The organism is Aquimarina spongiae (genome assembly GCF_900141785.1).
In the GTDB taxonomy this organism is placed as follows: Bacteria; Bacteroidota; Bacteroidia; order Flavobacteriales; family Flavobacteriaceae; genus Aquimarina; species Aquimarina spongiae.
Genome location: NZ_FQYP01000008.1, coordinates 288,356 through 346,026 on the forward strand (window position 1 = coordinate 288,356; position 57,671 = coordinate 346,026).

General features: G+C 36.8%; 45 protein-coding genes and 1 tRNA gene (2 of these 46 running past the window's edge). 20 read left to right on the top strand and 26 right to left on the bottom strand.

What is annotated here, in order from left to right:
• The 4 genes from BUE24_RS18590 to BUE24_RS18605 form a co-directional block, all read right to left on the bottom strand.
• Window positions 1-1,841, bottom strand: the 5' portion of a protein-coding gene (locus BUE24_RS18590) for an efflux RND transporter permease subunit (protein ID WP_073319385.1). It extends 1,387 nt beyond the left edge of the window; the window shows 1,841 of its 3,228 coding nt (coding positions 1-1,841); it begins with the start codon at window positions 1,839-1,841; its stop codon lies off the left edge, out of view.
• A complete protein-coding gene (locus tag BUE24_RS18595; RefSeq protein ID WP_073319389.1) occupies window positions 1,841-3,007 on the bottom strand; it encodes an efflux RND transporter periplasmic adaptor subunit in 1,167 nt (388 codons plus the stop codon). The genes BUE24_RS18590 and BUE24_RS18595 overlap by 1 nt, the downstream gene beginning before the upstream one ends.
• A gap of 163 nt (window positions 3,008-3,170) precedes the next feature.
• Window positions 3,171-3,629 carry a MarR family winged helix-turn-helix transcriptional regulator gene (locus BUE24_RS18600; protein ID WP_073319393.1) on the bottom strand — a complete coding sequence of 153 codons (459 nt, stop codon included), beginning with the start codon at window positions 3,627-3,629 and terminating at the stop codon, window positions 3,171-3,173.
• Window positions 3,630-3,846: 217 nt separating this feature from the next.
• A complete protein-coding gene (locus tag BUE24_RS18605) occupies window positions 3,847-5,772 on the bottom strand; it encodes an ABC-F family ATP-binding cassette domain-containing protein (RefSeq protein WP_073319396.1) in 1,926 nt (641 codons plus the stop codon).
• Between the two features lie 58 nt (window positions 5,773-5,830).
• Between BUE24_RS18605 and BUE24_RS18610 the strand changes: the two genes are divergently transcribed.
• Entirely contained in the window at window positions 5,831-6,217 is a 387-nt protein-coding gene (locus BUE24_RS18610; RefSeq protein WP_073319399.1) for a DUF983 domain-containing protein, read from the top strand.
• Here BUE24_RS18610 and BUE24_RS18615 read toward each other — a convergent pair.
• The 8 genes from BUE24_RS18615 to BUE24_RS18650 form a co-directional block, all read right to left on the bottom strand.
• The gene (locus BUE24_RS18615) at window positions 6,214-7,254 is read right to left on the bottom strand and encodes an NAD(P)/FAD-dependent oxidoreductase (protein ID WP_073319402.1); all 1,041 of its coding nucleotides are present in this window, start codon (window positions 7,252-7,254) and stop codon (window positions 6,214-6,216) included. The two genes, BUE24_RS18610 and BUE24_RS18615, sit on opposite strands and share 4 nt — an antisense overlap.
• A 70-nt stretch (window positions 7,255-7,324) precedes the next feature.
• On the bottom strand, window positions 7,325-8,215 hold the full coding sequence (porN, locus tag BUE24_RS18620) for a type IX secretion system ring subunit PorN/GldN (protein WP_073319404.1): 891 nt from the start codon (window positions 8,213-8,215) through the stop codon (window positions 7,325-7,327).
• 16 nt (window positions 8,216-8,231) lie between these two features.
• Window positions 8,232-9,779, bottom strand: coding sequence for a type IX secretion system motor protein PorM/GldM (gene porM, locus BUE24_RS18625; RefSeq protein WP_073319407.1), 1,548 nt, complete (start codon window positions 9,777-9,779; stop codon window positions 8,232-8,234).
• Between the two features lie 49 nt (window positions 9,780-9,828).
• Window positions 9,829-10,458: a type IX secretion system motor protein PorL/GldL gene (gene porL, locus BUE24_RS18630; protein ID WP_073319410.1), complete on the bottom strand. Its 630-nt coding sequence runs from the start codon at window positions 10,456-10,458 to the stop codon at window positions 9,829-9,831.
• A 76-nt stretch (window positions 10,459-10,534) separates the two neighbouring features.
• Window positions 10,535-11,908, bottom strand: a complete 1,374-nt coding sequence (gene porK, locus BUE24_RS18635; RefSeq protein ID WP_073319413.1) for a T9SS ring complex lipoprotein PorK/GldK — start codon at window positions 11,906-11,908, stop codon at window positions 10,535-10,537.
• 110 nt (window positions 11,909-12,018) lie between these two features.
• A complete protein-coding gene (locus tag BUE24_RS18640; protein ID WP_073319416.1) occupies window positions 12,019-13,182 on the bottom strand; it encodes a formimidoylglutamase in 1,164 nt (387 codons plus the stop codon).
• A 3-nt stretch (window positions 13,183-13,185) separates the two neighbouring features.
• Window positions 13,186-15,693, bottom strand: coding sequence for a type I DNA topoisomerase (topA, locus tag BUE24_RS18645; RefSeq protein WP_073319421.1), 2,508 nt, complete (start codon window positions 15,691-15,693; stop codon window positions 13,186-13,188).
• A 106-nt stretch (window positions 15,694-15,799) separates the two neighbouring features.
• Window positions 15,800-16,591 carry a hypothetical protein gene (locus BUE24_RS18650; RefSeq protein ID WP_073319424.1) on the bottom strand — a complete coding sequence of 264 codons (792 nt, stop codon included), beginning with the start codon at window positions 16,589-16,591 and terminating at the stop codon, window positions 15,800-15,802.
• A gap of 128 nt (window positions 16,592-16,719) precedes the next feature.
• Here BUE24_RS18650 and miaB point away from each other — a divergent pair, with 128 nt between their 5' ends.
• From miaB to groL, 7 genes are all read left to right on the top strand, one after another.
• Window positions 16,720-18,165, top strand: coding sequence for a tRNA (N6-isopentenyl adenosine(37)-C2)-methylthiotransferase MiaB (miaB, locus tag BUE24_RS18655; RefSeq protein ID WP_073319427.1), 1,446 nt, complete (start codon window positions 16,720-16,722; stop codon window positions 18,163-18,165).
• Window positions 18,166-18,199: 34 nt separating this feature from the next.
• Window positions 18,200-19,465, top strand: a complete 1,266-nt coding sequence (locus tag BUE24_RS18660) for a sigma-54 interaction domain-containing protein (protein WP_073319430.1) — start codon at window positions 18,200-18,202, stop codon at window positions 19,463-19,465.
• Window positions 19,466-19,508: 43 nt separating this feature from the next.
• Entirely contained in the window at window positions 19,509-20,015 is a 507-nt protein-coding gene (locus BUE24_RS18665) for an LptE family protein (RefSeq protein WP_073319433.1), read from the top strand.
• A 24-nt stretch (window positions 20,016-20,039) separates the two neighbouring features.
• Window positions 20,040-20,975 carry a hypothetical protein gene (locus BUE24_RS18670; protein ID WP_073319435.1) on the top strand — a complete coding sequence of 312 codons (936 nt, stop codon included), beginning with the start codon at window positions 20,040-20,042 and terminating at the stop codon, window positions 20,973-20,975.
• Between the two features lie 7 nt (window positions 20,976-20,982).
• Window positions 20,983-21,309, top strand: a complete 327-nt coding sequence (gene secG / locus BUE24_RS18675) for a preprotein translocase subunit SecG (RefSeq protein WP_073319438.1) — start codon at window positions 20,983-20,985, stop codon at window positions 21,307-21,309.
• A gap of 144 nt (window positions 21,310-21,453) precedes the next feature.
• On the top strand, window positions 21,454-21,729 hold the full coding sequence (locus tag BUE24_RS18680; RefSeq protein WP_073319441.1) for a co-chaperone GroES: 276 nt from the start codon (window positions 21,454-21,456) through the stop codon (window positions 21,727-21,729).
• 85 nt (window positions 21,730-21,814) lie between these two features.
• The gene (gene groL, locus BUE24_RS18685; RefSeq protein ID WP_073319444.1) at window positions 21,815-23,452 is read left to right on the top strand and encodes a chaperonin GroEL; all 1,638 of its coding nucleotides are present in this window, start codon (window positions 21,815-21,817) and stop codon (window positions 23,450-23,452) included.
• A 136-nt stretch (window positions 23,453-23,588) separates the two neighbouring features.
• Here groL and BUE24_RS18690 read toward each other — a convergent pair whose 3' ends face one another.
• Complete coding sequence (locus BUE24_RS18690) at window positions 23,589-25,070, bottom strand: helix-turn-helix domain-containing protein (RefSeq protein ID WP_073319447.1); 1,482 nt, start codon at window positions 25,068-25,070, stop codon at window positions 23,589-23,591.
• Between the two features lie 145 nt (window positions 25,071-25,215).
• On the opposite strand from BUE24_RS18690, the gene aceB reads away from it, so the two are divergent.
• Together aceB and BUE24_RS18700 are read left to right on the top strand one after the other, a co-directional pair.
• On the top strand, window positions 25,216-26,814 hold the full coding sequence (gene aceB / locus BUE24_RS18695) for a malate synthase A (protein WP_073319450.1): 1,599 nt from the start codon (window positions 25,216-25,218) through the stop codon (window positions 26,812-26,814).
• Between the two features lie 447 nt (window positions 26,815-27,261).
• Entirely contained in the window at window positions 27,262-28,392 is a 1,131-nt protein-coding gene (locus BUE24_RS18700; protein WP_139242048.1) for a hypothetical protein, read from the top strand.
• 1 nt (window position 28,393) lies between these two features.
• Here the strand turns inward: BUE24_RS18700 and BUE24_RS18705 are convergent, their stop codons facing one another.
• Together BUE24_RS18705 and BUE24_RS18710 are read right to left on the bottom strand one after the other, a co-directional pair.
• On the bottom strand, window positions 28,394-29,152 hold the full coding sequence (locus BUE24_RS18705) for a M15 family metallopeptidase (protein ID WP_073319456.1): 759 nt from the start codon (window positions 29,150-29,152) through the stop codon (window positions 28,394-28,396).
• A 171-nt stretch (window positions 29,153-29,323) separates the two neighbouring features.
• A complete protein-coding gene (locus BUE24_RS18710; RefSeq protein WP_073319459.1) occupies window positions 29,324-29,866 on the bottom strand; it encodes a DUF3347 domain-containing protein in 543 nt (180 codons plus the stop codon).
• Between the two features lie 176 nt (window positions 29,867-30,042).
• On the opposite strand from BUE24_RS18710, the gene BUE24_RS18715 reads away from it, so the two are divergent.
• From BUE24_RS18715 to galE, 9 genes are all read left to right on the top strand, one after another.
• Window positions 30,043-30,498, top strand: a complete 456-nt coding sequence (locus BUE24_RS18715; protein ID WP_073319462.1) for a GAF domain-containing protein — start codon at window positions 30,043-30,045, stop codon at window positions 30,496-30,498.
• Window positions 30,499-30,899: 401 nt separating this feature from the next.
• On the top strand, window positions 30,900-31,916 hold the full coding sequence (locus BUE24_RS18720; protein ID WP_073319465.1) for a GntR family transcriptional regulator: 1,017 nt from the start codon (window positions 30,900-30,902) through the stop codon (window positions 31,914-31,916).
• Between the two features lie 262 nt (window positions 31,917-32,178).
• Window positions 32,179-35,190, top strand: a complete 3,012-nt coding sequence (locus tag BUE24_RS18725; protein WP_073319468.1) for a SusC/RagA family TonB-linked outer membrane protein — start codon at window positions 32,179-32,181, stop codon at window positions 35,188-35,190.
• Between the two features lie 33 nt (window positions 35,191-35,223).
• Window positions 35,224-36,795: a RagB/SusD family nutrient uptake outer membrane protein gene (locus tag BUE24_RS18730; protein WP_073319471.1), complete on the top strand. Its 1,572-nt coding sequence runs from the start codon at window positions 35,224-35,226 to the stop codon at window positions 36,793-36,795.
• A 112-nt stretch (window positions 36,796-36,907) separates the two neighbouring features.
• A complete protein-coding gene (locus BUE24_RS18735) occupies window positions 36,908-40,261 on the top strand; it encodes a VCBS repeat-containing protein (protein WP_073319473.1) in 3,354 nt (1,117 codons plus the stop codon).
• 24 nt (window positions 40,262-40,285) lie between these two features.
• Window positions 40,286-42,052, top strand: a complete 1,767-nt coding sequence (locus tag BUE24_RS18740; protein WP_073319476.1) for a glycoside hydrolase family 36 protein — start codon at window positions 40,286-40,288, stop codon at window positions 42,050-42,052.
• Between the two features lie 193 nt (window positions 42,053-42,245).
• On the top strand, window positions 42,246-45,425 hold the full coding sequence (gene glpK, locus BUE24_RS18745; protein ID WP_073319479.1) for a glycerol kinase GlpK: 3,180 nt from the start codon (window positions 42,246-42,248) through the stop codon (window positions 45,423-45,425).
• A 2-nt stretch (window positions 45,426-45,427) separates the two neighbouring features.
• Entirely contained in the window at window positions 45,428-46,996 is a 1,569-nt protein-coding gene (locus BUE24_RS18750; protein WP_073319482.1) for a sodium:solute symporter, read from the top strand.
• A gap of 101 nt (window positions 46,997-47,097) precedes the next feature.
• Window positions 47,098-48,114: a UDP-glucose 4-epimerase GalE gene (gene galE / locus BUE24_RS18755; protein ID WP_073319486.1), complete on the top strand. Its 1,017-nt coding sequence runs from the start codon at window positions 47,098-47,100 to the stop codon at window positions 48,112-48,114.
• A 92-nt stretch (window positions 48,115-48,206) separates the two neighbouring features.
• Here galE and BUE24_RS18760 read toward each other — a convergent pair whose 3' ends face one another.
• The 8 genes from BUE24_RS18760 to BUE24_RS18795 form a co-directional block, all read right to left on the bottom strand.
• Window positions 48,207-50,327, bottom strand: coding sequence for a peptidylprolyl isomerase (locus BUE24_RS18760; RefSeq protein WP_073319490.1), 2,121 nt, complete (start codon window positions 50,325-50,327; stop codon window positions 48,207-48,209).
• Between the two features lie 125 nt (window positions 50,328-50,452).
• Window positions 50,453-51,160, bottom strand: coding sequence for a lysoplasmalogenase family protein (locus BUE24_RS18765; RefSeq protein ID WP_073319493.1), 708 nt, complete (start codon window positions 51,158-51,160; stop codon window positions 50,453-50,455).
• 6 nt (window positions 51,161-51,166) lie between these two features.
• Complete coding sequence (locus tag BUE24_RS18770; RefSeq protein WP_073319496.1) at window positions 51,167-52,435, bottom strand: hemolysin family protein; 1,269 nt, start codon at window positions 52,433-52,435, stop codon at window positions 51,167-51,169.
• A gap of 3 nt (window positions 52,436-52,438) precedes the next feature.
• Entirely contained in the window at window positions 52,439-52,633 is a 195-nt protein-coding gene (locus BUE24_RS18775) for a hypothetical protein (protein WP_073319499.1), read from the bottom strand.
• A gap of 9 nt (window positions 52,634-52,642) precedes the next feature.
• On the bottom strand, window positions 52,643-53,197 hold the full coding sequence (gene lptC / locus BUE24_RS18780; RefSeq protein WP_073319502.1) for an LPS export ABC transporter periplasmic protein LptC: 555 nt from the start codon (window positions 53,195-53,197) through the stop codon (window positions 52,643-52,645).
• Window positions 53,197-54,567, bottom strand: a complete 1,371-nt coding sequence (locus tag BUE24_RS18785) for a tetratricopeptide repeat protein (protein ID WP_073319505.1) — start codon at window positions 54,565-54,567, stop codon at window positions 53,197-53,199. Before BUE24_RS18785 ends, lptC begins: the two co-directional genes overlap by 1 nt.
• A gap of 16 nt (window positions 54,568-54,583) precedes the next feature.
• Window positions 54,584-55,828: a BamG family beta-barrel-assembly machinery protein gene (gene bamG, locus BUE24_RS18790; RefSeq protein WP_073319508.1), complete on the bottom strand. Its 1,245-nt coding sequence runs from the start codon at window positions 55,826-55,828 to the stop codon at window positions 54,584-54,586.
• Entirely contained in the window at window positions 55,825-56,556 is a 732-nt protein-coding gene (locus BUE24_RS18795; RefSeq protein ID WP_073319511.1) for a type III pantothenate kinase, read from the bottom strand. The genes bamG and BUE24_RS18795 overlap by 4 nt, the downstream gene beginning before the upstream one ends.
• Window positions 56,557-56,654: 98 nt before the next feature.
• On the opposite strand from BUE24_RS18795, the gene BUE24_RS18800 reads away from it, so the two are divergent.
• A tRNA-Phe gene (locus BUE24_RS18800) sits at window positions 56,655-56,727 on the top strand.
• Window positions 56,728-56,785: 58 nt separating this feature from the next.
• On the opposite strand, the gene BUE24_RS18805 is transcribed toward BUE24_RS18800, so the two are convergent.
• The 3 genes from BUE24_RS18805 to BUE24_RS18815 form a co-directional block, all read right to left on the bottom strand.
• Entirely contained in the window at window positions 56,786-57,019 is a 234-nt protein-coding gene (locus BUE24_RS18805; protein WP_073319515.1) for a hexameric tyrosine-coordinated heme protein, read from the bottom strand.
• A 211-nt stretch (window positions 57,020-57,230) separates the two neighbouring features.
• Entirely contained in the window at window positions 57,231-57,512 is a 282-nt protein-coding gene (locus BUE24_RS18810) for a hypothetical protein (protein WP_073319518.1), read from the bottom strand.
• A gap of 55 nt (window positions 57,513-57,567) precedes the next feature.
• Window positions 57,568-57,671: the final stretch of a group III truncated hemoglobin gene (locus BUE24_RS18815; RefSeq protein WP_342039431.1), read on the bottom strand. Its footprint extends 304 nt past the window's final position; the window shows 104 of its 408 coding nt (coding positions 305-408); its start codon lies beyond the right edge, outside the window; its stop codon occupies window positions 57,568-57,570.

The window sequence follows — 57,671 nt, forward strand, 5'->3', positions numbered from 1 at the left end:
TCTTCATCTTGTAAATACTCTTCGGTCAATTCCTGGTTGACAATCCATGCTTTTTCTTCAATAATAGAAATGATGGAGTCTGTGATTTTTTCATTGGTACCATTGGGCATCCCTAGATCTATCGATACCGCATCACTTGCAATACGCGGAAAAAATGCCGTTCGTACAATTCCACCACCAATACTACCAATAGTCATGATCAATAAAACCAGAAATATAGAAAAGGTAAACAGTTTATTTTGCAGCGTAAATCGTATGGCTGGGCTGTATAAATTATCTCTAAGCCAACGCATAATACGATCTCCAAATGTGTTGATATAGCGAAGTTTTGCAAAAATCTGTGCGATCCCTTTCTTTGGACTATTATCTTGTGGTTTTAGTGCTTTTGAGTGCGCCAAGTGAGCAGGAAGAATAATCAATGCTTCGACCAGCGAAACCGTAAGCGTAAGAATTACAATAACCGAAACCTCTCCAAAGAAATCTCCGATCCGCCCATCCAAGAATAAAAAAATCCCAAAAGCCAGAATGGTAGTGATAATTGCAGAAATAATTGGTGGAATCACTTCCATCGTACCATCGATCGCTGCCTGAATCGGACTTTTCCCCCGTTCATAATGCTGGTATATGTTCTCTGCAATCACAATACCGTCATCTACCAATATCCCGATCACAATAATCATCCCGAACAGAGACAATACATTGATAGTCACGTCAAAAGAACCTGCAAAAACAAACATTCCCAAAAAGGCAATAGGCAATCCAAACGCTACCCAAAATGCTAATCTAGTGTTCAAAAACAACGACAAGAAGGTAAGTACCAGAAGCATCCCGATAATTGCATTTTCGGTCAAGAGCTTGGTTCGTTGTACAAGTGTGATCGAACGATCACTAACCACATTCAACTCAACATTATTATACTTTTGATTGAACTCTTCGATATAGGCTTTTGTTTTTTCTGCCGACGAAATCAGATCTTCGGTATTGGTACTGGTAATCTCAATATTTACCGATAAATCTCCATTAAAATAAGTTGCGTTCGGCGTTTCAGAAAAACGATCTCTGATTTGTGCTACGTCTTTTAAGCGTATGGTATTTCCTGAAGACTCGGCACGGATGATCAAATTTGAGAGTTCGTTTCCATAGTATGATCTATTATTGGCACGAATCAAATACTCTTCTGCATCGGTCTTGATGGTACCTCCAGTAGTTAAAATATTAGCTTGACTAACGGCCTGAGCTACTTGATTAAAACTTAGATTATATGCCAGTAAACTATTTTCATTTACTGCTATCTCTATTTCTTCTGCCGGATATCCAGAAATAGTGATTTGAGAGATCCCATCGATCCCTCTCAAATCGTTTTCTATTTGTCTGGCGATTTGTTTTAAGGTAATTAAAGGAATATCCTTTCCACTCACTACAAAATTGATAGTAGGTCGAACCGCTTCCTGTTTGGCCACCACTATAGGTTCCATCCCCGTAGGAAAAGTAGGTACACGATCTACAGCATTTTTGACTTCTAATAGCATGAAATCGATATCCTTACCTTTTTCAATTTCTACATTGATATTTCCGCTATTTTCTCGGGATGTCGAGGTCACTCGTTCTACACCTTCAAGTCCTTTGAGGTTATCTTCGATCTTTAAAACAATCCCTTCTTCTACTTCCAAGGGAGAAGCTCCCGGATAGGTAATACTAATATTAATATTCTTAGAGTCGGTAAGTGGGAAAAATGAAGATTTAAGTGACAACGCACCAAAAACTCCAAAGATCAGAAAAGCAATCACAATGACATTTACTGCCACGTGATATTTGATAAAATATGCGATAATTTTTCTCATTACTGGGCTGCTTTTCTATTGCTAATTGCTCGTCCTTGCCCTTTCTTTTCCGGGGTTTTACTGCCAAACACAGATACGAGCATTCCCGCATAGGCTCCCGGGACGGCCTTGGACACCATGATAGTTTGATCCGGAATTCCCTTAAGCACTACTTTTTTATCTGAAAAATATACAGGTTGTACATCTACCACATCCAAAATACTATCACGAACTACAAATATTTTATTCCCTTCCTGAAGCAGACTCCTGTCTATTTCAATGGCGTTTTCTTCGTTTTTTGCATCCAGATTGGCTTCCAGATACATTCCTTCTCGTAGTGAAGGTTCTGATACCTGAATAAAGGCAGTGATGGTTTGCGTAGCCTGGTCCACTCTTCCGTTAATACGGATTACCTGACCACTATACGTTTTGGTTTTGTCCAAATTGGTAAGTGCTACCGATTTACCTACTTGCAGTAGATCTCCATATTCTTTACCTACAGCAACTTCCATTTCGTATACATCGGTATTGATATATTCTCCCAACTTTTGCCCCTGACGTATCAAGGTACCTTCGTTAACCAAGGCCTCGGTAAGCACACCATCAAAAGGCGCAGTTATAGTATACTTGGCCAATCGCTGCTCCAAGTTCTTTACATTATAATAGGTAGTATAGATATTTCTTCCAGTAATAAAATATTTTTCTTTTTCTGAGGAGGTTTCCGGCAACTCTGGGGTTACCTTATTCATATCTAACTGGTTAAGATATGTTTGCCATTTGTCATATACTTCTGGATAATCCAATCGAAGATCTGGCATTATGGACGTTACCAGATTGTATAAATTACTTTTGGCAGACTGTACACTCGCATAATATTCTGAAGCATCTATTCGTATTAACGCCTGTCCTCTCTTGTAGTTTTGTCCCGTTTTGAACAGCTTGGATCCGCCTTTGAAGACTCCTTGCACCTCTGCATACAGCTCTAATCTTCTTTTGGCCGTGAGATTACCATTAGCCTGGATGACTATAGGCACAGTTTTATTCTTAACCGTGTCTACAAAAACGGTTTTTACAACCTTTGGTGGTTTTGGTTTTTGTCGTTTGTTACTATCGATCAATGTAGAGGCAAAAAACACTGCACCAATAACCAACAACACTCCCAATATAGCAAGTATTACGTTTCTCATAAGTAGTTTTGTTTAGGCTTTTCCCGAGAAAAACTGCACAAAGCTATCAACAACCTAATTAGGTTGCAGTTAAAGAACTCATAAAAATTACATGAGGAATTCTTTAACAAAAAAGCATCTGTAAACAGATGCTTTTGAATGAGTTACTTATTTTTACAGACTATTATTCTTCTGCTATTTCAGCTATTTTGCCTTTTACTTTTTTCAATACATTGATCAAAACTTCAATTTCTTCGTCGTTTAGGCTTTCCTGAACTGCTGGAATAAGATCGTACATTATTGGCTGTACTTTCTGAATTACCTGCTTTCCGTACTCCGTTAAAAAAATACGATTTACTCTTCTGTCGTTTTCATCGCTTTTTCTAACTACCAGGTCTTTACTCTCCATAGAATTTACCAGACGTGTCATTGATGTTTTGTCTCGATGCGTGATGAACGCCAAATCATTTTGGGGTTGCCCGTCATTTACATTCAATCTTTTTAGAACACTCCATTGCTCTTTAGACAGGTCCAATCCATTTTCTGTAAACGCTTTTTGTACTAGGAATCCAAAATCGTAGTGAATCTTACCAACCCAAGATAAGGCATGAGCATTCAAATCAATGGCTTTTGTATTATTCATAAATACTGTTGTTTAATTTTTGATACAAAAATATCCATAAAAATCTAGTTGCTACTCTCGCTAACCATAAAAATATCGTAAAAGTAACATTGGGTTTTTTCGGGAATTTCAAATTCTCTCTAATCTTTCTGTTTGATTCTCAAAAAAGAGAACGACTAGCTCAAAAAAAGAAAATTAATGGCGCAAATATTGAGAATTAGATAAAAATTAAAGCATTCTATTGACTGGTCAATAAGTCAATTTCTTCTTGAAGAATTTCCCAATTGTCCATTAATGCTACCAACTCATCTTTTTTTGCCTGATAGGTATCAAAAAAGTTTGGTGCAGCAATAGTTTGGTCATAGTTAACCGCAAGCTCGACATCTATTTCTTTGATTTCTTTCTCCAGCTTATTAATTTTTGCCTCTACATTGCTTAGCTTGTTATTCAGCGATTTTAGTTTCTTTTGATCCTGATAAGATTGCTTTGCGGTCTCTTTGGAATCAGCAACTTCTTTATGTTGTGTTTTATCTTTCTTTTCTATTTCTCGTAAATCCGCCACCTTACGCTGGTCCAGATAAAAATCGATATCTCCCAGATACTCTTTTATGTTTTTATTTTTGAACTCATAAACGGTATTGGTAAGTCCCTGAAGAAAATCTCGGTCGTGAGACACCAGAATCAAAGTCCCTTCAAAACTTTTTAAAGACTCTTTTAATACGTTTTTTGATTTAATGTCCAGGTGGTTGGTAGGCTCATCCATCACAAGCACATTAAATGGCTGTAAAAGCAATTTACATAGCGCCAATCGATTTCGTTCTCCTCCGGATAGCACCTTTACTTTTTTATCGACTTCATCTCCTCTAAACAAAAATGCTCCCAACATATCACGAACCTTGCTACGATTTTTCTCGTTGGCCGCATTGACCATAGTTTCATGAATTGTTAGCTCCCCATCTAAATATTCTGACTGATTTTGGGCAAAATACCCTATTTGCACATTATGTCCCAGTTTGAGGGTACCTGTATGCTCAATCTCATCGATGATGATCTTGGCCAGAGTTGTTTTTCCTTGACCATTCTGCCCTACAAAAGCAATCTTGGATCCTCGTTCTACCAAAAGGTTAATGTCGTTCAAAATCTCTTTCTCTCCATAGGATTTCCCAACAGTCTCTGCTTCGATGACCACTTTACCGGGTTGTACACTTACCGGGAAACGAACATTCATAACCGCATTATCGTCTTCATCAACTTCAATACGTTCTATCCTATCCAGCTTTTTGATCAGAGATTGGGCCATCGAGGCTTTTGAGGCTTTGGCACGAAACTTCTCGATGAGTTTCTCGGTTTGTTCAATCTGTTTGGATTGATTTTTCTGTGCCGCTAATTGTTGTTCTCTAATTTCATTGCGCTGCACTAAATATTTTGAGTAAGGGGTATTGTAATCATAAATACGCCCCAAGGATATTTCGATGGTACGATTGGTTACATTATCCAAGAACATCTTATCGTGCGAAACGATTACAACAGCTCCTGCATAACTCCTTAAGAAATTTTCTAACCATATGATAGATTCAATATCAAGGTGGTTAGTAGGCTCATCCAGTAGTAAGATGTCATTATTTTGCAATAACAATTTAGCCAGTTCGATACGCATTCTCCACCCACCAGAAAAAGTATCTGTCAACCTTTCAAAATCCTCTCGAGCAAATCCCAATCCTTGGAGCACTCTCTCGGTATCTCCTTCATAATTATATCCTCCTATGATCTCGTAATGCTGTGTAAGATCACTTAATTCGGTAATCAGTTCATTATAAGAATCACTTTCGTAATCACTACGCTCGGCCAGTTGCGCATTGATTTTATCCATCTGTCGCTCCGCCTTCTTAATTTCGGTAAAGGCTTCATAGGCTTCCTCCAATACAGTTCTCCCTTGCACAAAATCGATATCCTGCTTCAAGAATCCGATGTTTATCTCCTTGTCCAGGGCTATTTGACCAGAATCTGGTTCTTGTTCTTTAGACAAAATTCTGAGCATAGTGGATTTTCCAGCTCCATTCTTCCCTATCAAGCCAACACGGTCTCCGGCATTTAACCGAAAACTGATTTCTTCAAACAGATATTCTCCTCCAAATGATATTGATAGGTTATGTATGTTTAACATGAGCTTTTGAATATTTTGTGCAAAGATGATTATTTTTGTGTTAGCATAAAAGGAACATATGAACTTCTTAAAAGGCACAAAAATAAATAGTATTGTAAATGGCAGTTGCCCTGTATGCCAACAGGAAAGCATGTACCAAAATTCAAATCCCTATAAACTAAGCGAAACCTTAAAAATGCGGGAACGTTGTGGTCATTGCCATACTAAATACAAAATTGAACCTTCCTTTTTTTATGGAGCCATGTATGTAAGTTATGCAGTAGGAATCGCTTTCGCTGTAGCAGCGTTCGTGATCGCTAATTTGCTGTTAAAACTGAATTTGTTACATACATTTTTTGCGATTGTAGGCACCTTGGTAGTGTTTATGCCAGTAATCATGAGGTTATCCCGAAATATCTGGATTAATCTTTTTATGCACTACGACAAAGAAAAAAGCTGGTCTTAATTACCGAAGCGTTTGATATCCATTTCGACAGGTAATGGGGTACCATTTTCTATGAATTCATATAACTGACCTGCTATCGTAGGCCCAATAAGTATCCCTCTGCTTCCCAAACCATTAAGAATATAGACATTTTGATGTAATGGATGTACTCCTACCAAAGGTCGTCTATCTTTGGTCGTAGGTCGAATTCCTGCTACTTGTCCAACGATTTGGTACGGTTTTTTAAGGATCATGTCCAATTTTTTGATCAATTCCTCTCTTGCCGAAGATGTGGGTTCTGGTGTTTTATCCTGGTTGTCATAAGTGGCACCAACTTTATACACATCATTTCCCTGAGGAATGATAAAAACAGAAGATTTTATAGCAGCATCCAATTCTAAAGACTCACATTTGATCAAAAGATACTCTCCCTTATTACCCACCAATGGCAAATCATTAAAAAAAGGATTGTTCTTCACGCCAAATCCTTCAGTAAATACAATATGTTTGGCTTTGTAATCTTTATAAACAACATAACTTTCTTTTATCTCTAATTCTGAATACTCAAAAGAACTTTGAACAAAACTATCCTTTTGAGCCAGATAATTGGCATAAGAAGTTAGCATTTGTTCTACTTCAATTTTCCCTGTTTGTTTTACCTTACCATACTGAAAAGGAACATCCAAAGCCTCATTGGTGTTGGGAATAAGATCAGGAGATAAAAAGTGTTTTAGAATTGGTTTATCGCTCGCTTCAAACCATGAATTTTGTTCTTCTATCGAGTTAAACCTTCGTAGTACCGGAAGATCGGTCACCAGTTGTTTCCCTAACTTAGTTTCAATGTTTTTATAAAACGGGACCGCTTTCTCCATTTGCCCCAAAACATTCCAGGCTGCTGTAAAGCGTTTTAATATTACAGGGTTATAGATACCCCCTGCAACTCTGGAAGATCGCTGTGAAGCGTTTTCAAATACAACGAATGACTTATTATGATCTTCTAGTTGTTCAACAAAAGATAAACCTGATAATCCGAAACCAACGATAATGTAATCCAACATGCTGCAAAAATAAAAAAACGCCCGACTAATAGTCGAGCGTTTTCTATATATCTCTTAGATAAAGTGACTTTTAATAAGACCACATATCTAGTTCGAAATTTCTAATACTCTCTTTAATTCGTTCACTTTCCAGAAGTTGCATCAGGGCATTATCCACGATATAATCCTTAATCTCGCGGTCACCTTGTTCATTATCTTCCTTGTATATAATTGAATTAAATCGTCTCGCATTTAAAATATGATCAAGAGTAAACGGCATCGATGTGTTTCTTCTATTGAAAGAAGAAGTATTATGAAGAATTTCTCTTACATCTGGATACCACACCCAAAACAAAGCTACCATATCCGGCTCATCGTCATCAATAAAGTTTACATCGGGAGCTACTGGAGCTAATCCAAGTAATCTATATCTCAATTCACCTTGGCGCTTATCAAAATACCAATATCCTCTGATTTTATATTCTGCAATATCGGCTGAAGTAATATCCCTTCTATTAATATATTGAGGATCTACCTGCTCACCTGCATTATACTGCTCATATCCTAAATCCGTAGTATCAATTTTAGACATTGTAGACTGCAAGTCTTCGAATGTACGGGTTTCTGTAAAATATGAATCTGAATAAATATTCTTAACCTTACCGTTTCTAATATTTGTTACCAATACATCGTATAGCGAACGACGATTAGCACCAATATTATTAGTATCTATAGGATAATATAACGGGAAGTTAATTCTTTCATCAAGATCTATAGTTTCCCAAGTAGTCTTAGCCCATAAAACATCACGTTTATCAACGTAACCATACTCTAGTGGATGATCATTATCATAAAGGATCTGTTCTTGTGTCTTCTTTCCTATATCTGCAGGCTCTGAAGCATTCAACACATTAGCCTGACCATACGAAAGATGACAAACAACCAAGCCAAGAACGGTTAATACTAAGTTTTTCAAATTCATAACTCTTAAGTTTATTTTAGTTAGTTAACTCAACAATTACCGGAGATATTTTCTTCAATCTATATCCAGCGTTTGTAGTTAACTGCGCTTTTATATCAATAATCTGCACAGAAGATCCTCTTTTTGCCTTACGTAATGCAGACTTCGCTTTAGAATCTAATCTACCACCACGCACACTTACTGTTGGCTGACCTTCTACCTTAAATTTAAATCCAGTTACTTTCAGTTTGATATCAAAATCAAAGTCTGGTAAGATTGCACCGATAGACGATATTTGTAACGCATTTCTAGCCATTTTTATTGCACCGTCTTCTCCACGTACAGTTCCAACTGGTCTAGGAATATCTTTAATTCTAAATTTCTTACTATCGCTTACCGTAGTACCGTTTGGTAATTTACCGCTTACCTTGATACTTACTTCACGTCCTTTTACTGAAGTTACATTCATCATGTATTTACCAGCTCCTCCAACTTTTTTCAATCCAGTAGCCGATGCATTTACATTAGGTACACCTGGGATAGAGATCGTCATTGGGTTGTTTACACCACGATATACAACATTCATCTTATCTGCAGAAATTACCGCCGAGTTAGGCTTAGGAATTACTGCATAAGAACTTTTGATAGGAATGCTTACTACAGAATCTCCTTCTTTAAACTGAAGCTCTCCTTTTACGTCTCTTTCTCCTACGTTTCCTGCAGGGAAATCTAACATAATTTGTCCGTTCTCAACTTTGGTTTGCTCTCTTCCGTTTACTTCTACTTTTGTAGGTTTTAAAGTAGCATCAAAACGTCCTAAAACAATTCTTCCTTTGAAGTTCTCACCGCTAAAGAAAGCCGTTTTGTCTGGAACAACAATTGCTTCATAATTACTAAATGATAATTCTGACGCTTGCTGACCTGCTAATAGTGCAGAAAGCACTTTACTTTCTGTAGTCTTAACATCAGCTTGCATTTGTGTTAGCTTTGTTAATGAAGCTACCAATGGAAATCCTTCAAAGTTGTAGTTTAACCACTTCTTAGAAACTCCAGATCTGTCTTTAACATCTCCTGTTGCAAACGTTTTCTCAACATCGGCAGCAACAGCTGCATCTACCTCTTTTACTTCTTTGATAGCTGCAGAAACACCGTCACGATATTTAGATATGTTATCTATAAATTCTTGCGCAGCTGCAGTAGTTTTTCCTCCTTCAAAGAATTTTTGATCCAAAGTTAAAGACTTATCCATAGTCTCATAATCTGTAGGATCACTTAATCCTTCAGTGATTTCAGCTTTCAACTGATCAATATAAGTATTGAATTCGTTAGAAAGCGCACTAATTTGATCTGCTTTTTCTTTAAGAGGTGTATACTTTTCTGGTTGCTCCGAAACTTTTTCGGCCAAACCAGCCATAAATGCAGTATTACGCTCTGTTGCTATGGTATTAGACTCGGTTAACTTTTCGTTCATTAATCCGAATGCTGATAATACTTCTTTTGACATGTTTAGTGCCATCATTGCGATGAAAACCAAGTACATCAGGTTAATCATCTTTTGCCGTGGGGACAATTTTCCTCCTGCCATATTCTTCTTAGATTTTGGTAGTTATATAATTATACTCAACTATTTAATGTTAACCTCTGTTCATTGCAGTTAACATACCACCATATACTCCGTTTAGAGAAGAAAGGTTCGTAGCAAGATTCTCCATTTGTTGCTTTAATTGCTGTGCATTTGCTGCAATTTGCTCATTAGCTTCAGCTTGCTTCGCAGAAGATTCTAATTGTACCTTGTAAAGGCTATTTAATGACTCAAGGTGAGAAGCAGCAGTAGCCATCTCTTCGCTATATTTCTTAGTTCCTTGGATAGCATCTACAGTAGGAGAGATGTTTTTTGCAGCACCTTCGAAGTTACGGATGCTTTCTCCTAAGCTACTCATCAAACTAGAATCTACTCTAGCTTCTTTAAGCATTTCGTCTAATTTCTTAGATAATAAACCTTCTGGAGTTTCCTCTTTTTGTTTCTTATCTTTCTTTTGTCCTCCAGCTAATTCTGGATATACAAGAGACCAGTCTAGTTCGTCGTCTACTGGTTCGAATGCAGAAACAGTAAATACGAATGCCTCTGTAATAAGACCAATGATAAGCATTTGGTTACCGAATGGCCAGTGCATAATCTTAAAAAGTGCACCGAGAATTACAACGGCCGCTCCTAGACCGTATACCATGTTCATTAACTTTTTGCTTGCTTTTGAATTTGCCATAATAAAATGTGTTTTGTTTTTTAAATCTAAATTTTAAAAAAAGGGTTAGTAATTAAGTTGATAGAAAATTTTGGGACTATTTCTGATTCACAGTGTTATCTTCTCCAGTAGCGTCAGTACCCATGTAGTCCTGAACAGTTCTGAATCCAATATAACTTCTTGCTGAATCCGCATATTCGTAATCTCTGGTACTTACCTGTAGGAAGTAAGCAACATCTTTCCATGAACCACCACGAACAACTTTACGTTTATTCTCTGAATCATTAACATTCGGGTTCATAGACGAAACAAACTCATATGCAGAAGGATCATAAGAAGACTGCACCCACTCAGAAACATTTCCTGCCATATTATACAGGTTGTAATCGTTTGGGTCAAACGTTTTGGCTTCTACAGTATATAAAAAGTTGTCGGCAGCATAATTTCCTCTAAGAGGCTTGAAATTAGCAAGGAAACAACCTCTGTCATTTAAAGCATAAGGGCCACCCCAAGGGTAGGTTGCAGACTCTAAACCTCCGCGAGCCGCATATTCCCATTCTGCTTCAGTAGGAAGTCTGAAGTAATTTACAAACTCCTTACCTTTTTTCTTTTGAAATGTATTTTTCTCGATAGTTCTCCATCTACAGAAGGCCTTTGCTTGTTCCCAAGAAACACCTACTACAGGGTAATCGTCGTAAGCACTATGCCAGAAATAATCATTATGCATAGGCTCATTATATGAATAAGTAAAATCCTTGATCCAAACTGTTGTATCTGGATATACTTTGATCACTTCTTCTTTTACGAACTCTTTTCGTCCACCTAGTCTAGCTCTTGCCGCAGCTTCGATATCCATCCAGGTAAATCTAAATTCGTATTTACTTACATCTAGTGTACGTCTTCCATTATAAGATTCTTCTAATGGGATGTACATGGTATCCATAACCTCAGCGTAAAACTCATCAGGATAATCTTCAATATCCCAAACAATATCTACGTCTTTGTTCAGTTTTCTTCCTTCGTAACCAGTTTCTCCGATACCGCTGTAGTTTTCGTACATATATTTTTCGTACGGAGTCATATCAGTAGTATCTGCATCCAAGAATGCAAATTCTCCGATACCTTCATCTTCTGGTACTTTACCAAGATCATCGGCCATAATTGCCAGTCGTGTTCGGATAATAGAATCTCGAACCCAGTTCACAAATTGACGATACTCACTATTGGTAATTTCGGTCTCGTCCATGTAGAAGGAACGAACGGTAACCATCTTTGTTGGTGCGTTTGCTAACGCCGCTTTGTCATCATCTGACTTACCCATAATAAAAGAACCTCCTGGAATTAGGGCCATTCCGTAAGGCTTTTCTGGGTGCCATTTTTTCCCTTGCGCTCCAACCAGTTCTCCTCGGTTTCCTCGACCACAACTATAGAGCATTGCTACAATAGCAAAGAGTGATACAAATTTCTTCATAACGTGTTTTAGGTTAAGATCTTCTAGATTTAAGGACGTAAACCTATTTATTTATTTTCAGAAAAACAATTTTTTTCTAAAAAAAACCTTAAATCTGCCTAATAAAAATGTTAAACTTCGTTTTTTCGTTTTGCCTTATACCATCTTTCAGGTATTTCTTGATTACAAGCACGCTCATAATCGTTGTATGTGCAAGGTAATAACGTATGTCTTTCCAATTTATTATTACCAGATGAAATAAATGGTATTTCTATCCACCATCTTCCGGTTTTTGCACTTTTATAAAATGATAAAATTTCATCTTCTATAGGTACATTATAATGCAATGTACTCTTCAAATTTTTCACATCTAATTCGTTGGACCTGTAATTCACCCCTTCTACAAAATACCATATCATTTGGGCAATCAATAGAGCAGCCGTTTCTTCGTTCTTAAAGTTCTTGAATTCATAAATTCCAAAACTTTTTACTTTATCACTGATCCCCGCATAACGCGCTATAGCACATATCTCCCTACCATCAAAACCATTTGGAGACGAAATACTCCCCTGTAGACTTGTCGAATTTAAAACTCCCAAATCTAACGCTACGATATCAGCATCCCTCATAATAGGTTCTACAATAGTAATATCTGAAATCACTTCTCCTAATCGATATGCATCAAAATATAACTTTTCGATCAAATCGATTTCTTCTTGAGGATTAAAATAGGTTTGATACCCTATATTGCTATAATTAAAAAGATTATAGGGTTGCTCTACTATAATCTTACCTACAAAAGATTTGTTTGAGATCGGTTGCGAAGAATTCCCCAGATCAAATCTACTATCCACATTAACCAGATTTACCATACGTTCTAAAATATCAAAAGAACGATATTGCGCATATACCAAATCCTGGCTTCCTCCTATAATAATAGGAATGATGTTTTTTTGTAATAATGCAGATAACACCTCCTGAACCAAATAATAAGTATCACTCACTTCGTTTCCCGGAGTTACATCTCCCAGATCCACAATATTAGCACTCCAATTTCCCGGGTACAACTCGTAAAACGATTTACGGACGGTATCAAAATTTAGCTTCTCTCCTAAAAAATCAACATCATTACGATTTTCTCTTACGCCCAACAAGGCAATATCCACCTTTTTGAGATCTGGCACTCCTTGGTCGACAGTATGAATTTTTATTTTTTTTCCTAAAGCATGTTCGGAGAGCAATTTGGTATGCGCAGCAACTAAATCACTAACAGGAGCAAGAAATTCGAAAGACATTATTTATTTCTTTTTGGTAGTCGTTTTCTTTTTGGCAGTTGTTTTCTTCTTGGTTGTCTTTTTCTTGGGAGCATTCTTTTCGATAAGATCTTTTACTTTATCCAAGGTCAATTTGGTAGCATCCACGGTCTTAGGCAACTCAATTTTGATTTTTCCTTGGATGATATTACTTCTACCCCACCTTGCTTTTTCTACACGAATACCTTCTTCTTCCCAATTATGAATTACCTTATCGATCTCCTTTTGTTTCTTTTCTTCGATAAGATGTACAATTTCTTCATCAGTAAGATTATCGAAATCATACTTTTTACTCACATTGATAAACATATTGTTCCATTTCAGGAACGGACCAAATCTTCCTTTCCCTTTTTGAACTGGTAGATTTTCATATGTATATATAGGAGCGTCTGCTTTTTCTTTCTCATCGATAAGCACAATTGCCCTATCCAGATTAACCTCTAGTGGATCCTCTCCTTTAGGCAAGGAAACAAACTTATCTCCAAAACGAACATAAGGTCCAAACCTACCATTATTTACAACGATAGTTTCTCCTTTATAATTACCCAACTCTTTTGGCAATTGGAACAAGTCCATCGCTTCTTCAAAAGTAATGCTACTTAAAGTTTGTCCAGGTGGTAAACTTGCAAATTTCGGTTTATCTTCATCATCGGCAGTTCCGATTTGTACCATAGGACCAAATTTCCCTAATCGCACACTCACTACCTTCCCTGAAGCCGGATCCTCTCCAAGGATGCGCTCTCCCACTTCTCTTTCTGCATTTTGCGCAACATCTTCTACTCTGGGATGAAATTCTTCATAAAACTCTTTCATCACATGTGTCCAGTCTTCCTGACCTTCGGCAATCTCATCAAAATCTTGCTCTACCTTTGCAGTAAAGTTATAATCCAGAATCGCAGAGAAATGATTTACCAAAAAGTCATTTACCACAACTCCTACATCGGTAGGGATCAATTTCCCTTTATCACTTCCTACTTTTTCGGATAACTTATTTTCTTTTACAGTATCTCCAGACAACATAAGTTGCACATACGGCCTTAACTCTCCTTCCTTGGCTCCTTTCTCTACATAGTTTCTATTCTGAATAGTAGAAATCGTTGGTGCGTAAGTAGAAGGTCTTCCTATTCCTAGCTCTTCTAATTTTTTTACCAGAGATGCTTCGGTATATCGACTTGGCGGACGAGTAAATCTTTCGGTTGCTGAAATATATGCATTATATAAAGTCTCATTGACTTTCATCTGAGGCAAAATTCCTTTTTGCTCTTCATCTTCATCATCATTACCTTCCAGATACACTTTCAAGAAACCTTCAAATTTGATCATCTCTCCATTTGCGGTAAAATGCTCATTATGCGTATTTGCCTCAATTCTCACATTAGTTCTTTCCAATTGAGCATCGCTCATTTGCGAAGCAATTGCACGTTTCCAGATCAACTCATATAATCGTTGTTGATCATAATCTACATTTACCGTATGTCTCGAAAAATCCGTAGGACGAATCGCTTCGTGAGCTTCTTGAGCCCCTTTGGCTTTTCCTTTATATTGTCTTGGTTTACTATACTCCTCTCCATAAGCTGAAACAATCTCAGCTTTAGCTCCGTTTTGTGCTTCAGTAGAAAGATTGACACTATCTGTTCTCATATAGGTAATCAAACCGGCCTCATACAATCGCTGCGCCATGGTCATGGTTCTGCTTACCGAGAAATATAATTTACGAGATGCCTCTTGCTGCAATGTAGAAGTTGTAAAAGGTGGCGCTGGCGATTTTTTGGCTGGCTTTTTTGTCAATTCTCCAACCTTGAAAGTAGCTCCTATATTTTTTTGAAGAAACGCTTCTGCTTCTTCTTTGGTCTTAAAATTCTTAGGAAGTTTAGCTTTAAACGATTTTCCACTTTCGTTAGAAAATTCTGCATCGATTCTGTAGGATGCCTCTGGATTAAAGCTAGTGATCTCTCTTTCGCGTTCTACAATTAATCGTACAGATACTGATTGTACTCTACCTGCAGACAATCCTCCTTTTACCTTACGCCATAACACTGGAGATAATTCGTATCCCACCAATCGATCCAAAACACGTCTTGCCTGTTGGGCGTTTACCAGATTATAATCGATGGTTCTAGGATTTTCTATAGCTTTTAAAATTGCATTTTTAGTAATCTCATGAAATACAATTCTACGTGTTTTCGCTTTGTCTAATTTTAGTGTTTCTGCAAGGTGCCATGCAATAGCCTCTCCTTCTCGGTCCTCATCACTTGCTAGCCAAACCATTTCAGCTTTCATGGATAGATCCTTTAGTTTCTTTACGACATCTTTCTTGTCTTTAGACACTATATATTTAGGAGTAAAATCTCCATCAACATCGACCCCTAATTCTTTGGCAGGCAAATCCGCAATATGCCCAAAACTAGATTCGACAGTATAATCTTTTCCGAGAAATTTTTCTATAGTTTTGGCCTTGGCAGGCGACTCTACAATCACTAAATTCTTAGCCATAATCCTTTAATTTCAGACCACAAAAGTATATCAAAAAAATGATATCAAGATTGTTTATCAAAAAATTAGTTTAAAAATAAGCTGTAAAAATAACAGCCGATCGCTTTTATTTTACAAACAGTGTATTGTCTTGCTCTTCCTCATCATCATCAAAACCTACCGTGTCTTTATACAAATAATACACAGGCATATACACAAAAGAAGCTGTAAAAAACACTCCCACCAAACACAAGAGAAAACCAACAAATTGAGCCAGAATCGACGAAATAATAATAAGTCCAAATGCAATCAGCCAAACTTTGTTTCCTAATTTAAAACTGGCCTTGATCAAATCCGAAGTACTTAGGTCCGGGTTGAAAGCAAATATCACTCCTAGTAACTGCAAAGGCACAATCACATAAAAAAGAGGAAGATAACATAATAAGGTAGCCAATAAAGCAATCCCAAACGTAGCAATGGCCAGTGTAAATATTTTGATTAAATACTTTCCTTTAAAAAACATGAAATATTTTGAGCTTTCCAGTTCACCCAAATCAGCTTGTTTGCAAACTTTATAGAAGTGAGCAGTGATCCCTAACTGAAAAGCTGATGCAATAATAGATACTACCAAGACCAGAATAATAAATAAAATCATTATTCCAATAGACAGCTCTTCGTGACCATATCCAGGATCTCCATACTCCGAATAACCACCCTCATATCCTGCCAATCCCGCTAATGCAATTATAGGAATATACATGACAAAAATTAAAGGTAAAACAATGACAGTGGATATCAGTAAATGAATGAATCCTTGTAACCAGACTTTTTTGAATAACTCGATACTCTTATTAAATATATCTCCAAAATCTGGGGATTTGCTATTTTCTATTTTTCCAAAAAGTTTATTGGCTTGCATAGTGTTTATTTTTGGTTGGACTTCTCAAATATATATTTTTTAAAAATAAAACCCTGCCACTTTGTCATAAATCGTATTAAAAAGTATCTTTGCACATTATTTGCCTCAATTCGTTAAGGAATATTTGTATGGAGAAGATTATAGATGAAAATAAACAAGGACAACCTCTTGTTCTAGACCAGGAGAAGGAAAACCAACGAAAGCTTTTTATCGAAAGCTATGGTTGTCAAATGAATTTTAGCGATAGCGAAATAGTAGCTTCTATTTTGGCTAAAGAAGGATTTAATACCACACAAAATCTAGAAGATGCTGACCTAGTATTGGTCAACACTTGCTCTATTCGCGAAAAGGCAGAACAAACTGTAAGAAAACGTCTAGAAAAATATAATGCCGTAAAAAAAATCAATCCAGGAATGAAAGTAGGAGTTCTTGGCTGTATGGCAGAGCGTCTTAAAAGTAAGTTTCTTGAAGAAGAAAAAATTGTGGATCTCGTAGTGGGTCCGGACGCATATAAAGATCTACCTAATCTTATCGAAGAAGTCGACGCAGGTCGTAATGCCGTAAATGTCATCCTTTCTAAAGAAGAAACCTATGGAGATATTTCTCCAGTGAGATTGCAAAGCAATGGGGTTTCTGCCTTTGTATCAATCACAAGAGGATGTGATAACATGTGTACCTTCTGTGTAGTTCCGTTTACCAGAGGAAGAGAACGTAGTCGTGATCCACAAAGTATCATGGAAGAAATTAACGAATTGGCAACTCAAAATTTTAAGGAAATTACCTTATTGGGACAAAACGTAGATAGCTACCTATGGTACGGTGGAGGATTGAAGAAAGATTTTGAAAAAGCCAGCGATTTTCAAAAAGCAACTGCCGTAAATTTTGCAAAGTTATTGGATATGGTTGCCGAAAAACATCCTAAACTAAGATTGCGTTTTACCACTTCTAATCCTCAAGACATGACATTGGATGTAATTGAAGTAATGGCAAAACACAAAAACATCTGTAAATATATTCACCTTCCTATCCAAAGCGGTAGTGATCGGATCCTGAAGGAAATGAACAGATTACATACCCGACAGGAATATTTTGATCTTATCGACAATATCAAACGTATCATTCCGGATTGTGCGATCTCGCAAGATATTATTACCGGGTTCCCAACAGAAACCGAAGATGACCATAAAGACACCTTATCTCTTATGGAATATGTAAAATACGATTATGGTTTTATGTTTGCTTATTCGGAACGACCTGGAACACTGGCTGCACGTAAAATGGAAGATGATATTCCTGAGCCGGTAAAGAAAAGACGTTTGGCAGAGATTATTGAGGCACAACGCAAACACAGCGCATACAGACATCAAAGTTTTGTGGGGCAAACCGTAGAAGTTTTGATCGAGAAAGCCTCAAAAAAATCGGATGCACACTGGAGTGGTAGAACTACTCAGAACACCGTAGCAGTATTCCCAAAAGGAGATTACAAAATAGGAGATTTTGTAATGGTCAAAATTAATGAATGCACGAGTGCCACCCTCTTGGGTGATGCTGTTGGGTACTCTGACAACAACTAAATAAAACAACTTAAAACCAAGTAATATAAACCGAATGGAATCTGTTCAAGCCATAAAACAAAGATTTGGAATTATAGGTAACGACCCTAAACTAAATCGTGCGGTAGAAAAAGCCATTCAGGTGGCTCCTACCGATATTTCGGTTCTGGTAACTGGAGAAAGTGGAGTGGGTAAAGAAAGTATTCCAAAAATCATACACTCATTATCGCATCGCAAACATGGCAAATATATCGCTGTAAACTGCGGTGCGATTCCAGAAGGAACCATCGACAGTGAATTGTTTGGTCACGAAAAAGGTGCTTTTACCGGGGCAACGCAAACCAGAAATGGATATTTTGAAGTAGCCAGCGGAGGAACGATCTTTTTGGACGAAGTCGGTGAATTACCATTAACCACTCAGGTTAGACTTTTGAGAGTGCTCGAAAACGGAGAATTCATCAAAGTAGGGTCTTCAAAAGTACAAAAGACCGATGTTCGTATTGTGGCAGCGACCAATGTAAATATGTTTGAAGCCATCAAAAAAGGAAAATTCAGGGAAGATCTGTACTATCGTTTAAGTACGGTAGAAATTCTACTACCTCCTTTACGAGAGAGAAAAGACGACATCCATCTTCTGTTCAGAAAATTTGCTTCAGACTTTGCCACCAAATACAAAATGCCAACCATTAGGCTTGCAGATGATGCGGTAGCCATGCTAGAAAAATATCATTGGAGCGGAAACATCAGGCAATTGCGCAACATTGCAGAGCAAATTTCAGTCCTTGAACAAAACAGAACGATCTCGGCAGTAGCCTTAAACAGTTATTTACCCAATATTGGAAGCAACCTGCCTGCTGTGATTTCTTCTGACAAAAAAGAAAGTGATTTTAGCAACGAACGAGAAATTTTGTACAAGGTTCTTTTTGATATGAAAGGAGATCTTAATGACCTTAAAAAGTTGACTATGGAGCTGATGCGGAGTGGCAACACCCAACAGGTACAAAAAGACAACGAAGGTTTGATTCGAAAAATTTATCGCGAAGACGAGGAAGAAAAGAACGTTCATTTTGAAGAACCGGTTACTCCTGCCGCAGAAGTGTTGCAGATTTCTTCGCCAACGCCTCCTATAATAAAAGAAGAAGACAAATATCACTTTGCCGAAGAAATTGAAGAAGAAGAAACCTTATCCCTTCAGGATAAAGAATTAGAATTGATAAAAAAATCATTGGAGCGCCATCGAGGGAAACGAAAAGCCGCTGCAGAAGAATTAGGGATTAGCGAGCGAACGCTGTATAGAAAAATCAAACAATACAACCTGTAAGTGATACAGGGGTTTAAACAAAACAACTCATAATTTATAATTAATGAGCAAAGTAAAATACATTATCATTGCTATACTGGCAATCACATTATGCCAGGGATGCGGGGTTTACTCTTTTACCGGTACCAACATCTCTCCAAACACCAAAACGTTTCAGGTCAACTTCTTTCAGAATCAATCGCCCAGGATTTTCCCCGGAGCCGATCAACGATTTACTAATCAGTTACAGGATCTGATTCTTAACCAAACTAATTTGGATTTGGTGACCTCAGGAGGAGATATTATTTACGAAGGAGAAATTGTACAGGATTATGTAGCTCCAAACACAGCTACTTCGAATATCACAGCAGCACAAAACCGATTGACCATCGCGGTGAATATGCGATTTTATGACACCAAAGATTCTACTCAGGATTTGGAACAACGCTTTTCATTCTTTTTCGATTATCCGGCATCGCAATCTGAAAATGCAGTTAGAGATGAAGCCTTACAAATCATTTACGAAAGAATCACACAAGATATGTTTAACGCTACCTTAGCAAGGTGGTAATCTATCAAATTATACAAGTATCTATTGAACACCAAAGAGCTTACATATTTGCTTCAACATCCCGAAGAATTGAACAAAGGACAAATCTCGAATTTAGAAAAAATCTCTAGAGAGTTCCCTTATTTTCAAGCAGTAAGACCTTTGCTACTAAAAACACTGAAAGCACAAGGTAGTTTTACCTATAATCAGGAATTAAAAACTACCGCAGCCTACACTACAGATCGTACGGTACTTTTTGATTTTATTACTTCTGACGTTTTTCAAGAGAAAAAAGAAGAAACCGCTACATCAAAAAAGAGCAAATCTGATATCGAGGTTGTGGACCATGAAGAGGTAAAGACACTTCCTAGAATGGCGATGGATGATGCCATTAAAATGGACATCGAAGAAGCAGAAGACGTGCTTGATCCTGCGCTTTTTTCTACTAGAAAAGAAGAAAGTCTCTTACAACAGATTCATATTACGGAAGAGGAAGAAAAACAGGACCCGAAAGAAATAGCAAGCGACACCAAAGAAGATGAACTACAAATCGATAAGCCGCTTGATTTTAATAGAAAAGAAACACATTCGTTTGCAGAATGGCTAAAACTTACCTCGGTACAGCCTATAGAAAGATCAGAAGAGGATCAGGAAGAGAAGTTACCTATTGAAGAGCAAGAAAAAAAATCAGATAATTCGCTAAAACAGAAAGAAAAGTTTGATCTTATCGACGAGTTCATTGCCAGCAACCCCAAAATACAACCAGCTGCAAAAAATAGTCCGACCCGTAATCTGGCAAAGGAAAATCAAACCCCTACAGATGAGTTAATGACAGAAACTTTGGCCCGAGTATACCTGGCTCAAAAAAACTATAAAAAAGCAATTCAAGCTTATAACATATTAATTTTGAAAAATCCCGAAAAAAGTGGTTTCTTTGCAGACCAAATTCGAGCGATCAAGAAATTACAAGAAAATAAATAACAATATAATGACAACGTTTTCAATCTTTTTAATACTAATCGTTATTGTATCTTTTTTACTAGTTGTAGTAATTATGGTACAAAACCCTAAAGGAGGAGGTTTATCATCTTCTTTCGGAGGTGGTGGAACTCAGCAATTAGGTGGTGTAAAAAAGACTTCAGACTTTTTGGATAAAAGTACCTGGACCTTGGCCACGCTATTATTGGTATTGATTTTATTATCAAATATCGATTTGATGAGTACCGGTACCGCTCAGGAGTCAAAAGTAAATACAGATGATGTACAAGTAGAAGCTCCTGTCACTCCGGCAACGGACAATGACGATCAAGAGTAACATGATCATAAAAACAACTACAAAAATGTCGACTTGTCATACAGTCGGCATTTTTTGTTTCAATTTGTCAGTATCCAACCACTGGCATAATTTCTGAAATAAGCAACGAAGATTTCAATTAATAATAAAAAAACGAATCATAAAATGGGAGTAAATATCAAACCTCTTTCAGACCGTGTGGTTGTTGAGCCACTTCCTGCAGAAACTCAAACTGCATCAGGACTATTTATTCCTGACTCTGCTCAGGAAAAACAACAGAAAGGTAAAGTTGCCGCTGTTGGTAATGGTAAAAAAGACCACGAAATGACTGTAAAAGTTGGAGACACCGTACTTTATGGGAAATATGCTGGTACAGAATTAAAATTAGATGGTAAAGATTATCTAATCATGCGTGAGGATGATATTCTAGCTATTGTTTAATTCGCAACAATTCTTTAAAAACAACAAATCAAAAGTTCCAGCCTTTGACCGTTGGGACAGACAATTTCAAAATACATAAATCATTATGGCAAAAGATATAAAATTTGATATCGAAGCACGTGACGGTATAAAACGTGGTGTAGATGCATTGGCCAATGCAGTAAAAGTTACTTTAGGACCAAAAGGTCGTAATGTAATTATAAGCAAGTCTTTTGGAGCACCTACAGTAACCAAAGATGGTGTTTCTGTAGCCAAAGAAGTAGAATTAGAAGATGCTCTTGAAAATATGGGAGCGCAAATGGTAAAAGAAGTAGCCTCAAAAACTAATGATCTTGCCGGTGACGGAACTACGACAGCAACCGTTTTGGCACAAGCTATCGTAAAAGAAGGACTTAAAAACGTTGCTGCGGGTGCAAACCCAATGGATCTAAAACGTGGTATCGACAAAGCTGTTGAAGCTATTACTGCTGATTTGGAAAAGCAAACTAAAGAAGTTGGTGATTCTTCAGATAAAATCAAACAAGTAGCTGCCATTTCTGCTAACAACGACGAAACTATCGGTGACCTAATTGCTCAAGCTTTTGAAAAAGTAGGTAAAGAAGGAGTCATCACTGTAGAAGAAGCTAAAGGAACAGAAACTCACGTTGATATCGTTGAAGGAATGCAATTTGACAGAGGATACCTTTCTCCTTACTTTGTGACCAACAGCGAAAAGATGACTACCGAGTTAGAAAGCCCATACATCTTATTGTTTGACAAGAAGATCTCTGCAATGAAGGATTTATTACCGATCCTTGAGCCAGTAGCTCAAACCGGAAAACCTTTATTAATTATCGCAGAAGATGTAGATGGAGAAGCTCTTGCAACGCTAGTAGTAAACAAGCTTCGTGGGGCGTTAAAAATTGCTGCTGTAAAAGCCCCTGGTTTTGGAGACAGACGTAAAGCAATGCTTGAAGATATCGCTATCTTAACTGGTGGTACTGTAATTTCTGAAGAAAGAGGATTTACTTTAGAAAATGCAACTATCGATCACTTAGGAACTGCAGAAAAAGTAGCTATCGATAAAGATAATACAACTGTAGTAAACGGTGCTGGAGAAGAAGAATTGATCAAGAATAGAGTGAACCAAATCAAAGCTCAGATCGAGACCACTACGTCAGATTACGATAAAGAAAAATTACAAGAGCGTTTGGCTAAGTTAGCCGGAGGTGTTGCTGTACTTTATGTTGGTGCTGCTTCTGAAGTAGAAATGAAAGAAAAGAAAGACCGTGTAGATGACGCACTTCATGCTACTCGTGCTGCCGTAGAAGAAGGAATTGTTGCCGGAGGTGGTGTTGCACTAGTAAGAGCTAAGGCGGTATTAGACAAGGTAAAAACTGAGAACGCAGACGAAGTAACTGGTGTGCAAATCGTAAACCGTGCTATCGAAGCTCCTCTTAGAACAATTGTAGAAAATGCTGGAGGCGAAGGTTCTGTAGTGATTTCTAAAGTTTTGGAAGGTAAAGATGATTTTGGATACGATGCAAAATCTGAAGCGTATGTAGATATGCTAAAAGCTGGGATTATCGATCCTAAAAAAGTAACTCGTGTTGCTTTAGAAAATGCAGCTTCTGTATCAGGAATGATCCTTACTACCGAGTGTGCATTAACAGACATCAAAGAGGATGCTCCTGCTGGAGGCGGAATGCCACCAATGGGCGGAGGTATGCCAGGAATGATGTAAGTCGCACGGCGACAACAAAATTATTTAGCGCTTGTGAAGTAAAATTCCTGAGCCAGCTAATAAAATATAAAAACCCATTTTGAACGTTTCAAAATGGGTTTTGTTTGTATATAAAGTATAATACGCTCTAAAACTTCTACGAATACTGTTTCACTAAATCTTGAACCAAAGAGGCTGTTTTTTTGTGTTTTTCTCTTATCAATAATCGTTTAGGTGGCGCCATACGCACATCACAATCTTTAAGAGAACAAGATTCGCAAGTTACCCCCACTTTGACCTTTGGTATTTTTGAATCGCCAACAAACTTAATTTTTTTCTCTAACGCTGACGAAATCAAGAAACCGATTCCAATGCTACGATAATAGTCTTTTCTAAACGGATCTTTGGTTGCTGAAGTAAAAACCAGATATTGCTGATCGGTATCGGCATAATCAGAAATCTGGATGTTAAAAGTATATTCTAAATCTTCGTTGGCAGTACGTTGCAAAGTTTTGATAGCCATCCATCGCCTACAATAGTGCTCGTTAATTTCATTGGCATGGGGTTGCTGCTGATGAGTAATGTGCAACTCCTTTACCAAATTGAACTTTTCGACACCTTTTTTATGGGTAAACCTAAGAAAGAATACATTTTGCATTCCAAAATCCTTAGGCAATACATTAGTCAAACGCTGATAAAAAGACTCCGGAGATGCATTGTAAAGATTCATAATCTTATGAAAAGCCTTTTCAGAAAAAGTTTCTGAAGAAAACAATTCTTTAAGCTGCTCTCCTAAATGTTGTCTAGGCAAAATAAGAGCTCCTGCAAAATAAGAGGCATAAAAGTTATGCAACACCTCTTCAAAATGATTATATCGTATCCAGGTAAAGGTATAAGGGCGATCTGTAATCTCCAAATATTGATACCCTAGCTCTTTGGCAAAAATAAACGTCTTTTGAGCCTCATCTACTCTATCCGAAAGCAATAAGGTCTTGGTCGAAGGCACAAATACAGATCTCAGGTTATCCAGCTCCTCCTGTTTGGGGATTCCGGATTCATTAATATTATACCCATATTCTTCTTTCAGTATCTCCTCTAGTTCTGCCGATCCAATTTTACCAGTCAGATCTAGTTGGTAGGTATTCGCACAACGTATTACTTTATCTTCTAAATCTTTAAAAAAGTTATTATGCGCTTCTTGGTAAGAACGCAGAGAAGCCAGATAAAATCCTTCGCGACTCATATTATAGTGCTGAGCGATCTCTATGATCGTACTTATAAATGCATTTACCTTTGATGGGGCATTTGCAATGATATCGATCAAATCACTTTGCTGAATTCCGAAGAGTTCCAACGGAATTTCATCCAAAATACCTGACTGTAAAATCTCTCCAATAGGAGCCAGATTTTTATCCAATTTAAGAGAAACTAATTGATCATAAGGCACCCCAAGTGTTTCTGCAAGTTTGATGATCTTATCCGTTTTTGGATATTTTTTTCCTTTTTCAATTTCGTTGAGATACGACTTTGACAATCCACTTAATTTGGATAATCCAAAAAGAGACAAATCCTTTTCTGTACGTATTTGCTTGATTTTCAAGCCAAAAATAAGTCTAATATATTCTTCTGCTATCGCCATAGAATCAAAAGTAAGAATTTTCGCGTAATCTTGGAAAAAAGAAAAAATTCACATTTAGCGAACGTTCGCTTGTTTTATAAAAAACTTTTTTTTAATATTGTTCACTCAAAACGATAATAGTTGTAAAAACCTAAATTTTTAAACTATGGAAACTCAGACAAACATTAGTCAAAAAATTAGCTTCTCAAAGAATGTAAGAAATTACCATCCGGAAATCTTAACCGATGGTGCGTTAACTTTCTTAGAAGCTTTGCAAGATCGCTTTAACGAAAGACGATTAGCATTATTAAAAAACCGCGAGTGCCAACAGCAGTTGTTTGATCTGGGAACGTATCCTTCATTTCCAGAAAACACCAAGGAAATTCGCAATGCAGAATGGTGTGCTGCTCCAATCCCCGCCGATCTTCAGGATCGTAGAGTAGAGATTACAGGACCAGTAGACCGCAAGATGGTCATCAACGCATTAAACTCTGGAGCCAAAACATTTATGGCGGACTTTGAAGACAGTAATGCTCCACTTTGGGAGAACTGCTTGCAAGGACAGAAAAACCTGAAGGATGCCGTCAATAAAACTATTTCGTTTTACAATCCAAAAAAAGATAAGACCTATCAACTGAAAGAAAAAGTAGCGACTTTAATCGTTCGTCCAAGAGGTTTACACCTTGATGAAAAACATCTGTTGATCAGAGGTCAGGAAATGAGTGCTTCTTTATTTGATTTTGCACTATACTTATTTCATAATAATGTACAACTGAAAGAAAATGGTACAGGAGCCTATTATTATCTTCCAAAACTAGAACATTTTACAGAAGCTATCTGGTGGAATGATGTGATTGACTTTTCTGAAGAATATCTGGGAATCGAACCAGGAAGCGTAAAAGTTACTGTTTTGGTAGAAACCATTACCGCAAGTTTTCAATTGGATGAAATCATTTACGCATTAAAAGATCATATTGTAGGTCTTAACTGCGGAAGATGGGATTATATCTTTAGCTATATCAAAAAATTAAGAAACCACGAAGGTTTTGTAGTTCCTGATCGTGCACAAGTAACCATGACCAGTCCGTTTATGGATGCTTATAGCAAGTTGGTAATCCAACGTTGTCATAAAAGAAATATTCTTGCAATTGGAGGAATGGCGGCTCAAATTCCGATCAAAGATAATGAAGAACGCAATGCTCAAGCATTTGCAAAAGTAAAAGCAGATAAAGAGCGTGAAGTACAAAATGGACATGATGGTACTTGGGTAGCACACCCTGGTTTGGTGAAATTGGCGATGCAGGTTTTTGATACCCACATGCCAACCACTAATCAACTACACGTAAAACGAGAAGACATTACGATTACTGAAGACGATCTGCTAGCGATTCCACAAGGAACGATAACAGAAAAAGGAATCAGAGAAAATATTAACGTAGGCATTCATTACATCGCCAATTGGTTGAGTGGTAACGGAGCAGTAGCATTATACAATCTTATGGAAGATGCCGCAACTGCAGAAATTAGCAGAACCCAAGTTTGGCAATGGCTTAAAAACGAAGTCCGTCTGGAAGATGACAGAACGTTTAACCAAGAATTATTTGATACACTTTTTGAAGATGAGCTAAATATCATCAAAGAACAGGTAGGAGAGCAACTTTTTGATTCCGAAAATTATCAAAATGCTATTGCAACTTTCAAAAACCTAGTAATCTCTGATGATTTTGAAGAGTTCTTAACTACTTCGGCTTATCAGTATCTCTAAATAACGATAATTTATGTTTTATAGGTACACAACTATACGCTGTATATTATGGGATTGCAGTGAGTAAATCATCTATAAGTATATGGAGGGAAGTACAAAAGTTGAGCAATTGTAACTATTAGCATAATTTTTTTCCGATTTTTATTATTGTGCTCGAAAACGGCATTCATTACGATGAATGTCGTTTTCATTTTAATACAATTCCGATTGATCTTCTTATAATAAATTCCTAATTTGTAATCATATTATCTCACTATAAACCTGAAATACATCTTGTTGTTCACTATGACTGTTAATCAAGATATTACAAAGACCAATTGGAATCTAGCTACCAAAATCGCATTTAGATTTTTTTGCGTTTACTTTTTTCTTCACATTTTCCCTTTTCCTCTCAGTTATCTCGAAACACTTTTAGGGAATAACCCATTTTCTTTTTATACAAACGGGATGCAACAACTTTCCGTTTGGGTTGGAAAGAACGTACTAGGAATTAACTATGAAATAACTATTGGTTTCAATGGCAGTGGAGATACCACTTCAAATTACATTGTTCATTTCATTATTGCCGTAATGTCTCTGATTATCATGGTAATTTGGAGTATTATTGATTTTAAAAGACAAAATTACGACAAGGTACTTTTGTACTTTAGGGCTTTTATAAGATACTATGTAGCTTCTATCCTATTTGTATATGGTTTCGGTAAAGTTATCCCTTTACAATTTTCAGAACTAAATAATTTTGATTTAATAAAGACTTTTGGAGATCAATCTCCCATGGGGTTAATGTGGAATTTTATGGAGTATAGTGACACCTATACTCGGTTTTCTGGTTTTGCCGAAGTAATCGCAGGAGCACTATTACTTTTTAGAAAAACTGTTGTTTTCGGTGCCATAGTAGTCATAGGCGTCATGTTTAATGTTTTTATGATGAATATGAGTTACGATATCCCTGGAAAATTATATAGTGGCCTTATAACCATGATGGGATTGTTCTTGTTATCTCCGGATATCAAACGCATTTTAAACTTTTTCATTCTCAATAAAACAGTATATCCTAAAACCATATTACCTTATTTCTCAAATTCAAAATATCAAAAAACAGTATTAATTTTCAAAGTCTTGTTTATAGGTTTTTTGATATATAATAACCTTGGGGGAGCTATAAAAAACCAAGAAAAATGGGGTAAAAAAGCACCAAAACCCGCTTTGTATGGGATTTACGAAGTCGAAGAATTTATACAAAACAATGACACATTACCGCCTTTAGCAACAGATAGTATTCGTTGGAAACGTATAATAGTAGACAAATGGTATAGTGGAATCCAGACTATGGACGAAAAAATTATCAGATTCAAAGAGGAAACCGATACCATTTCTAAAACCCTTAAGCTAACATCTAATACAGACAGTACAGATGTGATGAGTTTTTATTTTAAACAAAAAGACAGTTTATTTTATTTCGAAACCATCTACAAAGGAGATACTTTAAAAATCAAAACCGAGAAGAAACCTAGAGAAGACTTTTTGTTGATCAACCGGGGTTTTCATTGGATAAGCGAACGTCCTTTTAACCGATAAACTACTTACATTTCCATCGGAAATCAGATATTTTAAACTTCTTACCTGTACTGAAGTTATAGTGCCACCATTCTGATTTTATAGTTGTGAAACCATGCTTTTCCATGGTACTTCTCAACATTTTTCGATTGGCAATCACTTTTTCTGGTAATTGTGTGTAGGAATGTCTTGCCTCTTTACCAAAATGATCAAAGGAAGTACCCATATCCAGTTCATTTCCTTTAAGATCAGTCAACGTAATATCTACAGCCGCTCCTCTATTATGAACTGATCCTCCTTTGGGATCAGCTACGTACCCAGGGTTTGGAACGATTTTCCACATCTTTTTTTGAACACTATGTGGACGATAACAATCAAATAGTTTGATACGATAGCCTTGCCTCATAAAATCCTTGTTAGCATTCAACAAGGCTTGTGCTACCTCGTTACGAACATAACATTTGGCGCAGGAGTATACTTTTTCTTTCAGGAAGTTATCGGGAGTCGCATATTTCATATCCAGTACAAAATTCCCCGATAATTTTTCTACATCAACAAACTCGTCATTTTTCTTAACAGACTGATCACGCTTTCCATCAAAAAGTCTCTCGATAGAATCCTTCTTTCGGAGCATACTTTGCTCCACCTTTTCTCCTCGTAATTTAAGTGCTTTTGATTTTTCTAAGAGAGATAATGTTTGTATCCCCGGGGCAACCTTAGCGTTATTACAAGAAAAAACCAATGCCGAAAAAATCAGCAAAATTAATTTTCTCTCAATCATATTTCTCTATTTTACTCCAATTACAAAAGATCAAAATGTATCATGTATCGACAATTCTTCCCTCAAAAAATTCAGATTCAAAACATTCAATCTTTTTTAAAGATAATTAATATTTTCTTTATAAGGGCAATTTCATCGACAAACTACCCAATTACAGGCGATAAATTGCGCTTAATTACTTTTAATAATCTTTTTAACTTCTCCACAGTTGAGCATTGCTGCTCCATAGTACGGGTTTCGTATTTCCTTAGAATCAGAGAACCAATATCCTCCCCCTCCATCAAAAGCCATAGGGCAAAATTGTTTGTAAATTTCTCCCTTAGTTACGGTGGCATTTTCAATAATTTGCTCTACCTGAACGGTAAGTGCCACAAAAAAATCTCTTTGTTTTTTTATATCCTTGGTCAACGCTATCAATTTTGCCGTAGCGATAAGTTCTTTATTGTTTTTGGTCAATAATTGTAATTTTTCAGAATTAGCCCTTACAGTTTTCGAATCACCATTTACCAATGCTCCTTTAATCGTAAGATAGGTGTTATAAACTTGCTGCGTATGCTGATCAGAAAATGCAACGGTAGAATTTGTTTTAGTAGCATTCAGGTCTCCACCTTCGGCAATAACTGTATCCACCTTGGTGTCGATTTGCTTATCTCTTTTACAAGAAATATTCATCAAAATAACAAACGAAAATAACATCAGAAATAAGTTTCGCATCAGCTTTCAGATTTTATAATTTGAATTCTTTATAAGTCTGCAAAAATACTTTATAAATAAAACATTCACCAGTACATTTTTCCTTTGATGAGAAAAGTTTTAACAAAACTATACCATTTGAGATTACTCATTTTATTAAATATTTTAAATATTTTTACCCGATCAAAATTGCAAGAATGACGTTTGAAGATTTAAAGCCCGAAGTAGTTTCTATACTTCAAAATACAGGTCAATCGGTAACCGAAAGACTTCATGAAATTTGTCAATTATTAAAAGATCATATCACCTATTACGACTGGGTTGGCTTTTATTTTAAAAATGGAGACAAGGAAGAATTAAAGCTAAGAACCTACGTTGGAGCCGAAACTGAACATGACATTATTCCTTTTGGTAAAGGAATCTGCGGTCAGGTAGCCCTATCTAATGAAAATTTTGTGGTACCCGATGTACAGGCCCAAGATAATTATATAGCCTGTAGTTTTGCGGTGAAATCAGAAATTGTAATCCCTCTGTTTAAAGATGGTGAAAATATCGGTCAAATTGATATCGATTCGGAAACTCCAGATCCATTCAATGAAGAAGATGAACGTTTTCTTGAATTTGTAAATCAAGAAGTAGCAAAAATCCTTTAATAGATAACTATTTTATCTTCGAAGTATAGTGGATATTGCTCTGTTCGTGTATTGTATTTACAATCGGTAGCGGAGTAATATATCTTTGTGGATTTGCGAATATCTTGTATCCAATACGTATTGTCGCGCCTAGTGATTTATACAATAGGAAATAGAATGATAAACTCTTTCATAACATATGACTTCTTATAAAACTTTGTTATGTCTTTTATCGCAGATAAATGATAACCTAGAGATCTAAAAAGCACTGTATTTTCATTCCATCATCAACCTTATAAACTGGAGAATATTTACAAAAGTTTGAACATGTAGCGTATCAAAAACCACTTAAATCAAGCTATCTTTTTGAAATTTAGTTATAAAGCTTAAATTTAAGGCAACACAAAAACCGTTATCCAATAATGTCGCCATTACTTCAGAAAATTCATGAACTTCAAGATGTAAACAGCTTATCTAAGCACGAACAAATTGTTCATGGGATCATAGGAGCTATTGATTCTGGTGTACTTAAAGTTGGCGATAAACTTCCTTCTATCAATGAGATGGTTGCCGAAGTTGGTTATGCCAGAAAGACTTTTGTAAAGGCGTATAACGAGCTTAAAGAGCGTGGGTTGGTCGAATCAAAAAACTTAAAAGGCTATTATATTATCAGCCAAGAAACCAATGTGACCTTAAAAGTAGCATTAATCCTATTTGCTTTTCATAGTTTTCAGGAAGGGTTTTACAATACATTTAGAAAAGAATTAGGTAAACGATACCATATCGATGTATTCTTTCATCACAATAACTTAGCTCTTTTCAAAACTATCATGGACAATATCTCCAAAAAGTATGGGATGTATGTGGTTGCTCCTATCCAGGAAGAAGAGGTTTCTAACCTATTACAACAAATACCTTCAAATCGATTATTAATTGTCGATCGACAATTACAAATGCCTCAAGAATACTCTTTTATCTCTCAAGAATTTGAAGAAGTAACTTACCAAAAATTAGTCGAGTTAATACCTCAAATCCAAAAATATGACAAGTTTGTTTTATTCTTCAAAAAGAATTCAGACTTCCCTCCCGAAATTCTTATAGCGTTCAATCGATTTATTCAAGATCATCATATTAAAGGTGAGGTTTTGGACACTTACGAATCAGAGGCGTTACATAAAAATACCGTATACTTCTGCATCAGCGATACTCAGCTGTGGCAAGTTCTAAAAGATGCCCGTAAAATGGAATATAGAATTGGCTCAGATATCGGTATTATGGCACACAATGACAACATCGTGAGAGAAATTGCTTTTGGAGGTATAACTACCATCTCTACAGATTTCAACTTGATGGCAAAAAAAGCAGCTCTTTTTGTAAAAGAAGGCAATCATGTTCACGAAATTGTTCCTACACATCTTTACCGCAGAAATTCTTTATAAGACCATCTATTTCCCTTTATAAAACAAATCAATCCTAAGAAATATTAGGCTATTGAGTAATTCTTTTCACCTAATAAGCATTACTATTTTCATTAATTTTTAAGCGTTTCTTTGTGTAAATCTTAATATTATTTGAGTTTTTATTTTGATTTAATAAAAAATCACATACATTTGCATAGTAGCATAGAGTATCATAGCATTAAACTCTTGCTCCGTTTGATTTCCGATAGACTTTAAAATTAATCACACAAATACAAATCATATGAGGCGAAAAACAATCAATCGTATTATGATGATGCTTATTGGGCTTCTCTCTACCGGGGTTCTTGCACAACAAACCATAACCGGTACGGTAACCGAGCCTAATGGACCTTTACCAGGAGCTAACATCACTGTAAAAGGAACCAACTTAGGTACTACCACAGACTTTGATGGAAAATACACCCTAAATAATGTTGCAGAAGACGCTATTCTCTTGTTCTCGTACATAGGGTTTGTGGTTCAAGAAGTTCCTGTGGACGGCAGAACTGTAATTGATGTTACTATGCAAGAAGACGCAGCATCTCTAGATGAGATCGTAATCGTAGGATACGGTTCAGAATCCAAAAGAGATTTAACTACAGCAATATCCACAATCAAAGGAGAGGCGGTAACACAAACAGCTGTTGCCAGTAACCCTGTTACCGCATTACAAGGAAGGGTACCCGGGATACAAGTGGAAAGTTTTGGTGGACAACCTGGAGGTAGAGCCAATGTTTTTATCCGAGGGGTAAATTCTTTAAATAGCGCCGACCCATTATTTTTGGTCGATGGTCTTTTTGTCGATAGTATGGAATTTATAAACCCTGCGGACATCGAAGACATCTCTGTGTTAAAGGATGCTGCTGCAGCTGCCATCTATGGGTCACGAGCGGCAAATGGTGTAGTATTAATCAAAACCAATCATGGAAAAAAGAACCAAAACATTGAAGTAAAAGTAAACCTAAGAACCGGAGTAGATACTCCTAGTAAAAAATTGGACTTCATTAATGGTCAGCAATACACAGACTATATCAATCAGCGTTTTGCGAATGATGGTGTAAACACAGTAGTCCAATGGAATGGTGTAGACACAGATTGGCAAGATGAAAATATTTCCAGTGCTATCGTACAGGATTATGGCTTTTCAATATCAGGAGGTGGTGAAAACTCCTCTCATTTTGTATCTGCCAATTATTTTAATCAAGATGGTATTCTTGTAGGTTCAGGTTTTGAAAGAATAAATTTCAGATTTAATAATCGATTTGATAAAGGGAGATTTCATGTTACTCAATCGCTTGGTTTAACCCAAGGAAAACTACAAGAAAATAGATGGTATGGATTTGATGGTACTACAGCACCAACAGTTGCTTTGACCAACCCAAATAACGAAGGTGGTTTTGAAGCACCATCTACGGATGTACAGGGTCCAGGAGGGGTAAACCAATTTGCACAAGCTGTCTTGGAAGACAACTTGGTTACTACTCGAACCTTATTTGGTAGTACCAAATTTGATTTCGATATCACCGATAATTTTACCGCATCCGTAAATTTTGGATTAGACTATACCAATCAGCGTAATTTTCAATTTACACCAACTTTCTTTATGAGCTCTGTAGATGCGGTCAGAAACGATAATCAAGAAAATGATCTAACTGATTTCAGATCCGAAGTACTCAATGTTCTGGTAGAACCCACCATCAACTATAAACAAGAGTTTGGAGATCATAAAGTATCAGCAGTACTTGGATATACTTATTTTCTGGAAAACGAAGAAGGTACCGGTGTTTTTGGTCAGGGCACACAATCCAACGACATACAAGTAATTAGTGATTTACCCGCCAGTAGTTCAATTGTGCTTTTAGGCACGGACAACACCGCTGGGTTAGAATCATACTTTGGTAGAGTAAATTACAACTATGCTGGAAAATATCTATTTTCTGCAACTTTACGAAGAGACTCTTCTTCTCGTTTTCAAGAAGGAAACAGAGAGGGATATTTCCCTTCATTTTCTGGAGCCTGGAATATTTCAAACGAATCTTTTTGGAACGTTCCTGAAATTAATTATTTCAAGATTAGGGCTTCCTATGGAGAGCTAGGATCCACCACCAGAGAATTTTACCCAACCGATGCCATTTTCCTAAGTGGGCAGTCAAATGTAACTTTCGGAAACTCTGCAGCACCAGGTTTGGCGCAAACGGCATTGGCAGATCCTAATCTCACCTGGGAGACTACAAAAACATTTGATATTGGTTTTGACATGTCATTATTGGACAACAAAATAAACCTAACCTTTGACTACTATTCTAAAGATATCGAAGATGTATTGGTCGCTACCAATATCCCTTCTACTACAGGAGTAAGTCTGCCTGTAATTCGTAATGCTGGGGATCTTGTAAATCGAGGTTTGGAATTCAATATCGATTATTCTAAAAACGATGGAGATTTCACCTACAGGATTGGGACTAATTTCTCTTTTAATGTAGAAAGCCGCGCAGGAGATATTCCAAATCCAATTCTCGGACCTACCATAGATGAGGATTTACGAATTGTAAATGCCACTCGACCTAATCAGCCCATTGGTGCCTTTTATGGTTTTGTCGTAGAAGATCGAGTAAATCCGGCAACTGGAGATTTTGTGAGAAGAGATATTAACGGAGATGGAACCATAGACAACGATGATATCACACTTATTGGTGATCCCGTACCTGATTTTGTGTATGGTTTGACATTTGATGCTGGCTATAAAAACTTTGACTTTGCATTAAACTTTGCAGGAGTACAAGGAAACGAAATTTATAACCTGGGACGATATTACAACATCTTGTGGCAGGATGGTGGGAAGCTAACCGAAGTATTAAATGCTTGGACTCCTACGAATACAGATACTAATATTCCAAGAGCTTCGGTAAGCGATCCCGCAGGAAATCAAGCACCTTCTTCATTTTTTGTTGAAGACGGATCGTATTTCAGGCTGAAAACATTAGAAGTAGGGTATAACTTTGATGAAGATGTACTGGGATCTGCCTTATTAAAGGATCTCAGAGTATCTTTCAATATTCAAAATGTATTTGTAATTACCGACTACAGCGGTTATGACCCCGATGTCTCTTCAACAAATGGAGGACGCGCCAATCTTAATTCTGGAGTACCAGGACTACGAGACAACGTAAACCCTTTACTAGGAAGAGGGTTAGATGCCAGAGCCTACCCTAATGCAAGAACTTTCAGTTTTGGCGTTCAGGCAACTTTTTAATCACACAATATCAAAACAATAAAAAAAGAGCAGATGAAAACATTTAATAAATATGGGCTTACCTCCTTGTTTACACTTGGATTGTTTAGCTTACTAGTCATTGCATGTTCTGATGAATTATTGGATCAACAGAATAACAATGGTACTTCGCTTAGTAACTTTGGGACTTCAGCAGATCAGGTAGAGAGTGCTGTAAATGCAGCATTCCATCCGCTTACTACTGCATTTTTCTGGGGAAGAGTATTACATGTTGGTGCCTTACAACGATCTGACGAATTTAACGTATTTCCTTTTGGCTCTAACACCGCTATGGCTGGACTTAGAGCAAACCCAGGAGACCGCTGGGCATTAGAGCCCTGGCAACAGTTATATAAATCTATCGGTAGATGTAATACGATCATCCTAAATGTAAACGAAGAAGGAATTCCTGATGAAGCTACAAGAAACGGCTTATTAGGACAGGCATATTTCCTTAGAGCCTTCGACTATTGGTATTTACTAACACTATATGGTAATATCCCATTAATCACACAAGAACCAGACCTGGACAATTTACTTGTTGAACAGGCCGATCCGGAATTGGTATGGCAGCAGATTATAGATGACTTAACCATGGCCGAACAAATGCTACCCGATAGCTGGGGAGGTGATAATTTAGGAAGACCTACATCTGGTGCTGCCATTGCTTTAAAAGGTAAAAGTCATCTGTTTAGAAAAGAATGGGAGCTTGCAGAAATTGAATTTAAAAAAGTAGTCAACTCAGGAATCTACAATTTACTTCCTTCTAATCGTTACGGAGAGAATTTTGGATTTACTAACGAAAATAACGAAGAGTCTATCTTCGAATTGCAATTTCAAGGGGTTGCCAGTTTTGCGTGGGGACAAGATATTCCTGGAACTGGTACTCAAGCTAATTTCTTGATCGACTATGCATCTCCAGAAGTATCTCCGGATAGAGGGCACCTCATTAACCCATGGTTAAGAGATCTGTTTGAGAACAATGGAGATGTAATAAGACGTAATGAAACCTTGGTTTATGACTATCCAGGAGCAACAGGATATGGTGGAGTCGATTATCTAACAGATTTTGCCAACGATATTGCAACCGCTGCCAATGAAGGTTTGGAGCCTATCTTTTCTAAAAAATATGCCGGATTGGATCTGGGTACACGAGAAGAAGTAATTGCTGTCCAATTAGGGCATACTATGGAAAATAATTGGCGAATAATACGCTATTCTGATGTGTTACTAATGCTTGCTGAAGCTCTTAACGAAAATTCGAAAACCGGTGAAGCAGAAATGTACATTAACATGGTTAGAGAACGAGCTCAAATTACATTGCTAAATGCGCTAAGTCAAGAAGATATGAGAAATGCCATTATTGACGAAAGAGCTATGGAGCTTGCAGGAGAAGGACATCGATTTCTGGATTTGGTACGTTGGGAATTAGCGGATGATTTTCTTGGTTCTAATTCTCTTCACGGAACTCCACATCCTAAATCATTGGTAGGAGGATCGTTCCAGTCGGGAAGAGATGAATTGATTTGGATTCCGTTAGGTGAGATCGCAACAAACCCTAATTTAAGACCCAACCCTGGATACTAAATAGAGATTAAACAGTTCTCATACTTTTCATTTACCAAGCAGAGAGTAAATCAATCATTGGATTTGCTCTCTGTTAACCAGAACCACCATTCTTTTTTCCTTGAAAAACAGTGTGCCACATATCATTTTAAGTCTTGTTTTTATCTTTTCTTGCAAAAGAAAAAACAATGATTTCCTATTTTCTTATGTTCCGCATACTCATACTCATGTAGATTTCGAAAATACTATTCTCGAAAACGACACTATAAACGTATTAGATTTTCAGTACTGCTACAATGGTGGTGGTGTGGGTATTGGAGACTTCAATAATGATAACTTACCCGACATTGTTTTTACAGGTAATCAAACCTCTAGTAAAATTTATCTCAATCAAGGAAATTTGAAATTTAAAGATATCTCCGCATCGGCAAATTTCAAGACAAACGCCTGGATAAACGGTGTAAGTATCGTTGATATCAACGGAGACCAACTAGATGACATTTACCTTAGTGTAGGAGGTCCTGACTGCCTAAAAAAACAATGTAATAATCTATTGTTTGTAAATACAGGAATAGACGATAAAGGACAAATCACTTTTAAGGAACAAGCCAAGGTATACGGACTTGATGACGGACATTACAGCCAACAAACTTTATTTTTTGACTATGATCTGGATGGAGATCTCGATGCTTATATTGTACACAATGGCAACACGAGAAGAGACAAAAATATCCCTATACCTCAAAAATATTTCCCAAATTATCTACAAGACATACTGTTAGAACGTCAAAGTGATCCCAAAACTGGACAAATAGTCTACAAGAACGTTTCCAATACTATGGGAATACTTCATAAAGGTTTTGGCTTGGGCGTAGCCTTGGTGGACTTCAATAATGATCAACTGCCTGATATTTATGTAAGTAACGATTTCATTACCAACGACCTGATATATATCAACAAAGGAAAAAATGCATCTGGTCAACATCTAGGGTTTGAAGAAATGCATAAAACCATTTTAGCCAAACAAACCTACAATGCCATGGGAGTTGATATCGCTGACATCAACAATGATCTACTACCCGATATCATGGTACTGGATATGCTTCCCAAAGACTATGAAAGACAGAAGAAAATGCTTGGATCAAACAATTACGATAAGTTTCTACTCTCTTTACGAAATGAATACACCCCTCAGTATGTGCACAACACCTTACAAATTCACAATGGTATTTTGAACCATAAGGTACTCCCTGCTTCAGAAATCTCTTTTGCTTCTGGGGTAGCAGACACCGATTGGAGTTGGGCTCCATTGATCATGGATTACGATAATGACGGAAACAAAGATATATACGTAACCAATGGGTATGTTAAAGATATTACCGATCTGGATTTCATCAACTATTCGGATCAAAACAACATTTTTGGTTCTCCTCAAAGTCGTAAAGAAAAGCTTCAAAAATTTGTAGAACAACTCCCAGGAATTTACCTTCCTAATGTAATATTCCAGAACAAAGACGGGTTACACCTTGACAATATGTCTCAATCGTGGATCCCAGAAAAAAACACCTATTCTAACGGTGCGGCCTATGCAGATTTAGATTTGGATGGAGATTTGGATTTGATCGTAAATAATATCAATAGTCCAGCTTCTATCCTTGAAAATCACAGTGATCAAAAAGGACAAAATTTCATAAGAATACAGCTCAAAGGAGCAAAATTCAACCCCAAAGGTATTGGAGCAAAAGTAACACTTTGGGAAAACCAAAATGCTCAATTTCATTATCAATCTGTGGTAAAAGGATACTTATCCTCTGTAGAACCTATTATTCATTTTGGCCTAAAAACAAACAAAGTCGATTCCATACAAATTGTCTGGCCCGATGGGAAAATCAACAGATATAGAACGCTTGCTGCTAATCAGACGATAACCGCGGAGTATGCCAATTTTCAATCTGAAATTAAACAAAAAAACAGTTCTCCGCTATTTGAGCTAAACGCTCAAAAACTTGCATTTAAACATATAGAAAATACTTTTAACGACTATCTACAGCAACCCCTGCTCACACATCAATTCAATGCTAATGGGCCTTGTATTGCAAACGCTGATTTGGACAACAACCTGGGTGACGAACTGTTTATCGGAGGTAGCAAAGGACATCCTGGGCAATTGTTTTCAGAAAACAAAGAGGGCTCTTATGTATCCATTCAACAATTTGATACCAAATACGAAGATACTGCTGTGCTATTTCTAGATATTAATAATGATGGAGCTAAAGATCTATACATCGGTAGTGGCGGTACTGATGCGATGGGAGACAATGCCTTTCTGTCTGACAGGATATATTTCAACACAGGTAACGGGGATTTCTCTGAAGCCACTGTTTTAGAAAAAGTTGCCACCAACACCTCCTGTCTTGCCGCGACCGATGTCAACCAGGATGGGTTTATAGATATTTTTGTTGGCGGTGGTGTTCATTTTGGTCAATATCCATTAGCTGCACCCAGTTATTTAATAGTCAACCAAAATGGGAAGTTATCTGAAAGCAAGAAGATTACCTTTCAAGATTTAGGTATAGTAACTGATGCTACCTGGGCTAACATCGATAATACAAAAGAAAAAGAACTTATTGTAGCCGGACAATGGATGCCTATTAAAATATTCTCTGTTCAAAAAGAACAAGTACGAGAAGTTCCAATACAATGGACCACTGCTGATGGAAGTCCTTTACAAACATCTGGGTGGTGGAACTGTATTCGTACAGCGGACATCGATAATGATGGGGATCTGGATATCATTGCAGGTAATCAAGGGACAAATGGATTCATAAAACCATCTCATCAACAACCTGTATATGTATATAAAAAGGATCATGATCATAACGGAAGTATTGACCCTGTTTTGGCACAGTATTTTGGAAACGAAGGAAAGTCGTCTTTAAAACCTGTACATACCAGAGATGATATAATGAAACAGTTGGTTTCCTTAAAAAAGAAATATCCAAGCTATGATGAGTTTTCAAAAGCCACCTTTCAGGAATTACTTAGTATCGAAGATTTGAAAAATGAAACTTTGAATGCTCATGTTTTTGAATCCATCTATGCAGAAAATATAGGGAATCAAACGTTTGTGGTTCACGCTTTACCAAAAATATGTCAGCTCTCTCCTATCAATGATATCCTGATAGAGGATATCAATCAAGACGGGTATAAAGATGCACTGTTTGTTGGAAACGACTACTCTTCTGAAGCTACTTATGGAAGACAGGATGCACTAATAGGCATATTTCTATGGGGGACAGAAAAAGGATGGATTCCAGAAGAGACAAGAGATAGTGGTTTTTTTGTACCAAAACAGTCAAACCACATTATCAGCGCCATAGATAGATCAGGAAAAAAACTTGTATTGGCCCCCCAAAATAATGATAGTATTAGGGTATTTACCGTAAACTCAAAACCATATAAGCCTGGCATTTCGCAAAATTTGTAATTAGGCTTTAAACAATATAACCATATGAATAAAACCATTGCTCATAACATAGAAATACTAAAAGAGACTGACAATTTTGAAGTGAGTATCACTCCACTTCATGAGCATGATGGAGTAATGACTTACGAAATTAGTCTTAACTCTGAAACAGCATTTCGACCACAACCCATAACCATAAAATGGAAAATCCCAGCCATCAATATCAAAGGGGTCTGGAAGCCTACCACCGATTTTGCAAAACGGATCATGGATGATTGGGAATTAACACATATGGAATCCAGAATTTCATTAGATGCGCCAGTTATTTCCCTGTTTGGCCACGATGACCAAAACGTAATTACATTTGCTTGTTCTGATACCATTAATGCCAAAGAACTAAATGCATTATACCGAGAAGAGGATAACCATATTTATTGTCATATTACTTTTTTTACCGAAAGGCACCATACCATATCCTCCTATAGCGCACAACTAAGAATAGATCAACACCCAAAACACTTCTCTACTGCTCTCAAGGAGGTCTCCCAATGGTGGAGTTCTTTTGAAAATATGACCCCCACTCATGTGCCTGATTTGGCTAAAGTACCTGTATATTCTACCTGGTATCAATTTCATCAAAAACTAGACACCACAAAACTGGTATCAGAGTGTAAACTGGCAGCATCTCTGGGGTACGAACTCATTATTTTGGATGATGGTTGGCAAACCAATGATGAGAACAGAGGATATGATTACACAGGAGATTGGTTCCCGGAAAGAATTCCTAATATGGCTCAATTCGTAGAAGAAATTCATCAAACCGGGATGAAATTAGCATTATGGTACTCCGTTCCTTTTTGTGGTAAGAAATCAAAAGCATATCAAAAATTCAAAGGTAAATTTCTAACAGAAGAACATCGATGGGCTCCAGTCTTAGACCCAAGATATCCGGAAGTACGATCTTATCTGATTAGTCTTTATGTAAACGCATTAAAAGACTGGAACATCGATGGTTTCAAACTTGATTTTATTGACGAATTCAAAGTATATCCTGAAACCGTTCTTAATCGCGATAATGGGCGAGATTATTCTTCGGTAAACGAAGCGGTAGACCGATTAATGACTGACGTTATCAACTCTTTACACGAAATTAAACCAGATGTAGTGATCGAGTTTCGACAAAAATATACCGGACCCGCCATGCGTAAATATGGAAATATGTTTAGAGCCTTTGATTGTCCAGGGGATTCTGCAATGAACCGCGTGAGAATTACAGATATCAAAATGTTATGCGGAGAAACTGTGGTACATAGTGATATGTTTACCTATCATCCTGACGAACCTGTTGAATTAAAAGCTCTACAATTAGTGAATGCACTTTTTGGTGTTCCTCAACTTTCTATTTTGCTCGAAAACGCTTCTGAAGAGGAATTGGCTATGATTTATTTCTATACCCATTATTGGAAAAAAAATACATCAATTTTCCTTGATGGAGATTTTGAACCCTGTAAACCTTTGGCCAACTACCCTATTTTAAAATCTACCAAAGGAACAACAACTATCATTGGCGTGTATGATGATCATATTATTGATATAAAAAACCCAACAGATAATATCGATATCATCAATGGAAAACTAAAAAATCAAGTCGTGATTAGCAGTGAAGAAAATCACGGTGCATACCATTGTACTATTTATGACTGTACCGGAAAAAAAATAAAAGAATCCAATATCATGCTTTTGATCGGAGTAGTACAAATTCAGGTTCCAGCTTGCGGGCTTATTCGACTTAAAAAAAGTAAAACCTCTTAAAAATTTCCAGAAAAAATAAGATTTGAATGAAAGCAAATACCAAAACAAAGAATACAAACGATTACATTCCATTAAACTTGAATTTATCTTTTCTATTGACTTAATAATTCAGATATTTATGAGTAACAGGGGGTTACAAATCTCTTTTTAACAATCAGAAAACCCCGCTTCACACATCAAAAAAACAGTATCAATGGATAAAAAATATATTGTAGCATTTGATCAGGGCACCACAAGCACCAGAGCTATTATTTTTGATCATCAAGGGACCATCTGTGGAATTTCACAAAAAGAACTCACTCAATATTACCCTCAACCTGGATGGGTAGAACATGATCCTATTGAGATTTTTTTGCATCAAAAAGAAGTTTTTGAAGATGTGCTACAAACTTCTAATATCTCGGTAGAAGAAATTGCAGCCATAGGTATTACGAATCAACGTGAAACCACAGTGGTTTGGGATAAAAAAACAGGAGAACCTATCCACAATGCTATTGTTTGGCTGGATAAAAGAACCACCAAAATATGTGAAGCTTTAAAAGCCAAAAATTTAAGCCCATATGTATCCAAGAATACAGGATTGGTCATTGATTCTTACTTTTCTGGCACCAAATTGAAATGGATTCTGGATCATGTAGAAGGAGCAAGAGAAAAAGCAGAACGTGGAGATTTATTATTTGGAACCATTGATACCTGGCTTATTTGGAAATTCACTGAAGGAAAAATCCACGCTACAGATCATTCTAATGCTTCTCGTACCATGCTTTATAACATTATTAATTTAGAATGGGATGAAAAACTTTTACAAGCATTAGATGTTCCGAAAAGCGTACTTCCGAAAGTGCAGTACTCTTCTTCTGATTTTGGTAGCATTGTGTACAAAGGTCAAGAACTTCCTATTTATGGTGTAGCAGGAGATCAACAAGCTTCTCTTTTTGGTCAAGGAGGATACAAATCAGGAATGGCAAAGAACACATACGGGACTGGATGTTTTATGCTATTGAATACCGGAAAAAAGCCTTACGAATCCAAGAACGGACTATTAACCACCCTATGCAGCAGTATTCCGGAAGATAATATCAAATATGCATTAGAAGGAAGTATTTTTGTTGGCGGAGCCTCTATTCAGTGGCTTAGAGACAAACTTCAAATCATAGATAAGGCTTCAGAAACCGAAGAAATCTGTATGTCTACCACGTCATCAGAAGACTTATATGTCGTACCAGCCTTTGCTGGACTAGGCGCTCCCTATTGGGATATGGATGCCAAGGGAGCCATTTATGGACTTACTTTAGATTCTGGTAAAAACGAAATCATTAAAGCTACTGTTGAAGCCTTGGCTTATCAAACAAGAGATGTTTTGGAAGCAATGATAGAGGATAGTGGCAAACAGATGAAGGAGCTGAAGGTAGATGGTGGCGCTTCTGCGAACAATTACTTGATGCAGTTTCAAGCTGACATCCTTAATGTAGATGTTGATCGTCCTAAAATGCTGGAAGTAACTGCTCTTGGAGCAGCCTTCCTGGCAGGGATAAAAGCAGGAATCTGGAGCAAAAAGGATATCGCCAAGATACGTGACGTTGATCAGGTTTTTGCTCCGCAAATCACCGAGCATCATCGCAACAGAAAATACACAGGTTGGAAACAAGCTGTAGAACGCACCAAAACTGCAAACACCAATATGTTATCGGTAAAAGAAGATGCTCCTATTCGCTTTTCGGTGTTAGATCGTAAAACACAGGTACTGAAAGCACAAAAAGAAAAACATGATCTGGTGATTATTGGCGGAGGCGTAACGGGAGCAGGCATCGCCCTCGATGCAGCATCAAGAGGATTAAAAGTATGTTTGGTAGAAAAAAATGATTTTGCTTCTGGCACCAGTAACAAATCAACAAAACTTGTTCATGGTGGACTTCGATATCTAAAGCAAATGGAAATAGGCCTCGTCAAAGAATCCGGAACCGAAAGGGCTACAGTGCACAAACTGGCTCCGCACCTCGTAGTTCCTGAGAAAATGCTACTCCCGCTTGTGGAAGGTGGCACATACGGTAAAGTTATGGCTTCTATAGGATTAAAAGTATATGATTTTTTGGCCAATGTTGAAGGTGATGATAAACGTCAAATGCTAAATGCAGAAGAAACCAAAACCAAAGAACCATTACTTAATGACAAAGGGCTTACAGGCGGAGGATATTATGCAGAATACAGAACAGACGACGCCCGATTAACCATAGAACTTCTTAAAAAAGCAGCTTCATATGGTGCCAACAGCATTAATTATTGTGAAATGGTGTCCTTCAATTACAGTGAAGAAGGAAAAATCCAAAGTGTACAATGCTTGGATCATAATACGCAAGAGGAATTTGTGATCAAATCCAGAAACTTTGTTTCTGCTGCAGGACCTTGGGTAGATCTTTTAAGAACAAAAGATCAATCCATGAATAACAAACACCTGCATCTTACCAAAGGGGTACATCTGGTATTTTCTAGAGAACGTTTTCCACTCACTCAATCGGTCTACTTTGATGTCCCAGATGGAAGAATGATATTTGCCATTCCCAGAGGAAGAACAACCTACGTAGGTACTACAGACACTAATTACAGTGCAAATCTGAATCGAGTTGTCGCTACAGAATCCGATGCTTCCTATCTACTGGAAGCCGTAAATTATATGTTTCCATCATTACAATTAAAACAAGAAGATATGGAATCTAATTGGGCTGGACTTCGACCTTTGATTCACGAAGATGGAAAAGACCCTTCAGAATTATCTCGAAAGGACGAGATCTTTCACTCTGACACAGGACTAATATCTATTGCAGGAGGAAAACTTACTGGATATAGAAAAATGTCACAACGCGTCATTGATGTTGTGCTAAAAACAATGAGTTCAAAGAGAAGAGAGCAATTTTCGAGATCGCATACGGATAAGATACCGCTTACCAGTGATCCTCTTCATGACAATAACGAAGTACAGAAGTATTTAGAACAAATTGAGCTAGAGTTAAAGGAATTGAAGGTTAATGATCCTTATTATGGGCAATACCTGGTATCCAACTATGGAAAACAATCTGATATTATTATCAGTAAGGCGAGTTATTTTTTGAATGATGCGATCGAAGAGCAATTGATTAGAGCAGAGCTATGGTATTGCATACACCATGAAATGACGAATGGATTGTCGGATTTCTTTGTAAGGAGAACCGGCAGGCTTTATTTTGACATCCATAGTGTGCACCAATATCGATCTATTGTCGAAGAAGATTTGGTAAAATACCTAGGTTGGGACGAAGATAGATTGCAATCCGAAAATCAATATTTAGATATGCTGTTACGAGATGCAGCCACCTACTATAAACACGAAATCAACTAATTATGGGGAATGAAATTAGCACTATAGATATCACGGTAATTGTTATTTACTTTATCGCAGTTATGCTCATTGGTCTTTACGTAGCAAGAAGCACCAAAACCGGCGAAGATCTTTTTCTTGGTGGAAGATCTTTTGGATGGGGACTCATAGGATTATCACTGTTTGCATCAAACATTTCTACCTCTACCATCATCGGATTGTCTGGAGCGGCATATAGCTCGGGCATTGTACAGTCCGTATACGAGTGGATGACAGGTATACCGCTTATTATAGCTGCACTAATTTTCATACCACTATATCTAAAATCCAAAATCACCACTATTCCGGAGTTTTTAGAACTGCGTTTTGACAATCGATCCAGAACATTTTTTTCTGCAATCACCATATTCACCAGTATTGTTGTAGATACTGCAGGAGGATTGTACGCCGGATCTATTGTACTACAAGCATTTTTCCCGGAGTTAGTGATTTGGCAAACTTGTTTAATTCTGGCTTTGGTAGCTGGTCTATATACCGCTTTTGGAGGACTAAAAGCCGTAGTTTACACAGATGCTATACAAGCGATTATATTGATTATAGGATGTTCTGTATTATCCTATATGTTATTCGAAAAACTAGACTTCTCATGGAGTAATGTGGTTTCTAACGCTCCAGAAGGGCATTTATCTATTATTCGCCCGGCAGACGATGAATCTTTACCTTGGCCCGGTTTAATAATGGCAGTTCCGATTTTAGGTTTCTGGTACTGGACTACTAACCAATATATCGTACAACGAGTACTGGGTGCCAAAAACATACAGCATGCGCGTTGGGGTGTTATACTAGCAAGCTTCCTTAAAATTGTTCCACTTTTTATTATGGTAATCCCAGGAGCAATGGCCATTGGACTATTTCCGGGTCTAGAAAATCCAGATCAGGTATTCCCGACTACGGTAATGAAAGTATTGCCTGTAGGACTTGTAGGTTTGGTATTGGCTGGATTGATCTCTGCTATTATGTCTAGTGTAGATTCTACATTAAACTCTGCCTCGACATTGGTAGTAATCGATTTCATAAAGACTAGAAAGAAAGATATTACAGAAAAACAAGTGCTCAACTATGGTAGAATAACCACCGTAGTCCTAATGATTATTGCTGCAGTGTGGGCACCTTTGATCGCAAATTTTGGTGGTATTTGGGCATATCTACAACAAATGTTTTCAATCATTGTGCCTCCTATTGCTGTTCTTTTTTTGGTAGGCGTTTTTTACAAAAGAGGAAATGGTACGGGGGCATTTTGGACTTTAATTTTAGGGACTTTGGGGGGTGTAATTTTGTTTATTCTGGGACAAAAAGATATTTGGACACTCCACTATACCTATAATGTAGGAATCATGGTAGTTATAAGTACTATATTATTTATAGTTATCAGCCAGTTTTCGTCACCTCCGGAAGTGCAAAAGATCCAGTTATACACCTTCAACAAAGAACTATTGAAAACAGAAAAGGAAGTTTCCTGGTATCTGGATTATAGGTATCACATTGTCATCTTATTGGCGGCAATAGGTTTCTTAATGATTAAATTTTGGTAAAACGATCATTCTTTAGGAGTAATACTTTTTGATTCTTTTTCAAATGTATAAATTTGTCAACCCCCTTTATAAAAAGAGAATCTTAATTAATTTAAAAGAATATGAAAATTTTAGTTACGGGAGGATTAGGTTTTATAGGTTCTCATACTGTAGTAGAATTGCAAAATGAAGGGTTTGAAGTTGTTATCATTGACAATTGTTCTAATTCGTCTCCTGATGTTTTGGAAAGAATTACCAGAATTACCGGAAAGAAACCCGTTTTTGAAGAATTTGACCTTAGAGAAAAAGATAAGGTTCAAGAATTTTTCAATCGCCATCAGGATATACAGGGTGTCATTCATTTTGCGGCTTCTAAAGCAGTTGGAGAAAGCGTAGAAAACCCATTGTTATATTATGAAAACAATCTTTCTACTTTGGTCTACCTGTTACAGGAGCTTACCGCAAAAGCCTCTTCGAATTTTATTTTTAGTTCTTCTTGTACCGTTTATGGTCAGGCAGAAGAGTTACCAATAACAGAGAATGCTCCGGTAAAAACCGCGGAATCTCCGTACGGAAACACTAAACAAATAGGCGAAGAGATCATTAGGGATACTTGCAAAGTAAACACCTCTTTAAAAGCCATTTCTCTTCGATATTTTAACCCTATTGGCGCGCATATATCTGCAGAGATTGGAGAATTACCTATTGGTGTACCTCAAAATTTGGTTCCGTATATTACTCAAACCGCAATAGGACTAAGAGAACAACTCTCAGTTTTTGGAGACGATTATCCTACACAAGATGGCACATGTATCAGAGATTACATTCATGTAGTGGATTTGGCAAAAGCTCATGTCGTAGCCTTACAACGCTTGATTAATAGCAAAAACGAATCGAATTACGAAGTTTTTAATGTAGGTACAGGAACTGGTAGTAGCGTGCTAGAAGTTATTCAATCCTTCGAAAAGGTTTCTGGACAAAAATTAAATTATAAGATTGTTGATCGAAGAGAAGGAGATATTACCGCTGCTTATGCAGATACCACAAAGGCTAATAATATTCTTGGCTGGAAAGCACAAAGTAGTCTTGACGATTCATTAGGTTCTGCATGGAAATGGGAACAAAAAGTGAGAAGTTAACCGGGATTATATCGACTTTAATTAATTCAAATACATAAAAAAACCTGAGTAAAAACTCAGGTTTTTTTATGTATTATTTTGTTCTCTATCTACTAGTAGAACTTAGCTCTCTTATCTTCAATTTCAGCGGCTTCTTTAAGCGCATCAAATACGGAGGCATTAACCAATCCTGCACTTGATTTTGAAGCTTGAGAAGCATAGCTCATGTACGTATCCAATCCGCTTGCTGGCTCTTTCTTAGTCACTTCGATTACATATACTCCATTGTTTCCAACAATTGGCTGAGAAACCGTTCCTTGCTCTAATGCAAATGCTGTTCCTACTACTACAGGCTCAGTACCAGCTCCTCCAATGGTAGGAGTTTTCATAGTTAAAGCAGCAGCAGTTTTTACAGTTTGTCCCTGTGAACTAGCAATAGCATCCAAAGAACTACCAGAAATTTTATTCTTAAGCATTTCTGCTTTCTTTTCCTTAATTAATATTGGCTTTACTGTTGGGCTAGCGTCTGCAACAGTCATCGTTCCTTTATCTGCCTTTGCAGTTAATTGAACTACCGCATATCCATCAGGAATATCAAAACGCTTGATATCACCTACCTTAGACTCTTCGTTAAACGCCCATTGAACGATTGCTCTTTTGGCACCTAATCCAGGGATGTTTTCATCAAGTTCTTTAATCTTATTTACAGGACGTACCGCCAATTCATTTTCTTTAGAAACTTCTTCAAAATCCTTGTCTCTTGCAGCAATTTGAAACTTGGTAGTTTCGGTAAAAATCGCATTGATTGTTTTTTCGCTAGGCTCTACCTTTTGAGCAACCGTAGCAACTTTTACAGTTTTTTGTGGATTCTTTTGATCATCGATTCTTATGATATGGTATCCAAACTGAGTCTCAACAATACCTTGATTACCTACAGCACCATCAAAACAATAGTCATTAAAAGCTGGCACCATAGTTCCTGGTACAAAATACCCCAAATCTCCTCCTTTATCTTTATTCGAGTTATCTGCAGAATATTGAGCTGCCAACTCGGTAAACTTATCTGCATTACCTTTTACCACATTGGAAATACTATCGGCTAATGCTTTTGCCTCTTCTTTGGTACGCTTTACTTCTCCAGCTGTACGAAGACCTTCCCAAGCCACTAAAATATGACTTGCCTGTACAGAATCTGGCATTTGTTTCTGTGCTATTACCTTAGATACTTTAAAGAAGTCTCCATCTTTATAGGGTCCATATACTTGTCCGATCTCTAAGTTGTAAATTGTATCTGCTACAGTAGCAGGAAGATTCTTTTTGAATTTGAAGCTATCATCAAACTTCAATACCGAATACTGATTTACAAATTCTTCTGCATTCTCTGCATTTCTAAATCCAGGAACCGTATCTGTCTTTTTTGTGTTTTCGTTAAATTCTGCTCTATCATCCAATAATAAGGCAACTCTTTCCTTTATTTCATTTTCGTCTTCTTCGCTTGGCTTTTCGTTAAAGATTACATAGCGTATACTTCGAGAAGCCTCTGCTTCATACTGATCTACATTCTTGTTGATATACTCTTTGATTTCAGCATCTGACACCTGAACATCTGCATCTTGAATACCAGAATATGGAAGCTGAACGTATTTGATATCTACTTTGTCATTTTCCATTTTATAAGAAAGCTCTCCTTCTTTTAAAGTAGCTCCCACTCCTGCCTTAATCATATTAAGATAGGTCTCTTCTCTAGCTCCTTTACTCACTGATGCTTCATAGTCCAACCACTGCTGATATGCTTGAGGTGATGTTGCTTTTACATTAGCAACATATTCTTGCATTTTTAATTTATCAAAAACACCAGCTTCGTTCTGAAAAGTAGGATTGTTTGCTAATCCTTCTGCCAATAATTCATTCACCTGATCTTTCCCAACCTGGATTCCAAGTTCATCAAATTGCTCTTCAAAAACAGCTTCACGAATTTGTTGATTCCAAACATAATTCACAGCTTGAATGCTTGAAGATCCTCCTCCAAAACCTCTAGAAGCAGCCTCTACTTTTCTAGCAAAGTCAGTTCTATCAATATCTTTTCCATTTATTGTAGCGATAGTATTCTCAGCATTTTGAGAGATAGCTCCTCCATTACGTATCAAATCAGCAAGCACGAAAGAAAAAAGTGCTAGTGCGATTATAACGATCAAAAAAACCGAGCGCTGTCTAATTTTATTTAAAACTGCCATGTTACGTGTAATTTATTCAAATATAGTGGGCGAAAATACCATTTTATTAGAATAATACCAATTAAAACACTAAAGTCTTACGAAGTTTTTTTTCCTAAAATTTACATCCCTCAATTAAAGCATTTTTATCCCTTGTTTTTTTCAGAATACAAGGGTGGATTTTGATATATAATTCCATATACAATTAAGAGTTGAGCAAGCGCATAGGTGCTCATTATCCATATGTGGCTATAGGGTAAAGAGGTATAAAACATGTTTACCGCCAATAGACTATCCGAAAGCATAAAAACCAAGGCTCCCATAAGTACAAATAGATAACTTTTCTTACCCACCTCTTGAGACCTAAAATATGAAGTATTTGCCATCCCCAAAATAACAATCATGTATACAATTACAGGAATCAACATGGCTTTTAAATTGGAATATAGAAGAAAAAATAATCCGAATCCGTATACTGTGGTCAAAACAAGAAATAACTTACTCTTTTGACCAAAAGCTATATCCTTCACAAACAGCAAAATATAAAAGATATGAGCGAATAAAAACATGACTAAACCCAGTATAAAGAACAACTGACCTTGAAATAAAAGAAAAATATCTCCGGCTAGAGACAAAATCAGTCCCATCAGTAAATAGTTAAATCGGAAAAGAGGAATAGTTGTCTTGCGAAGTATAAGGAAAATAAGTAACGAGCAAACAATAGCTGGTTTGGTTATATATCTAACTTCGGGGTTTGAAAACAGATACTCAAGAACAAGATCGCACAGCGCTATAATTACATACAATGCAGCAAAAAATTTAGCACTATTATTTTGTGTTTGGGATAATGTCAAAACAAATCAATCCTCTTCAATGACGGTTAGTTCTACGATTTCTATTTTGGTATTTGATGTATCCACAACACTAATCTTAAAGGAATCGATCAATACCTCATCATCCTTTTCAGGAATTTCTTCGGTGTGATTAACGATCATACCTCCTAGCGTCTCGTAATTCTCGCTTTCAGGTAAATTAAGCTTATACGTTTCATTCAGATAATCCACCTCTAATCTGGCAGAAAAACGATATCGAGATTCGTCCAGTTGTTCTTCTATAAGCGCTAAGGAATCATGCTCATCTTCAATTTCTCCAAAAAGCTCTTCCACAATATCTTCTACCGTAATAATCCCACTGGTACCCCCATACTCATCTATTACCACAGCAATACTTTTATGCTTTTTGGTCAAAAGATTAAGCACATCCTTTACAAACATGGTTTCAGGAACAAAAATTACAGGTAACAATATGGAACGTAAGGATTTTGGTTTTTTGAACAGTTCGAAAGAATGCACATACCCTATAATATCATCTACAGTACCATTGTAAATAATAATCTTGGAGAGACCCGTGTCTATAAACAATTGACTTACCTCTTCTATAGATTGCGATTTTTCTACAGCCACAATTTCTGTTCTGGGAACCATCACTTCTCTGGATTTTACGTCTGAAAAATCCAATGCATTCTGAAAGATCTGAATTTCGCTATCAATTTTATCGTGCTCTTCTACAGTTTCCATCTGTTCATTGATGTAATCTCCCAATTCTGTCTTACTGAACGCCAATTGCACTTGGTCGCCATCTGTTTTAAAAAATCGTTTCAATACTACATCTGAAACCCAGATCACAAACCATGAAATTGGTGAAAAAAACAGATAAAAAACATACGCTGGCAACGAAAATATCTTGAGCAATTTATTTGCATAAATTTGAAAAAAAACTTTTGGCAAAAACTCTGCAGTAAGTAAAATAATCAATGTAGAAATCGCAGTTTGCACCAAAAGACTAACACTACCGGCCATATTGGGATAATAGACTTCGATATAGTGCATAAGCACATCCCCCATATAAAAACCATATACTACCAATGCGATATTATTTCCAACCAACATGGTGGCAATAAATTTGGATGGTTTTTTGGTTAAACGAGTTAGTAGTACAGACAGGAATCCCGCTTGTTTCTTTTCAATTTCAATATGAATTTTATTCGAGGAGACATAGGCAATCTCCATTCCTGAAAAAAAAGCCGAGAGAATTAAAGAAATGACAATAACAACAAAATGTAATTCCATGAATTATTCTTTGTTATTGGCCTCAAATCGCTTACCAAAGTTTCTTTTAAAGAAGAACATAAAAACCGCGATTACAGCAAAAAAGAGGTACATCATGCTTTTGCCTCCTTCTTGGCCCCACTCTAAATACGCTTCATAAATAAAAAAGCATGCTATAGCTAGATAAGCATACTGAAAAAACTTAAATACTTTCATCATAACAATGGATTACTCCTCGATAAACATGACACCTTCATTGATTCTTGAATTCAAGATAGTAAAATCCTGATTAGCATCAAAACCATCTGCTTCATTGATGGTGCCATCTGGCAATAAACTTTTATAGGGTTGATCTGTAAATATCCAGCTTATATTTTGATCCCAGTACAATTGATTTGCTTGTAAATGTGTACTATCTGCCGTTTTGATATCTACATTACCTCTCATATCTATCAATCCTGTTTGTTGATAGGAGATGGCATAATCTGAAGTAATAACACTTACTTTTCCTTCTTTATCTATTACATCCAAAACAATACCCTCTGGAAATTCATGATACCCAAAAGACTTGTTTGTAAAATCTAATACCCTGGGTGTTTTTAATACCGCAGTGAGTCTACCAGAATCAGTATACTTGAGATTGACATCAAAGGCTTCTGCTATAGGAGCCTCTTCGGATACAATATAATTTTGATTGCCCTGACTAGATTGGCATGAAAAAAACATTGTCACAGCATAAGCTGTGACAATGTATATAAGTGTATTATAATTTTTGTTTTGCATTATAATTTTGGTACTCTTACCGTTTCACCAATCCAACATCCAATCTTAACAGAGGTAACACCTGGGTTATTAAAGATGTCTGTTTTTGATGGTGCTTTTGCTTTATAATTAGCTGCTGTTTTGTTAGCAGTAGATTTCAAACTTGGATCAACTTTTCCAGCTCTTCTTGCATAATTTTCTGCTAACCAATATACCGCTCTTTTACTAAATACATCTGTACCACATGCATTCGCACTACTTGCAATCATACTTGCAATTCGTAGGTGACACACTCCCATAGAAGGCTTATATTTCAATGCTTTTCTATAGTATGATCTTGCTTTTCCTTTGCTTCCTTTCTTTCTTAAAGTCTCAGCAATCTTAAAGTATACTTTTGCTTTATCACTAGACTTAGTTTCTAACTCTGCAGATTGGTTAAAATAATCCAAGGCGGTAGTTGTCTTTTTGTCTTTTAATGCTAAAAGACCTAAATAATACGCTGACTTCGCAGATGGCTCAGCTTTATGTAATGCTTCTACCAACTTAAAGAATAACGGATCTTCTGTACATTCTTTGGCAGACATTCTTCCTGCAGCGCCTTTCAACCAATTGATATCAGATTTTTTATCATCAAACTGACCTGTATAAAGAGGAATTAAGTTCTTACAATCAGCCAATTCTCCCAGCTTTTGATTTACTCCAGCCTTTACCTTACTATAATTAGATAAAATTATTGAAGATCTTTTCAAAGATTTCTTTTCCTTGCTAGATAAAGCAGTACCAGCTTCTTCTTTATCAGTAAGTTCAGCAATAGTTTTTGCTTTTGCACTCTCCTCATCTTCTATTTTTTCAATTACTCCATCATATAAGTCAAAAACTTCTTGTAATTCTTTTTTACCTTCACCATGAAGATCTACTAATAAAGAAAAGTAGGTATAAACGTTTTTAGGATTATCAACATTCTTCTTATCCTCTGTCCAAGCTTTATGCAATTCTGCAAATTGATCTTCTTTTGACCCTATCTTATTGTCATACATCAATTGCCCCATAGTAGAGTGCATATCTCCTATTTTCGTTTTCGCAGGAAAATACTGAAATCTCTCTTTAAGCAATTGAATCATCTCCTTTGCAATTGCTACTTTATCTCCTGCTGCCGCTTTTTTAAGCTTGTCTTTTAATAATTTCTCTCCAAACTGATATGTAGCGACGCTGTAGGTAGGGCATTCTTTTCTTACTTTCCATAGGGGCTCTTCTGCTGCTGCATAATTTTTCACCTTCGCATGTTCGTAAGCTATAGATGCTGTAGTAGCACAATCTGTAGCCTGAGCATTTACATTTGATGCACTTAAAACTAATCCTGTCGCTATAACAAATAAAAATTTAGTATTCATAGCTGTATTTATTGTGTTAATTAAATTTAATCTGTCTAAACCACTGATCGTTCAGTGATAAACTAATGGATAGATTAAAGAACTCTTCTTTTATCAATCCAAAATCTGTTGTTCCTCGTTGACCATACTCAAAACCAATGTTTGCATTTGAGAACAATCGGCCAACTGGTAATCCAACTCCAAAAGATATGCCAAACTCGTCAATCGAGGTGCCATCAATTGTTAAACCTGTTTCTTCGTATCGGAAACCAGCTCTATATACTACCCGACTAAAATAGCTCGTGAGCGAATTATAATTTGGGATATAATATCCTCCCATTCTATATTTTGAACCACTTTCGTTATCCACATTGTCCTGAACAAACAATTGGTTCGTATCACCTCCTGAATCTGTAAAAACATACTCTCCACCAACAAACCACTGTTTCGGCTTACCGATACCTGCTCCAAACTTAAATTCTGCCGGAAGATCTATATCTCGATCCGCTAACTCCGTCTCTTGTCTATCTATTACTCCTTCTGCTCCATTATTACCAATAATGATTGTAGCTAGTTCTCTAGTTCCTTCTGCGGTTAACCCAAAAGAAGGTGTAGAAACTACAGAAGCCTGAAGTTCTAAGTTTTCGGTTATCATCGTCTTGAAATTCACCCCTAGAGACAAGCTAAACGATGCTAGATCAGTACTTGTAATTTCTCTAGTATCAAACTGAATATCAGGTCGCTGCAGTATAGTTTTATTTTCAATGTTTCCAAAGTTATAATTAAAATCCAAACCTACACTTAGATTCTTGTTAACTTTAGCACCTGCAGACAAAAAAACCTTATTTAAGCCTCCTGTTCCTGTAAATCTGCGTTCGGCCCCATCTGCATCTATAGAATTGAGCCGATATCCTACCGATGTTACGGGAATAACTCCGAATCCAAATCCAAACTTCCCGGCAGGTATTCCTACAGCTAGATAATCCAAAGAGGCATTATCTCCCGAGGAAGACTCAGTTTCATTACTGATTTTAAAATTACTGTATGACGTTCCTACGGTATATGTGGTAAGTCTTAACTCTCCAAATGCTGCTGGGTTTTGTAGATTCAAATGGATACTATCGGCTAAAATACTCAATCCTCCCATCGATCTATTCTCTACCGTTCCTTTGAATTTCTGGATCCCTATCCCATAAAAAGAATAAGGCGAAGCGGTTCCTTCCTGAGCATTGGAAACTATGGCCGTAAAAGCCACTATGATTACTAAAATCTTCTTTATCATCTACTATTATTAAAAGCTAAAATGTAGTTTAATCCCTCCAACAAAAAATTAGAAGTGGCAAATATGCCATTTTTTAATCTTTTAGACAAAAAATGTGCATCTCCTCCGGTTAAAATAACTGTTAAATCAGGATAAATGTTGCAATATTCTTCAATAACTCCCTGTATTTCGTATAAAATTCCTTGAACAACCCCAGAATGTATAGCTTCATTTGTGGTGTTTCCTATATGATTTTCAGGAAGTTTAGGTTCTAATAATGGTAATTTTGCGGTGTAATTATTTAAGCTATGATAGCGTAAACGTATTCCAGGAGCGATGGCGCCACCCAAATATTCTTCTTTTTCATTCTTAAAATCATAGGTAACACAAGTCCCTGCATCGATTACCAACACATTCTTTTGTGGATATTGATCTACAGCTGCGGCTACCAAAGCCAATCGATCAATCCCAAGTGTTTCTGGAGTTTCGTATAAATTAGAGAATGGCATTGCAATTTTATGGTTCACAATCAATGTCTCATAAAGTCCCTGTATCTGTTTTACGGTATCAGGATTCAAATCGGATACCGAAGAAATAATCGCTTGTTGAATTAATGGGTGTTTTTTATGGATATCTAGGATCTCCTGATCCAAATCATTTTGAACAATGGTTTTTTTTGCCACAATTTTGGATTGATCAAACACCCCTATTTTTATGTATGTATTGCCTACATCAATGATAAGATTCATATGTCAAAAGCTAAGCGATAAAAATACAAAACGAAATTTTTAAATTTTTCTTTTGACTATTAAAAAAAGCGTTCTATATTTGCATCCGCTTACAGCGAGGTGCCTTAGCTCAGTTGGTAGAGCAAAGGACTGAAAATCCTTGTGTCCCTGGTTCGATTCCTGGAGGCACCACCTCAAAAAGCCCGAACAAATTGTTCGGGCTTTTTTTATGATAATCAATAGTTTATTACTATTTCCAGTAGTTATTTGCAGCAGAAATTGTTTGAAAGTTGATCGCAATTACTTGAGAAGCTGCGGTTAATCCAGAGGCGTCATTGGCATAATCCTTTCTTAGCCTTTTTAACACCTCCATATCTGGTTGGGTCGATTTTACACCCATACGAGATAACTTTATCGCCAGTTCAAAACCCTCTTGAGGTGTAGGCGTAATTAAACTTGGTAACCATACTTCTTTTTGTTCCATGTTTTTGATTTTTATGATTCAATTTTTTTCTTTCTAATTTCTAGTTCAATTCTTTTAAAACCCCATCAAAACCATCATTTGATGATATTTTTGATGGGGAGTAGTAAAATAAACAGAATGATTCTTCTCTTCTAATTTGAAGATCTCCACCATATTGTTGCTAAGCTTCAAATTGGTAATGTTATTGTTAAGTTGATCCAAGCTTCGCAGGCTACAACAAATTAAAAACCACAAACACTGCACTAGATATAACACTAAGAATAAGAAGATTAAAACTCACCTTAGGTTTCTGTTGGGATAGGATGGCCCCATTGTAAAACATACATAAAATGGTTACCACAAACAGTTGAATCATTTGGGTCACAGAATTACCATTCATTAAAATAAACATAGCTGCTACCGATCCCAAACAACTTTGACCTATAATGGCAATAGGCGAATATCCTATAATTCCTTTTTCATATTCTTCTAAATAACTTTGATAAATTTTCATAGTTCTTATTTTTAATGAAGTAGAGCGGCCAGTAGACGCTCTACCTCTATTATTGTTAATTCATATTTTGAGGCCTACTCTTCCAAATAGCGATGTATTGATTGGTAGCCATTTTTCTAGCTGCATCTTTTGCTCGTTGTGCAAGCTTTCCTTCATAAA

Bases quoted from the DNA above. Each gene is read 5' to 3' on its own strand.
- porL (WP_073319410.1), bottom strand. From the start codon at position 10,458: ATGGCAAATTCAAAAGCAAGCAAAAAGTTAATGAACATGGTATACGGT.
- BUE24_RS18775 (WP_073319499.1), bottom strand. From the start codon at position 52,633: ATGATGAAAGTATTTAAGTTTTTTCAGTATGCTTATCTAGCTATAGCA.
- BUE24_RS18640 (WP_073319416.1), bottom strand. From the start codon at position 13,182: ATGTCTTTCGAATTTCTTGCTCCTGTTAGTGATTTAGTTGCTGCGCAT.
- porM (WP_073319407.1), bottom strand. From the start codon at position 9,779: ATGGCAGGAGGAAAATTGTCCCCACGGCAAAAGATGATTAACCTGATG.
- miaB (WP_073319427.1), top strand. From the start codon at position 16,720: ATGGAGAAGATTATAGATGAAAATAAACAAGGACAACCTCTTGTTCTA.
- secG (WP_073319438.1), top strand. From the start codon at position 20,983: ATGACAACGTTTTCAATCTTTTTAATACTAATCGTTATTGTATCTTTT.
- BUE24_RS18760 (WP_073319490.1), bottom strand. From the start codon at position 50,327: ATGGCAGTTTTAAATAAAATTAGACAGCGCTCGGTTTTTTTGATCGTT.
- BUE24_RS18660 (WP_073319430.1), top strand. From the start codon at position 18,200: ATGGAATCTGTTCAAGCCATAAAACAAAGATTTGGAATTATAGGTAAC.
- lptC (WP_073319502.1), bottom strand. From the start codon at position 53,197: ATGCAAAACAAAAATTATAATACACTTATATACATTGTCACAGCTTAT.
- groL (WP_073319444.1), top strand. From the start codon at position 21,815: ATGGCAAAAGATATAAAATTTGATATCGAAGCACGTGACGGTATAAAA.
- BUE24_RS18615 (WP_073319402.1), bottom strand. From the start codon at position 7,254: ATGTTGGATTACATTATCGTTGGTTTCGGATTATCAGGTTTATCTTTT.
- BUE24_RS18680 (WP_073319441.1), top strand. From the start codon at position 21,454: ATGGGAGTAAATATCAAACCTCTTTCAGACCGTGTGGTTGTTGAGCCA.
- BUE24_RS18690 (WP_073319447.1), bottom strand. From the start codon at position 25,070: ATGGCGATAGCAGAAGAATATATTAGACTTATTTTTGGCTTGAAAATC.
- BUE24_RS18600 (WP_073319393.1), bottom strand. From the start codon at position 3,629: ATGAATAATACAAAAGCCATTGATTTGAATGCTCATGCCTTATCTTGG.
- aceB (WP_073319450.1), top strand. From the start codon at position 25,216: ATGGAAACTCAGACAAACATTAGTCAAAAAATTAGCTTCTCAAAGAAT.
- BUE24_RS18770 (WP_073319496.1), bottom strand. From the start codon at position 52,435: ATGGAATTACATTTTGTTGTTATTGTCATTTCTTTAATTCTCTCGGCT.
- BUE24_RS18650 (WP_073319424.1), bottom strand. From the start codon at position 16,591: ATGCAAGCCAATAAACTTTTTGGAAAAATAGAAAATAGCAAATCCCCA.
- BUE24_RS18785 (WP_073319505.1), bottom strand. From the start codon at position 54,567: ATGAATACTAAATTTTTATTTGTTATAGCGACAGGATTAGTTTTAAGT.
- BUE24_RS18740 (WP_073319476.1), top strand. From the start codon at position 40,286: ATGAATAAAACCATTGCTCATAACATAGAAATACTAAAAGAGACTGAC.
- porK (WP_073319413.1), bottom strand. From the start codon at position 11,908: ATGAAGAAATTTGTATCACTCTTTGCTATTGTAGCAATGCTCTATAGT.
- BUE24_RS18595 (WP_073319389.1), bottom strand. From the start codon at position 3,007: ATGAGAAACGTAATACTTGCTATATTGGGAGTGTTGTTGGTTATTGGT.
- BUE24_RS18805 (WP_073319515.1), bottom strand. From the start codon at position 57,019: ATGGAACAAAAAGAAGTATGGTTACCAAGTTTAATTACGCCTACACCT.
- BUE24_RS18705 (WP_073319456.1), bottom strand. From the start codon at position 29,152: ATGATTGAGAGAAAATTAATTTTGCTGATTTTTTCGGCATTGGTTTTT.
- BUE24_RS18730 (WP_073319471.1), top strand. From the start codon at position 35,224: ATGAAAACATTTAATAAATATGGGCTTACCTCCTTGTTTACACTTGGA.
- BUE24_RS18605 (WP_073319396.1), bottom strand. From the start codon at position 5,772: ATGTTAAACATACATAACCTATCAATATCATTTGGAGGAGAATATCTG.
- BUE24_RS18720 (WP_073319465.1), top strand. From the start codon at position 30,900: ATGTCGCCATTACTTCAGAAAATTCATGAACTTCAAGATGTAAACAGC.
- galE (WP_073319486.1), top strand. From the start codon at position 47,098: ATGAAAATTTTAGTTACGGGAGGATTAGGTTTTATAGGTTCTCATACT.
- BUE24_RS18665 (WP_073319433.1), top strand. From the start codon at position 19,509: ATGAGCAAAGTAAAATACATTATCATTGCTATACTGGCAATCACATTA.
- bamG (WP_073319508.1), bottom strand. From the start codon at position 55,828: ATGATAAAGAAGATTTTAGTAATCATAGTGGCTTTTACGGCCATAGTT.
- BUE24_RS18725 (WP_073319468.1), top strand. From the start codon at position 32,179: ATGAGGCGAAAAACAATCAATCGTATTATGATGATGCTTATTGGGCTT.
- topA (WP_073319421.1), bottom strand. From the start codon at position 15,693: ATGGCTAAGAATTTAGTGATTGTAGAGTCGCCTGCCAAGGCCAAAACT.
- BUE24_RS18700 (WP_139242048.1), top strand. From the start codon at position 27,262: ATGCAACAACTTTCCGTTTGGGTTGGAAAGAACGTACTAGGAATTAAC.
- BUE24_RS18750 (WP_073319482.1), top strand. From the start codon at position 45,428: ATGGGGAATGAAATTAGCACTATAGATATCACGGTAATTGTTATTTAC.
- BUE24_RS18710 (WP_073319459.1), bottom strand. From the start codon at position 29,866: ATGCGAAACTTATTTCTGATGTTATTTTCGTTTGTTATTTTGATGAAT.
- porN (WP_073319404.1), bottom strand. From the start codon at position 8,215: ATGAATTTGAAAAACTTAGTATTAACCGTTCTTGGCTTGGTTGTTTGT.
- BUE24_RS18715 (WP_073319462.1), top strand. From the start codon at position 30,043: ATGACGTTTGAAGATTTAAAGCCCGAAGTAGTTTCTATACTTCAAAAT.
- BUE24_RS18610 (WP_073319399.1), top strand. From the start codon at position 5,831: ATGAACTTCTTAAAAGGCACAAAAATAAATAGTATTGTAAATGGCAGT.
- BUE24_RS18810 (WP_073319518.1), bottom strand. From the start codon at position 57,512: ATGAAAATTTATCAAAGTTATTTAGAAGAATATGAAAAAGGAATTATA.
- glpK (WP_073319479.1), top strand. From the start codon at position 42,246: ATGGATAAAAAATATATTGTAGCATTTGATCAGGGCACCACAAGCACC.
- BUE24_RS18795 (WP_073319511.1), bottom strand. From the start codon at position 56,556: ATGAATCTTATCATTGATGTAGGCAATACATACATAAAAATAGGGGTG.